The 49,790-nt window shown below is 74.2% G+C and carries 33 protein-coding genes; 16 read left to right on the top strand and 17 right to left on the bottom strand.

Features of this window, described 5'->3' with window-relative positions; genetic code table 11:
* From ACFYUY_RS38615 to ACFYUY_RS38605, 3 genes are all read left to right on the top strand, one after another.
* The coding region (locus tag ACFYUY_RS38615) for a potassium-transporting ATPase subunit C (RefSeq protein WP_387907974.1) at positions 1 to 371 on the top strand (371 nt) is incomplete at its 5' end.
* Between the two features lie 126 nt (positions 372 to 497).
* Positions 498 to 3,077, top strand: a complete 2,580-nt coding sequence (locus ACFYUY_RS38610; protein WP_387907971.1) for an ATP-binding protein — start codon at positions 498 to 500, stop codon at positions 3,075 to 3,077.
* The gene (locus ACFYUY_RS38605) at positions 3,074 to 3,757 is read left to right on the top strand and encodes a response regulator transcription factor (protein WP_360217711.1); all 684 of its coding nucleotides are present in this window, start codon (positions 3,074 to 3,076) and stop codon (positions 3,755 to 3,757) included. The genes ACFYUY_RS38610 and ACFYUY_RS38605 overlap by 4 nt, the downstream gene beginning before the upstream one ends.
* Here the strand turns inward: ACFYUY_RS38605 and ACFYUY_RS38600 are convergent.
* Positions 3,739 to 3,927, bottom strand: coding sequence for a hypothetical protein (locus ACFYUY_RS38600; RefSeq protein ID WP_387907969.1), 189 nt, complete (start codon positions 3,925 to 3,927; stop codon positions 3,739 to 3,741). The genes ACFYUY_RS38605 and ACFYUY_RS38600 overlap by 19 nt on opposite strands.
* 509 nt (positions 3,928 to 4,436) lie before the next feature.
* Between ACFYUY_RS38600 and ACFYUY_RS38595 the strand changes: the two genes are divergently transcribed.
* Together ACFYUY_RS38595 and ACFYUY_RS38590 are read left to right on the top strand one after the other, a co-directional pair.
* Positions 4,437 to 5,933 carry a hypothetical protein gene (locus ACFYUY_RS38595; RefSeq protein ID WP_387907966.1) on the top strand — a complete coding sequence of 499 codons (1,497 nt, stop codon included), beginning with the start codon at positions 4,437 to 4,439 and terminating at the stop codon, positions 5,931 to 5,933.
* Positions 5,934 to 6,209: 276 nt separating this feature from the next.
* Positions 6,210 to 7,763 carry a Na+/H+ antiporter gene (locus ACFYUY_RS38590; RefSeq protein WP_387907963.1) on the top strand — a complete coding sequence of 518 codons (1,554 nt, stop codon included), beginning with the start codon at positions 6,210 to 6,212 and terminating at the stop codon, positions 7,761 to 7,763.
* Positions 7,764 to 8,062: 299 nt separating this feature from the next.
* Here ACFYUY_RS38590 and ACFYUY_RS38585 read toward each other — a convergent pair whose 3' ends face one another.
* Positions 8,063 to 9,091 (bottom strand): alpha/beta fold hydrolase, encoded by a 1,029-nt coding sequence (locus ACFYUY_RS38585; protein ID WP_387907960.1) that lies wholly within the window; start codon positions 9,089 to 9,091, stop codon positions 8,063 to 8,065.
* Between the two features lie 10 nt (positions 9,092 to 9,101).
* Entirely contained in the window at positions 9,102 to 10,382 is a 1,281-nt protein-coding gene (locus ACFYUY_RS38580) for an esterase/lipase family protein (RefSeq protein ID WP_387907957.1), read from the bottom strand.
* A 458-nt stretch (positions 10,383 to 10,840) separates the two neighbouring features.
* Here ACFYUY_RS38580 and ACFYUY_RS38575 point away from each other — a divergent pair, with 458 nt between their 5' ends.
* Together ACFYUY_RS38575 and ACFYUY_RS38570 are read left to right on the top strand one after the other, a co-directional pair.
* Positions 10,841 to 11,446: a DUF1326 domain-containing protein gene (locus ACFYUY_RS38575; protein WP_360217769.1), complete on the top strand. Its 606-nt coding sequence runs from the start codon at positions 10,841 to 10,843 to the stop codon at positions 11,444 to 11,446.
* Positions 11,447 to 12,220 carry a DUF2182 domain-containing protein gene (locus ACFYUY_RS38570; protein ID WP_360217772.1) on the top strand — a complete coding sequence of 258 codons (774 nt, stop codon included), beginning with the start codon at positions 11,447 to 11,449 and terminating at the stop codon, positions 12,218 to 12,220.
* A gap of 71 nt (positions 12,221 to 12,291) precedes the next feature.
* Here the strand turns inward: ACFYUY_RS38570 and ACFYUY_RS38565 are convergent, their stop codons facing one another.
* Together ACFYUY_RS38565 and ACFYUY_RS38560 are read right to left on the bottom strand one after the other, a co-directional pair.
* On the bottom strand, positions 12,292 to 13,044 hold the full coding sequence (locus ACFYUY_RS38565; protein ID WP_387907954.1) for a L,D-transpeptidase: 753 nt from the start codon (positions 13,042 to 13,044) through the stop codon (positions 12,292 to 12,294).
* A gap of 215 nt (positions 13,045 to 13,259) precedes the next feature.
* Complete coding sequence (locus tag ACFYUY_RS38560) at positions 13,260 to 13,574, bottom strand: hypothetical protein (RefSeq protein ID WP_360217778.1); 315 nt, start codon at positions 13,572 to 13,574, stop codon at positions 13,260 to 13,262.
* Positions 13,575 to 13,703: 129 nt separating this feature from the next.
* Here ACFYUY_RS38560 and ACFYUY_RS38555 point away from each other — a divergent pair, with 129 nt between their 5' ends.
* Positions 13,704 to 13,931: a DUF6458 family protein gene (locus tag ACFYUY_RS38555; protein WP_360217781.1), complete on the top strand. Its 228-nt coding sequence runs from the start codon at positions 13,704 to 13,706 to the stop codon at positions 13,929 to 13,931.
* A 42-nt stretch (positions 13,932 to 13,973) separates the two neighbouring features.
* Here ACFYUY_RS38555 and zwf read toward each other — a convergent pair whose 3' ends face one another.
* From zwf to ACFYUY_RS38525, 6 genes are all read right to left on the bottom strand, one after another.
* Positions 13,974 to 15,350, bottom strand: coding sequence for a glucose-6-phosphate dehydrogenase (gene zwf / locus ACFYUY_RS38550; protein ID WP_387907950.1), 1,377 nt, complete (start codon positions 15,348 to 15,350; stop codon positions 13,974 to 13,976).
* A gap of 96 nt (positions 15,351 to 15,446) precedes the next feature.
* Positions 15,447 to 17,027, bottom strand: a complete 1,581-nt coding sequence (locus ACFYUY_RS38545) for a GMC family oxidoreductase (RefSeq protein WP_360217787.1) — start codon at positions 17,025 to 17,027, stop codon at positions 15,447 to 15,449.
* A 240-nt stretch (positions 17,028 to 17,267) separates the two neighbouring features.
* Positions 17,268 to 18,191, bottom strand: a complete 924-nt coding sequence (locus tag ACFYUY_RS38540; RefSeq protein ID WP_360217790.1) for a cyclase family protein — start codon at positions 18,189 to 18,191, stop codon at positions 17,268 to 17,270.
* The gene (locus ACFYUY_RS38535) at positions 18,192 to 20,012 is read right to left on the bottom strand and encodes a glycoside hydrolase family 15 protein (protein WP_387907948.1); all 1,821 of its coding nucleotides are present in this window, start codon (positions 20,010 to 20,012) and stop codon (positions 18,192 to 18,194) included.
* Positions 20,013 to 20,392: 380 nt separating this feature from the next.
* On the bottom strand, positions 20,393 to 22,054 hold the full coding sequence (locus ACFYUY_RS38530; RefSeq protein ID WP_387907946.1) for a beta-1,3-glucanase family protein: 1,662 nt from the start codon (positions 22,052 to 22,054) through the stop codon (positions 20,393 to 20,395).
* Positions 22,055 to 22,292: 238 nt separating this feature from the next.
* Entirely contained in the window at positions 22,293 to 25,922 is a 3,630-nt protein-coding gene (locus ACFYUY_RS38525) for a CHAT domain-containing protein (RefSeq protein WP_387907943.1), read from the bottom strand.
* A gap of 137 nt (positions 25,923 to 26,059) precedes the next feature.
* Here ACFYUY_RS38525 and ACFYUY_RS38520 point away from each other — a divergent pair, with 137 nt between their 5' ends.
* A complete protein-coding gene (locus ACFYUY_RS38520; protein WP_360217802.1) occupies positions 26,060 to 26,467 on the top strand; it encodes a hypothetical protein in 408 nt (135 codons plus the stop codon).
* A gap of 3 nt (positions 26,468 to 26,470) precedes the next feature.
* Positions 26,471 to 27,583 carry a hypothetical protein gene (locus ACFYUY_RS38515; protein ID WP_360217805.1) on the top strand — a complete coding sequence of 371 codons (1,113 nt, stop codon included), beginning with the start codon at positions 26,471 to 26,473 and terminating at the stop codon, positions 27,581 to 27,583.
* 173 nt (positions 27,584 to 27,756) lie between these two features.
* Here the strand turns inward: ACFYUY_RS38515 and ACFYUY_RS38510 are convergent, their stop codons facing one another.
* Entirely contained in the window at positions 27,757 to 29,532 is a 1,776-nt protein-coding gene (locus ACFYUY_RS38510) for a S8 family serine peptidase (protein WP_387907979.1), read from the bottom strand.
* A gap of 523 nt (positions 29,533 to 30,055) precedes the next feature.
* Here ACFYUY_RS38510 and ACFYUY_RS38505 point away from each other — a divergent pair.
* The 3 genes from ACFYUY_RS38505 to ACFYUY_RS38495 all read left to right on the top strand — a co-directional run bounded on the left by ACFYUY_RS38505 (position 30,056) and on the right by ACFYUY_RS38495 (position 32,825).
* A complete protein-coding gene (locus ACFYUY_RS38505; RefSeq protein WP_387907939.1) occupies positions 30,056 to 30,421 on the top strand; it encodes a hypothetical protein in 366 nt (121 codons plus the stop codon).
* A 242-nt stretch (positions 30,422 to 30,663) separates the two neighbouring features.
* A complete protein-coding gene (locus ACFYUY_RS38500) occupies positions 30,664 to 31,266 on the top strand; it encodes a carbonic anhydrase (RefSeq protein WP_360217810.1) in 603 nt (200 codons plus the stop codon).
* Positions 31,267 to 31,349: 83 nt separating this feature from the next.
* Positions 31,350 to 32,825 (top strand): SulP family inorganic anion transporter, encoded by a 1,476-nt coding sequence (locus ACFYUY_RS38495; protein WP_387907976.1) that lies wholly within the window; start codon positions 31,350 to 31,352, stop codon positions 32,823 to 32,825.
* Positions 32,826 to 32,987: 162 nt separating this feature from the next.
* Here the strand turns inward: ACFYUY_RS38495 and ACFYUY_RS38490 are convergent, their stop codons facing one another.
* Positions 32,988 to 34,214: a Dyp-type peroxidase gene (locus tag ACFYUY_RS38490; protein ID WP_387907936.1), complete on the bottom strand. Its 1,227-nt coding sequence runs from the start codon at positions 34,212 to 34,214 to the stop codon at positions 32,988 to 32,990.
* A gap of 31 nt (positions 34,215 to 34,245) precedes the next feature.
* Between ACFYUY_RS38490 and ACFYUY_RS38485 the strand changes: the two genes are divergently transcribed.
* On the top strand, positions 34,246 to 35,619 hold the full coding sequence (locus ACFYUY_RS38485; protein ID WP_387907933.1) for a right-handed parallel beta-helix repeat-containing protein: 1,374 nt from the start codon (positions 34,246 to 34,248) through the stop codon (positions 35,617 to 35,619).
* Positions 35,620 to 36,719: 1,100 nt separating this feature from the next.
* Here ACFYUY_RS38485 and ACFYUY_RS38480 read toward each other — a convergent pair.
* The 4 genes from ACFYUY_RS38480 to ACFYUY_RS38465 form a co-directional block, all read right to left on the bottom strand.
* Positions 36,720 to 39,542 (bottom strand): SdrD B-like domain-containing protein, encoded by a 2,823-nt coding sequence (locus ACFYUY_RS38480; protein WP_387907931.1) that lies wholly within the window; start codon positions 39,540 to 39,542, stop codon positions 36,720 to 36,722.
* 445 nt (positions 39,543 to 39,987) lie between these two features.
* Positions 39,988 to 42,762 carry a molybdopterin-dependent oxidoreductase gene (locus ACFYUY_RS38475; RefSeq protein WP_387907928.1) on the bottom strand — a complete coding sequence of 925 codons (2,775 nt, stop codon included), beginning with the start codon at positions 42,760 to 42,762 and terminating at the stop codon, positions 39,988 to 39,990.
* A gap of 441 nt (positions 42,763 to 43,203) precedes the next feature.
* The gene (locus ACFYUY_RS38470) at positions 43,204 to 45,030 is read right to left on the bottom strand and encodes a hypothetical protein (RefSeq protein WP_387907926.1); all 1,827 of its coding nucleotides are present in this window, start codon (positions 45,028 to 45,030) and stop codon (positions 43,204 to 43,206) included.
* Between the two features lie 175 nt (positions 45,031 to 45,205).
* The gene (locus ACFYUY_RS38465) at positions 45,206 to 46,672 is read right to left on the bottom strand and encodes a hypothetical protein (protein WP_387907923.1); all 1,467 of its coding nucleotides are present in this window, start codon (positions 46,670 to 46,672) and stop codon (positions 45,206 to 45,208) included.
* Between the two features lie 301 nt (positions 46,673 to 46,973).
* Here ACFYUY_RS38465 and ACFYUY_RS38460 point away from each other — a divergent pair, with 301 nt between their 5' ends.
* Entirely contained in the window at positions 46,974 to 47,930 is a 957-nt protein-coding gene (locus tag ACFYUY_RS38460) for a hypothetical protein (RefSeq protein ID WP_360222619.1), read from the top strand.
* Positions 47,931 to 48,115: 185 nt separating this feature from the next.
* On the top strand, positions 48,116 to 49,642 hold the full coding sequence (locus tag ACFYUY_RS38455) for an amino acid permease (RefSeq protein WP_360222616.1): 1,527 nt from the start codon (positions 48,116 to 48,118) through the stop codon (positions 49,640 to 49,642).
* Positions 49,643 to 49,790 lie beyond the last annotated feature (148 nt).

Here is a 49,790-nt window from a genome sequence, read left to right as displayed (position 1 = left end):
AGCCCCGCCCCTCCGCCGCCGGGGCCGGCTACGACCCGTCCTCCTCCAGCGCCTCCAACCAGGGCCCGAACAGCGAGGACCTGCTGAAGGCCGTCCAGGACCGCCGCGCCGCCGTCGCCGCCTTCGACGGCGTGGACCCGGCGAGCGTGCCGGCCGACGCACTGACCGCCTCCGGCTCCGGCCTCGACCCGCACATCTCCGTCGCGTACGCCAAGGAGCAGGTCGACCGGGTCGCCAAGGCCCGCAACCTGCCGGTCGACAGGCTGAACCAGCTGGTCGACACGTACACCGAGAGCCGCTCACTCGGCTTCCTCGGCCAGGACGGCGTCAACGTCGTCCTGCTCAACAAGGCTCTCAGCGAGCAGAAGTAATGACACTCCATCAGTTCGTCGAGTGACCAGACCGACCCGTGGCGCGGGGCAATCTCCGCGCCCGGGTCGGTCGCCCATGTTTGCGCACCACCAACCTGCCAGCCACACAAGGAAAGAGCAGCGCCCATGGCTCGCGACCTCGCCCCCGGCACCGTGCACCGCCGTGGCCGGCTGAGGGTCTATCTCGGCTCGGCCCCTGGGGTCGGCAAGACCTACCGGATGCTCGACGAGGCCCACCGCAGACAGGACCGTGGCGCGGAGGTGGTGGTCGGGTTCATCGAGTGCCACGGGCGGAGGTTCACCGAAGGACTGGTCGACGGGTTGGAAGTGATCCCCCGTACCAGACGGGCCTACCGGGACGCCGAGTTCGAGGAGATGGACCTCGACGCCGTGCTCGCCCGCCGCCCCGCCGTCGTGCTGGTCGACGAGCTGGCGCACACCAACATCCCCGGCGGCCGGAACGCCAAGCGCTGGCAGGACGTCGAGGAGATCCTGGCGGCCGGGATCGACGTCATCACCACCGTCAACGTCCAGCACCTGGAGTCGCTGAACGACGTCGTCCAGAAGATCACCGGCATCCCCCAGCGCGAGACCGTCCCGGACGAGGTGGTCCGCCGGGCCGACCAGATCGAACTCGTCGACATGGCCCCGCAGGCACTGCGCCGACGGATGGCCCACGGCAACGTCTACAAGGCCGAGAAGGTGGACGCCGCGCTCTCCAACTACTTCCGGGTCGGCAACCTCACCGCCCTGCGCGAACTCGCCCTGCTCTGGGTCGCCGGGCGGGTCGACGAGGGCCTGCGCGACTACCGTGCCAGCCACAACATCGACCGGGTCTGGGAGACCCGGGAGCGCGTCGTGGTCGCCCTCACCGGCGGCCCCGAGGGCGAGACCCTGATCCGCCGCGCCGCCCGGATCGCCGACCGGACCGCCGGCGGCGAGCTGCTCGCCGTCCACGTGACCAGGAGCGACGGCCTGGCCGGCGCCTCCTCCGGTGCGCTCGCCCAGCAGCGGCAACTGGTCGAGTCCCTCGGCGGCAGCTATCACATGGTCGTCGGCGACGACATCCCCACCGCGCTGCTGGCCTTCGCCCGCGCCCACCACGCCACCCAGCTGGTACTCGGCACCAGCCGCCGCGGCCGGGTCAACCGCTTCCTCACCGGCCCCGGCACCGGACAGACCACCGTGGACGCCTCCGAGGACATCGACGTCCACATGGTCACCCACGCGTTCACCGGCCGCGGCCGGCTGCCCGCCCTCGGCCGCCGCCACTCCAAGCGCCGCACCATCGCCGGATACGCAGCGGGCCTGATCGTTCCCCTGCTGCTCACCCTCGCGCTGTCGCCGTTCCGTAGCACACTCAACCTCACCACCGACGCGCTGATCTTCCAACTCGGTGTCGTGGCCGTGGCGTTGCTGGGTGGCGCGCTGTCCGCCCTGCTGGCTGCGCTCATCGCCTCAGTGCTGCTGAACTACTTCTTCATCCCGCCGCTCCACACTCTGACCATCGACGAGGCCAACAACATCGTCGCCCTGGTGGTCTTCGCCACCGTCGCGCTCACCGTCTCCACCGTCGTCGACCACGCCGGCCGGCTCACCAGCAGGGCCGCCCGCGCCACCGCCGAGGCCGAGACCCTCTCCACCCTGGCCGGCAGCGTGCTGCGCGGAGCCGACGCGCTGCCCGCCCTGCTGGAGAAGTCCCGGACGGCCTTCGGCATGGACTCCGTGGCCCTGCTCGACAGCCTCACGGGAGAGACCATCGCCCGCAGCGATGCCGAGACGGCCGGGGCCGACGAGACCGAAGGCCAGGAGACCACCGAGGTGTCAGTCGGAGAACGGGCCGTGCTCGTCCTCACCGGCCGCCGGCTGCCCGCCGCCGACCAGCGCGTGCTGACCGCCTTCGCCGCCCACGCCGCCGCCGCCCTGGAACGCGACCGGCTCGCCGTGGCCGCCGCCGAGGTCGAGCCGATCAAGGCCGCCGACCGGATGCGCACCGCCCTGCTCGCCGCCGTCAGCCACGACCTGCGCACCCCGCTCGCCGCCGCCCTCGCCTCGGTCGGCTCGCTGCGCAGCCCCGACGTCGAGTTCTCGCCCGAGGACCAGGCCGAACTCCTCGCCACCGCCGACGAATCACTGGTCAAACTCACCCGTCTGGTGGACAACCTGCTCGACATGAGCCGCCTCCAGGCCGGCGCCCTCACCCTGCACCTGGCCCCCGTCCCGCTCGAGGACGTCCTGATGCGCGCCATGGACTCGCTCCCCGACCCGTACGCGCCGATCCAGCCCCTCGACCTCGACACCGCCCCGCCGGTGCTCGCCGACCCACCCCTGCTGGAACGCGTCCTCGCCAACGTCATCACCAACGCGCTGCGCCACAACGCCCCCGGCGCACCCGTCCTGGTGACCGCCAGCCACCACGCCGACCAGGTGGAGATCCGGGTGATCGACCGCGGCCCCGGCATCGCGCCCGAGGACCGCGACCGGGTCTTCCTGCCCTTCCAGCGCCTCGGCGACACCGACAACACCACCGGCGTCGGCCTCGGCCTGGCCCTCTCCCGCGGCCTCGCCGAAGCCATGGGCGGCAGCCTGGAGGTCGAGGACACCCCCGGCGGCGGCACCACCATGCTGCTCACCCTGCCCGCAGCACCGGAGACGCGGATCGAGGAACCCGACATCGCCCTGCTGGAGAGGAGCGCGGACCGGTGAGCCACATCCTCGTCGTCGACGACGAACCGGCGCTGTTACGTACCCTGCGGATCACCCTCCAGGCCCGGCACTACTCGGTGCTCACCGCGGCCACCGGCCAGGAAGCCCTGGACTCGGCGGGCCAGGCGCCACCCGACGCCATCGTCCTGGACCTCGGCTTGCCGGACTTCGACGGCGTGGACGTGATCAAGGGCATCCGCTCCACACTGACCGCGCCGATCATCGTGCTGACCGGGCGAACCGACATCGAGGACAAGCTCCGGGCGTTCGACGCGGGCGCGGACGACTACGTGACCAAGCCCTTCGTCGTGGACGAACTCCTTGCCCGCCTACGAGCCATTCTGCGCAGGCCACTGGGCGGTGTCCCGACGGCTCCCGAGCCGTCGGCACGGATCGGTTCGCACGAGGTCGATCTCGGCGCGGGCACGGTCGTCGGTCCGGACGGCCCTGTCCGCTTGACCCCGACCGAGTGGAAGATCCTCGCCCTGCTGCTCGCCAACCCCGGTCGACTGGTGCCCGGGAAGCAGATCCTGACCGAGGTCTGGGGTCCGGACGCGGCGGCCAACGGCAACTACTTGAGGGTCTACTTCTCCAGCATGCGGCGGAAACTCGAACCCGACCCGGGCCGGCCGCGCCACCTGATCACGGAGCCCGGGATCGGCTACCGGTTCCAGCCTTGAACGCGGGTAGTGCGATCTCGTTCTTCGACAGCGGCGATGACCGGCCACAGCAGCGCGTCGTCGTTCGCGAAGAGCTGGACGACGTCGGTGCGAGCTCGATCTCGCGGTTGATCCGCGTCCTCGGCCTCCAGAAGGATCAGGCCGACCCTGCGGACCCGCTTGCCGAGCACCCCTGCGACGGTGTCGAGCTGGGCCAGGACCGCAAGTCTCGGAGGGCTGGGCGAAGACCTTGCGGATCGCCTTGACGAGGCCGCTGTAGTGATCGCCGATCACCAGGCGGACCCCGGTCAGCCCACGCTCGCGCGAAGGGCGCGGAACCCGGCCCAGAACACCTCGGTCTCGGGGCCACCGAACAGCGGTGGCGATCGCGCACTGAGAGACAGCAGCCCCGCACGCACCGTGCCGGGTCCGCGCACCTGGACGGATCCCGCGCCAATGGCCCGTCAAGACGGCCGTCGGCAGCGTCAAGGACCCGTCAGGGCGGGCGGACGGGTGTTCGTCCGCACCTACTGTGAGCTGCGAGGAAACGGTTCGCTGCCCGGGCGTGGGGCCTGGCGGCGGACCGTTTGCCGAACCCCGACCTCCGGCGGGTTCCTCCGGGGAGGGTTCGGCGGCCAGTGAAAAACAGGGGAGGGGGCGCACGGCGATGCCAACGGGAACGTCGGGCGGTACGGCTGTCATGGGGAAAACGGTCGCGTCGGAGACGGCGCGACAGGAGACGGCCGTACCACTCCCCGCGCCGCGCGCCCCCCATCACTGGCTCGGCCGCTCCTGGCGCAGCCGGGACTGGTGGAACACCCCGCGCCTGGTGCGTTGGCTCACCGGACTCTGCCTCGCCGCGCTTCTCGTCGCCGCAACGGCGACGGCGACCGTCCTGGGCGGGGCCCGGGACGGCACGGACGTCATCGGCCACCAGGCCGCGCCGCAGGTGGTGCGCTCGGCGGACCTCTACTTCGCGCTCAACGACATGGACGCCCAGGCCGCCAACCTGCTGCTGTTCGGTGCCGACCCGGACTACTCCGCGCTGCGCAAGGAGACCCTGGACAGCTACGAACAGCGGCGCACCCAGGCCGACACCGACCTGCAGCGCGTCACGGAGGCGGTCGCGGGCGACGCGGCCGGGCAGCGGGCCGTCCAGACCGTCATCGGTGAACTCGGCCGCTACGAAGCGCTGGTGGCCCGTGCGCAGCTGCTGGAGGAGCAGGCACACGCCCCGGCCGGTCGTCCGTCCGCGGACGGCCTCGCGGCCTACCGGCAGGCCAGCGACCTGCTGCGCCAGCAGCTGCTGCCGGCCGTCGACGAGGTGACCAAGGCCAACGCGGCGGTCGTGGAAGGCAACTACGCCGACCAGCGCGACGCCCTGGCCGGCGGCTGGTGGTGGATCCTGCTCACGGGACTGCTGGCCCTGGTTGCCCTCGGGCTGCTGCAGCGGCTGCTGGCGGTGCGGTTCCGGCGACTGGTGAACGTGCCGTTGGCCGTCACGAGTCTGCTCACCGTCGTCGGCCTGGTCAGCGCGTTGGCACTGGCCTCGCGGGCGGACGACCAACTGGTGGTCGCGAAGAGCAACTCCTTCGACTCGGTGATCGCCCTCAGCCGGGCCCGCGCCGTCGCGTACGACCTCAACGCCGACGAGAGCCGCTACCTGACCGACCCCGCCCGGGCGGCCGCCTACGAGCAGGGCTTCCTCGACAAGACCCAGTCCTTCGCCCGGGTCGACGGCGCCACCCTCGCCACGTACAACGACCGGCTCGCCGCACTGGCCGGCAAGCACCGGGCCGACCACAGTCAGGTGGGCTTCGGCGGGTACCTCGGCGACGAGCTTCGCAACATCACCTTCGCCGGTGAACAGGACGCGGCGGAGCGGGTGTTGACCGCGTTCCAGCAGTACCAACGCGACGACCGGAAGATCCGTGAGCTGAACGCCCAGGGCAAACTCAAGGAGGCCGTCACCTTCAACACCGGCCTCAACCCGGGCCAGTCCAACGCCGACTTCGGCGTGCTCAGCGCCGCGCTGGACGACAACCAGGCGATCAACCAGCGTGCTTTCGAGGCCGCGGTCGCCACCACCGACGCCGACCTGGACGCCACCACCGCCGCCCTCGGCGCGGTGGCACTGGCGATGGCGCTCGCCCTGACTGTGCTGGGAGTGCGGCCGCGCCTGCGCGAGTTCGTCTGACGGGGGACACGGGCCGCAGCGCCCTTGGCTCATGGCCGTTCGCCGTCCGCAGTCGTAGAAGCGCGGTGAACGGCTGCCGTGCCGGACGCGGCCCGATGCGATCACGCCTCGTTCGCGCTGGTCGAGCTCCGGTGGCTCGCGGTTCTGCTCTGCCACTCCCCGCTAATGCTCCGATAAGATGACCACAGGTGTGCCGGGAAGCCTGGTCGGCGCGGGGGACGACTGCGGCGATCGGCGGCGGTGACCCCGGTTCTTGCGATGGGGTCCTTTCCACCGATGCACGTTGTGGCGATCGTTCTCGTCCTGGTGGTGCTGGCCACGGCCGTGGCCACCTTCGCCGGCCGGCTGCGCGTTCCCGCGCCGTCCCTGCTGGTCCTGGCGGGCATCGGGGTGGCGCTGATACCCGGCGTCCCCGCGCTGCACGTCCCACCGCAGGTGATCGGCATGGTGGTCCTGCCGCCGCTGCTGTACGCCTCCGCCGAGGAGCTGTCGCTGCGCGACCTGCGCACGGTCTGGCGGCCGGTGACCATCCTCTCCTTCGGACTGGTCTTCGCCTCCGCCGCCGCCGTCGGCTTCACCGCCGTCGCCGTCGCGGGACTCCCGCCCGCGATGGCCTTCGTCCTCGGCGCCGTGCTCTCCAGCACCGACCCGGTGGCCGTCACCGCGCTCGGCCGCCGGCTGGCGCTGCCGGGGCGGCTCCAGGTGCTGGTGCAGGCGGAGAGCCTGTTCAACGACGCCACCTCGCTCGTCCTGTTCAAGGTCGCCGTCGGCATCGCGGTGGCCGTCGGCGCCTCGGTGAGCGTGCCGGCGGCGGGCGGGGAGTTCCTGCTGCTCGGCGGGGGCGGCAGCGTGGTCGGCGCCGCCGTCGCCGGCCTGGTCTGGCTGGTGCGCCGCCGCACCACCGACCCGGTGCTGGAGACGGTCATCGCGCTGGTCACCCCGTACGCGGCGTACGTCCTCGCGGAGTCCGCGCACACCTCCGGCGTCACCTCCGTGGTGGTGGCAGGGGTGCTGCTCGGGCGCTCCGGCCACCGGCTCACCGACGCCCACATCCGGCTGCAGCTGCACGCCGTGTACGCGGTGGTGGTGTTCCTGCTGGAGAGCGTCGTCTTCTCCATCGTCGGCCTGGAACTGCCCACCCTGGTGCGGGACCTGCCCGCCGGCACCGGCTGGTGGCCACTACAGGCGCTGGCGCTCGCCGCGGTGCTGATCGCCGTACGCGTCCTCTCCACCCTGCCGCTGACCCGCGCCGTCAAGCCCAGCCGGGGCCGGGACCGGCTCTCCTGGCGGGTCGCCGGGGTGGTCACCTGGGCCGGCACCCGCGGCGTCATGCCCCTTGCCGCGGCCCTGTCCATCCCGCTGCTCGCCGACGACGGCACCAAGCTCGCCGGGCGGCCGCTGGTCCTGGTGCTCACCACCGCCGTCGTCGTGTTCACTCTCGTCGTCCAGGGCCTGACCCTCGCCGCCGTCGTCAACCGCTCCGGCCTCGCCCTCGAACCCGAGCACACCGCCCGCGAGGAGGACGACACCCGCGACGCCCTCAACCGCGCCGCCCTCCACCACGTGGAACACCTCGCCGAACTGGAAGCCGTCCCGGACACCGCCCTCGACCGGGTCCGCCGCGCCCTCACCGCCCGCCTCGACCGCACCCCGGAGAGCCCCGACGGCACCACCGCCGACACCGCCTACCGCCAGCTGCGCCGCGAGGTCATCGCCGTCCAGGGCGCCGAACTGCACCGTCTCTACGACGAGCACCGGATCAGCGACACCACCCGCCGCCGCGTCCAGCACGACCTCGACCGGGAGGAAGCCGCCCTCGGCACGCTCTGACGGGCTCACGCCTCGGTCGGCGGCCTTCAGCCGGCGGGCCGGGCCGGAGCCAGGGGTGGTCGGCCGCTCGACGAGGTCTCCGGCGATCTCGCCGCCGGGAGCGGAGGCCCGCTGAGGCGGCGGAACAACTCCGCGGCGAGCCGGAACTCAGCGGCCGGGCACGCCGAAGCCGACGTCCGGCATGAACGAGAGTCGAGGCCGGTACCCGGTGCTCCCCCGGTGGTGTGCGCACGCACCCGGGGTCGGCGCAGGTGCCGGCCGCCCCGGGCGGTGCGACCTCCGGAGCGGCGGCCTCGCCGTCACACCCCGCCCAGGGTCTCCACCAGCGCGGCCAGGAACTCCTTCGGGCGCTCCAACTGCACGCTGTGCCCGGTGCCTTCCACCGCGACCTCGCGGACCCGCCCGCCCGCGGCCGCGTAGCGGTCCAGCACGGCGCGGGTCTGCGCCACCATCGGCTGCGCCGGGCAGGTGTCCGCGCCGGGCCAGCCCGGAACCGCACCGATGGCCCCCAGGTGGGCCAGGTCGAAGAGCGAGGCGTCGGAGACGATCACGTCGGCCGTACCGCGGATCCACAGGATCGGCGGCTTCGGCTCGACCACTTCCAGGTCGTCGATCCGGAAGTGGGTCGGTGCCATCGAGTTGAGCACCCCGCGTTCGCCGGGTCCGAAGCCGGGCCAGGCCTCGCTCGTACGGCTGTCGCCCGGGTAGTGGTCCTCGCCGGTCCGGGTGGTCAGCATCGCCGCCACGTAGCGGTCCGGCTCGGCGAGCGGCTCGCTGACGTAGGCGGTGTCCAGCACCGAGCGCGGCGCGAACGGCGACCCGGCGCCCGGCTCGCCCTCACGCAGCAGCCGGACGAACTCGGGGGCCGCACCGCCGGCGCCGGAGCCCGCTCCGTCGGGCGAGTTGAGCCGTCCGTCCACCCCGTGGGTGCCGCCGAAGCCGTACGGGGAGACCGGGTTGACGAGGGTGACCGAGCGGACCAGCTCCGGCCGGTCGCGGAGCAGTTGCAGCACCACCCCGCCGCCCATGCTCCAGCCGACCAGGTGCACCGGGCCGAGTGCCAGTTCCGCCACGAAGGAGAGCAGGTCCTCGCTGTGGTCGCGCAGACCCCGGGTGGCGTCCACCGGGAGCGGCTCGCTGCCGCCGAAGCCGCGCAGGTCGGGAGCCAACGGCCGGTAGCGTGTCGGGAGTTCGGTCATCGTCGAGTGCCAGAAGACGCCGGAGGAGACGTTGCCGTGCACCAGGACCACGGGCTCCCCGGTCCGGCCCTCGACCTCGGCGTAGTTCACGGTCAGCCGGTCGGTGGCCACCAGTCGATCGGTGATCATCCGGATCTCCTCAGTTCAGCCAGCCGGCGACCTGCGCGCTCGCCGCGCTGTCCCAGCCGAGTTCCAGGTGGTTGGCGGAGGCGATCAGCGCGGTGCCGCCGACGGTGCCGAAGCCGGTGGTGTCCAGCGCACTGGCCACGAAGACCACGCCGTCGCTGGGGCCGCGATCCTCGTTGAAGATCCCGAGGATGTTGGGCGTCCCGCCGGCCAGCAGGTACGCCTTCACCGAGGAGGGCACCCCGGCCTGGCGCAGCGGGGCGATCAGCGAGCCGGCGTCGATCGCGGCCTGGATGCCGCCGCCGTCGGTGTAGAAGCCCTGCCCGCCGTAGTAGGTCGTGTACCAGTCCTGCTGGGTCTGGTCGACGCCGAAGACCGAGTCCCAGCGGGCCAGCATCTGCCGCTGCCCGGGGTAGTCGTCGTAGCCGCTCGCCGGTGTGAAGGAGAACTCCGGGTGCGCGGTGTAGGTGCCGTAGCAGGTCATGTGCAGGTGCGGAGAGGGGGCGTTGATCGCACCGCCGCACTGCGGCCAGATCGAGAAGTCGTGCGCCCACCCGTGCGCGAAGGGGTAGTCGTAGCCACCGTTCGGACCGCCCAGCGTGATCAGCTTGCGCACGTCGCCCGCGTACGCGCGGCCCCAGGCGGGCTTGACCGAGGAGACGTAGGCCCGGGCCGACATCTCGCCCTTGCTCCAGCCCACCACGTCCACCTGCGGGACACCGAGCTTCGCGCGGATCAACGCGACCGCGTCGCCGACCTCCTGGGCCTGCATCAGGTTGTCGCCCTGCTTGTGCGCGAAGCCGATCGCGAAGACCCGGTAGCCCTGCCCGGCCAGCTTCTGCATCAGCCCGGTGCTCGGGCACGAGGCGGCGCCGCAGCCGTATCCGCCGGACTCGCCGGGGTTGGCCCAGGCCCGGTCCGGGTTGTCGTTGGCACCGTGCACCAGCAGCACGGGGACCTGGCGCGCTCCGGTGTTCCAGCCCGGGGCCGAGTAGAGCAGGAAACGGCCGGAGAAGGGCTGCTTGACGCCGCCGAAGAAGGTGAGCCGCTGGCCGTCCTGGTTGCCGCGGCCGTCCGGCGGATACTGCTCCTGGCGGAAGCCGGAGGTGGTGTCGAGGTAGCGCTCGACGCGGTCCCAGCCGTTGGCGACGCTGCTGTAGGTCGCCTCCAGGGTCAGGTAGGGCGGCACCGCCGCCGAGGCCGACCCCGCCGGAACGACCGCACCGATCAGCGCCAGCACGCTCGCGAGCAGCCAGCCCCAGCCTCTCCGCCCGCCACGTCCGTTCCTCCGCATGTGCGTCGCTCCTCCTCGTTCGGCTCCCGTGCGCGACACGTTACGGACGCCGGAGTGCCATCCCTATGGCGGCGACACATACCTCGGGCGTCACAGTGTGGGCGTCTGCCACCTGGTCCGTGGACCTCGCGCTGACTCCGCGAACGCCGCCACGACCGCTCGGACTCGCCAGGACACCGGCGGCGCACGCGCCGAAAGGCACGGGTGGACGGCCGCCCCGGCCCGAGCCCCCTCAGAGGCATCGGATCACGCCTCCCGCGTTCCTCCGCGTCGACGGAGCCCTGCGACCGGTCGAGGGGCCGCGCGGACCGAGCCCGAGGTCGACCGATCCCCCCATCGCGCTGTGGCAGCAGATCACGGTGGCGCGCGAGCGGCGCTGCGACGCCGTTGCCGGGTGCTCCCGCGGGGAGGAGAATGGATCACGAGACGTGTGCCTCAGCCTAGGAAGGGAGCTTCCGATGGCATGGCGTATCGAGGGTACGTATTTCGAGAACTGCAACTGCGACATGGTGTGCCCCTGCTCCACCTCCGGCCTCACGGCCCCGGCGGACTACGACCGTTGCCGGGTCTTCCTGGCCTTCCACGTCGGGTCCGGCCAGGTCGACGACGTCGACGTGAGCGGTCTGACGGTCGCCGTGGTGGCCGACACCCCGCCGCTGATGAGCGACGGCGGCTGGCGGATGGGCGTGATCATGGACGAGGCCGCCTCACCCGAGCAGGCCGAAGCGCTCGGGGCGGTCTTCTCCGGCCAGCGCGGGGGCCCGATGGAGGCCCTGGGTCCGCTGGTCGGCGAGATGCTCGGCCTGGAGGTCGCCCGGATCGACTACGCCGACGACGGCCGGAACCACCGTGTGCGGATCGGGGACGCGGTCGACATCGAGGTCGAGGACTTCGTCTCGCCCCTCGACGCGACCGGCAGGGGCGTCAAGGTCAGCGGGGTGGGGTTCCCCGCGGACACCCTCGCGGCCGGAGTCGCGACGACGTCGCGGGTGAACGCCTTCGGTCTCGAGTTCGGGAACGAAGGGAAGAACGCCTTCTCGGCGCCGTTCTCCTGGGCGGCCTGAATGTCGTCACTGCTGACTCGACGGGCCGTCGTCCCGGCGAGCTGGGCGGCGCTGCTCGCCGTGGCGGCCCTGGCCTGGATCCTGACGGTCCGCAGTGCGTCCGGCATGGCGCCCGGACCGGGCACCATGGGCCGCGACCTGGCAGGATTCCTGGTCCTGTGGGGCCTGATGATGGCCGCGATGATGCTGCCCTCCGTCATGCCCGTCGTCTCCCTGTACCTGCGGACGCTGAGCGCCCGGACGACGGGGTGGACGCGCGCGGGCCGCAGCACCGGTCTGGTCGTCGGCTACCTGCTCGCCTGGGAGGCCTTCGGTCTCGCCGCGTTCGGCGTGGCCTGGGCGGGCGGCGAACTCGCCGCCCGGGCGCCGGACGCCGCGCCCTGGGTCGCCGCCGTCCTGCTGGCGGGGGCCGGCCTGTACCAGATGAGCCCGCTCAAGGACCGCTGCCTGAGGCACTGCCGCTCCCCCATCGGCTTCCTCATGCGCTTCGGGGGCTACTCCGGTCGGCTGCGCGACGTCCGCGTCGGCGTCTACCACGGGGGCTACTGCGTCGGCTGCTGCTGGGGCCTGATGGTCGTCCTGATCGTGGTCGGCGTGATGAACCTCGCCTGGATGGCCGGTCTGGCCGCGGCCGTGTTCCTGGAGAAGACCTGGCGCCACGGCAAGGCGTTCAGCATCGTCCTGGGCGTCGCCCTGATCGTCTACGCCTGCTTCGTCCCCTGGAATCCGGGGCTGGTCCCGGGGCTGTCCATGCCGGCGGACATGTCCATGTGAGCGGATCTCCGGCGGGGCGGCCCCGGACCCCGGCCCGCCGAGGAGGCCGCCGACCGTAGGATTCCCGCCCTTCAGCCGATGGCGATGACGGGGTGGTCGGCGGGGTCGATCCACCGCATGATCCCCGTCATGAAGGCGGCCGGGACGGCGACGCAGCCCGCGGTGGCCTCGGCCCCGGGGCCGAGGTCGTGCAGGAAGATCCCGGCCCCGCGGCCCTTCACCACCGGGGAGGTGTTGAAGTCGATCACCAGGACGTTCTCGTACTGGACGGGGTGGTCGATGAGGTGTTCGCTGCCGAGGGCGCCCTGATCGGTCAGGTGGAAGCCGCCCTCGGTGTCGGTGCGCATCCGGTTGTAGTGGGCGGAGGTCGGGTCCTGGACCCACCAGTCGTGGGTGGTGACCCGGTGGTAGGGCACCTTGGTGCCCGGGTCGGGGGCGATGCCGAAGCCCTGGGTGAGGGTGTAGGTGCCGGACGGCGTCGTCCCGGTGCCCTGGACGCGGGTGGGACCGTCGTGGAGGCCGCCGGACCCGATCCGCGCGTCGGAGGTGGAGGCGAGCGCCCGCCAGGCGCCGTCCTGCCGTGCCCACGTGGTCACCGTGGCGCGGGTCCCGGAGGCCTCGACCGTGATCACCTGCTCGGCCCGGCCGACCGCCGCCGGTACGGGGAACGGGCCGTCGGCACCCGCCGCCCGGTGGGCGGGGGCCGCACCGGTGACGGTCACGGCGACACCGAGCGCGGCGACCACGGCCACCCGGCGGCGCACCCTGCCGCGGCCGGCGGTCGGCCGGGTCCGCGAGCCGGTCGGGGAGGGCGCGGAGGTCATAGGAGTCACTGAGGTCACTGAGGTCACGAAGGATCCTTCCGGCACGAACACACGGGTGGCAGACCGCGACGGCGTCCACGGCAATCGCAGTCTGAGCGCCCACCCGCCCGGGACCCGGGACCGACTCACCCGGCCCGCCGGATCCGGGGGGCCGCCGTCCGCCGCCGGGGCCCGGCGTTCCCGGGAGACGGCCCGGCGGCGGCCCGGCGGGTGGATCAGCCGACGTCGATGCCGGTGACCGCCGGGGTGCCGATGTCCACCGCGTCCTCCTGGTATCCGGCGGCGGCGAAGGCCCGCCGGGCCAGGCCGAGGGCCGTGTCGCCGGCCTCGCCGCGGTCGGCGGCCTGCACCTCCAGTCGCAGCACGAACGTGCCCTCCGGTTCGTCCAGGGTGAGGACGTCGAGGTCGGGTACCTCCACGCCGGCCTCCTCCGGGTCCGCACCGTGCACGACGGCCAGCAGGGTGCGGCGCGCGGCCTCCCCCACCGGTCGTCGGACGGTCCCCGGAACGGTGATCACGTAGTTGCCCATGGCGTTCGTCTCACCCGTGAACGGCGTCGCAAACCCGGGGAACCGCCGCCGATTTTCGCACCCGGCAGGTGTCGGTGCCCGGATCCGGGGCACCCGGGGACCCAGCCGACTGACGAGGAGTGAGACGACATGGGCATTGGCGGCTGCATCGTACTGTTCGCCTCCGGCGCGATCCTGGCCTTCGCGTCGGACTGGCACGTGAAGGGTGTCGACCTGCACATGGTGGGCTGGATCCTGATGGCCGCGGGTCTGCTCGGCATGATCACGTACGCGAACGTGTTCCGGCGCCGACGGCTGGTCCGGCGGGTCGGGGCCGACGAGACGGTCGAGGAGCGGCGCTACTACGACGAGCCCTGAGCGGACCGTACGGCCCGTCCGGCGGCGGGTCCGGCGCGGGCCTCAGCCGGCCGGGTCGTACCAGGTCTCGCCGTCGGCGAGGAGGGCGTCGGCCTCGCCGGGGCCCCAGGTGCCGCGGGCGTACGGGTGGACCGGGACGGCGTCCCCGAGCACCGGGTCGACGATGCGCCAGGCGGCCTCGACGGTGTCCTGGCGGGCGAAGAGCCAGCGGTCGCCGTCCAGTGCGGCGCCGATGAGCCGGTCGTAGGGGCGCATGTCCGAGCCCGGGAGCTGGCTGAAGGCGAGCTCCTCGTGGTTGGCCTGCCAGCCGCCGCCCGGCTGTTTGCCGGCGAGGGTGAGCGCCACCTCGGTCTCCGGCCAGATCCGGAAGCGGAGCATGTTGGTGGCGGGCGCCGGGCGCAGGCCGAAGACGTCGTGCGGGGCACGCCGGAACCGGATGCTCACCTCGGTGGCCGTCACCGGGAGGCACTTGCCGGCCCGGATGAGGATCGGCACGTCGGCCCAGCGCCAGGAGTCGGCGGTGAGCCGGATCGCGGCGTAGGTCTCCACGGTGGACTCCGGGTCCACGCCGGCCACGTCCCGGTAGCCCTCGTACTGTCCGCGCACGATGTGGTCGGTGGCGAGTGGTCGCAGCGAGCCGACGGCGACGGCCTTGGTGTCCCGCCAGGCGCCCAGGCCGTGTCCGGCGGGCGGGTCCGCCAGGACGGTGGCGAGGACCTGCAGCATGTGGTTCTGGATGACGTCGCGGATCGCGCCCGTCCGGTCGTAGAAGCGGCCGCGGTCGGAGACGTCGAAGGCCTCGGCCATGGTGATCTGGATGCTCTCCACGTGCGTGCGGTTGAGCAGCGGCTCGATCACGGAGTTGGCGAACCGGGCGAACAGGACGTTCTCGACGGGGTCGAGTCCGAGCCAGTGGTCGACGCGGTAGATGGCGTCCTCGGGGAAGTACGTGTGCATGGTGGCGTTGAGGGCGCGGGCGCTGGCCAGGTCGGTGCCGAAGGGCTTCTCGACCATGATGCGGGCGTCCTTCGCGCGGCCCGCGCCGGCGATGCCGGCGGCGATCCGGCCGAACAGCGGTGGCGGGACCTCCAGGTAGTAGAGGGCCCGCCCGCCGGTGCCCATGGCCTCGGACATCGCCTGGTAGGTGGCGTCGTCGCCGAGGTCGCCGTCCACGTAGCGCAGCAGGCCCAGCATCCTGGTCGCGGCGGGCGCCCGGGGGTCCATGCCGTTGAGGGTGAGCGAGGCCTCGGCGTAGTCGCGGAACTGCTGCAGGTCCCAGCCGGCCTTGGCCACGCCCACGACCGGGACGTCCAGGACGCCGCGTTCGGCGAGGCCGACGAGGGCGGGGAAGGTCTCCAGCTTGGCCAGGTCACCGGTCGCGCCGAAGATCACCAGAGCGTCCATCTGTCCTGTCGTCATCGCCGACTCTCCTGTGGGGTACGGGTGTTCGGAACTTCCGGTCGTCCGGCGCGGCCGGTCGCCCGGCACGGCGGATCGTCCGGCGCGGCCGGTCGTTCAGCGCAGCCGGTCGGCGAGGTGGTCGCCCACCCGCAGCGCGTTGGCGATGGCGGTGAGCGACGGGTTCACGGCGCCGATGCTGGGGAAGAAGGACGTGTCCACGACGTAGAGGTTGTCCAGTTCGTGGGCCTTGCAGTCGACGTCGAGGACGGACGTCCGCGGGTCGGTGCCGAAGCGCACCGTGCCCGCCTGGTGGGCGGTGGCACCGATCGGCATGCCCTTGTGCAGGTAGATGCTGTGCGGGAGCAGGTGGTGCTCGTGCATGCCGAGCCTGCCCAGCATGCCCTGGAGCTTGTGGCGCAGCCGGCCGAGTCCGGCGGTGTTGTTCCGCTCGTCCAGGGCGAGGTGGATGTTGCCCTCGGCGTCCAGCGTCACCCGGTTGTCGGGGGCGGGCAGGTCCTCGCCGCACAGCCAGAAGTCGACGGCGTGGTGGGCGAGCACCTCGAAGGGCAGGTCGGGCGAGACGGCGCCGGCCCAGCGCGGCGCCTCGCCGTGGATCTGCTCGGCGTCGGACTTGCCGAGCATCTGGATCCCGCCGAGCGGGTAGTCCCAGTCGTCAGCGCCCAGGTACCAGTCGTGCAGGGCGAGCGTCTTCTGGAAGCGGGTGGGGTTCGGCTCCTTGGAGACGGCCATCAGCGCGAGGTTGTTGTGCCGCAGGTAGTTGCGGCCGACCATGCCGGAGCCGTTCGCGAGCCCGTCCGGGTGCCGGTCGCCGGCCGATCTCAGCAGCAGGACGGCCGAGTTGACGGCTCCGCAGGCGACGACCACGATGTCGGCGGTGAAGGTGGCGGTGGCTCCGTCGCCGAGGTCGGCGACCACGCCGGTGACGGTCCGGCCGGTGGCGTCGGTCTCGAGCCGGCGCACGTCGGCACGGGTGATCATGGTGACGTTGTCGTGTTCCAGGGCCGGGTCGACGCAGATCACCTGCGCGTCGGACTTGGCGCCGAGCAGGCAGGGGAAGCCGTCGACGCGGTCGCAGCGGATGCAGGCACTGCCGTGGAGGGGCCGCCCGTGCTCGTCCTGGGCCAGGTCGACGCCGATCGGCAGGTGGAAGGGGTGCAGGCCGTGCTTCTCCAGGTCGTCGCTGAGCTGCTGGATGCGGGGCTCGTGCTCGACGGGCGGGAACGGGTACGGGGAGCTCGCCGGGCCCGCGGTCGGATCCTCCCCGTGGCGGCCGTGGACCCGGTAGAGCTGCTCGGCCCGGGAGTAGTAGGGCTCGAGGTCCGTGTAGTCGATCGGCCAGGCCGGGGAGGTCCCGCCGTGGTGGCGCAGTTCCCCGAAGTCCTCGGGGCGCAGGCGGAACAGCGCGGCGCCGAAGAACTTGGTGTTGCCGCCGACGTAGTAGTTGACCTCGGGCGGGAAGGCGTTGTCGTCCTTGTCGTACCAGTACTCGGGGGCCCGGTACTTCCCCTTGACGAAGACCGCGGTGGAGTCCCAGTTGTCCCGTTCGCGGGGCAGGTAGTCGCCGCGTTCGAGGAGGAGGACACGCTTTCCGGTCGGCGCCAGCCGGTGGGCGAGGGTGCCGCCGCCGGCTCCGGTGCCGACGACGATGACGTCGTAGTGCTGATCGCCTGCCACGGAGGGTGTCCGATCTGGAGTCGTTGCCTGCCCTGCACCGTGTGCCCGCCCCCGCGGTGACCCTCGCGACGGGGGGTGTGACACCACCGCACCGCCGCGTGGCAGGACAAGTCCCGTCCTCTGCAAGCTACCTCCGACGCGGCCGGGCGGCACCTCAGGGAGGGGCGGGCAGGGCCCTGGCACGCCGCACACCCCGCACCCCGCACCCCGCACCCCGCCCGCACTGCCCGCCGGGGCCCTTCAGAGGATCGCGACCGGGTTCACCGGGGAGCCGGTGGCACCGGGCAGGCGCAGCGGCGCGACCACGCACAGGAAGGACCAGCGCCGCTCCCGCACGCAGAGCGGCACCAGCTCCTCGAACTGCAGGTAGTCCAGCAGGTGGACGCCCATCGCGTGCACGGCGAGCACGTGGACGGGGTAGTCCACGCCCTCCGTCCGGGACGGCGCGGCGTCGTTGTTGCCGTCGCTGCCGAGGGCCGCGACGCGCCGTTCGGCGAGGAACTCCATGGCGCCCGGGTGGAGCCCCGCACGGGCCGTCGCGGTGTCCCGGGCGCCGAGCTCGGACCGGCGCCGGCGGTGCCCGACCCGGACGAACAGCAGGTCGCCCGGGCCGACCCGGACTCCCTGGGCGGCCTCGGCCTCGGCCAGCTCCGCGGCGCCGACCTGCTCGCCCGGTTCCAGCCAGGGCACCCCGCGCAGCCGCGGGACGTCCAGCAGGACGCCCCGGCCGACGATGCCGTCCCGGACCAGGTCGACGGAGAGGGCCCCGGCCCCGTGCGGGGTGAGGGTGTCCGCGTCCGTGCCGCCGTACAGCGTTCCGTCGTACACCACGTGGCACAGGGCGTCCAGGTGGCTGTCGGCGTCGCCGTGCACGTTCATGGCGATGCGGTCGCGGGCGAAGGCCAGGCCCTCGGCGGGCAGCCGGCCGGCCACCGCGCCGGTCATCCGGTGGACGGCGGGCTCGGGGTTGTCCGGCCCGGGAGCGGTCTCCACGGGTGCGGCCAGGGAGACCCGCAGCCCCGACCGCACCTCGCGGGCCGCGGCGGCCACCCGGTCCGGGGTGAGCTCGGCGAGGGCGCCGCCCGGCCGGTCGCGGCGCAGCCGCCGGTACAGGGCGCGGAACTCCGCGGCGCCGAGCGCCGCCGGCGCCGGGTCCTGGGCCATTCAGGACCCCCGCTTCGCGTCCAGGGCACTGTCCAGCGTGTTGGCCGCCATGATCAGGGAGAGGTGGGTGAAGGCCTGCGGGAAGTTGCCGAGCTGCTCGCCGGAGGGGCCGATCTCCTCGGCGAACAGGCCGACGTGGTTGGCGTAGGTGAGCATCTTCTCGAAGGCATAGCGGGCCTGCCGCAGCCGCCCGGCGCGGGCGAGCGCGTCGACGTGGAGGAAGGTGCAGAGGCTGAAGGTGCCCTCGGAGCCCCGCAGTCCGTCGGGCGAGGCGGCGGGGTCGTAGCGGTAGACCAGGCTGTCGGAGACGAGCTTGCGCTCCATCGCGTCGAGGGTGGACAGCCAGAGCGGATCCCGCGGCGCGAGCAGGCCGACCCGGGGCACGACCAGCAGCGAGGCGTCCAGGACGTCCCCGTCGTAGTGCTGGACGAGCGCCTTCTCGCGCTCGCTCCAGCCCCGCGTCATGATCTGCTCCAGCACCTCGTCGCGCGTCCGGCGCCAGCGCGCGATGTCGGCGGGGCGGCTGAAGTGCTCGGCGAGGCTGATGCCCCGGTCGAAGGCGACCCAGGTCATCACCCGGCTGTAGGTGAACTCCTTGCGCCCGCCGCGGGTCTCCCAGATGCCCTCGTCGGGCCGGTCCCAGTTGTCGGCGAGCCAGTCGAGCATCCGGGCCGTGGCCTTCCAGCCGCGGTAGCCCGCCTGGATGCCGATCTCGCGCGCTTCGGTCAGCGCGTACATCGCCTCGCCGTAGATGTCGAGCTGCAGTTGGTCCATCGCGGCGTTGCCCGCGCGGACGGGGTACGAGCCGCGGTACCCCTCGAGGTGTTCCAGCACCTCCTCGGTCAGCTCCGGGTCGCCGTCGACCCGGTACATGATCTGCAGCCGCTCGCCGGGCAGTTCGAGCCGCTCGTGGAGGCGGTCGCCGAGCCAGCGGGTGAACGCACCGGCCTCCTCGTGGAAGCCGAGGTCGAGCAGGGCGCGCACGGACAGCGAGGCGTCCCGCACCCAGGTGAAGCGGTAGTCCCAGTTGCGCTCGCCGCCCACCTGCTCGGGCAGGCCCGTGGTGGCGGCGGCGATCGGCGCGCCGGTGGGGGCGTAGGTGAGCAGTTTCAGGGTGATCGCGGACCGGCGGACCATGTCCGTCCAGCGGCCGCGGTAGTTGGCGGTGCGGACCCAGTCCTGCCAGAAGTTGACGGCGTCCCAGAGCCCCTCGGTGATCTGCTCCTCGCTCGTCGGGGGCGGCACGGCGCCGTCCGCGGCGCAGACGGTGAGCACGGCACCGGCCGTCTGACCGGCGCTGAGGGTGACGGTGCCGGCCACGTCGTCGCCGCTGCGGTGCAGCGGGAAGGTGCTGCGCAGGTGGAGGGCGATGCCGGGGGCGCGGAAGGCGGCGTACCGGTCGTCGAGGTGGAGTTCGTGCAGCGCGCGGCCGTAGTCGAAGCGCGGCCGGCAGTCCAGGTCGAACGTGACGGTGCCGCGCACCACGCGGATGCCGCGGACCACGGTGTGCCGGTCGGTGGCGCCGCCGGAGGTGAGCGGCGGCATCCAGTCGATCAGCTCGCCGACGCCCTCGGGGGACATGAACCGGGTGACCAGGACGGCGGTGTCCGGATAGTACAGCTGACGGTGGGTGACGTCCTCGGCGGTGGGGCAGATCCGGAAGTGGCCGCCGCGGTCGTGGTCCAGCAGGGCGGCGAAGATGCTGGGCGAGTCGACCCTGGGAGCGACGAACCAGTCCATCACGCCCTTGGCGGAGACCAGCGCGACGGTCTGGAGGTCGCCCACCAGACCGTGGTCGGCGATCGGCGGGTAGCGGTCCATCAGCACACTCCGAGTCCGTGATCTGCCCCCGGCACGACGCTAACGGAGGCGTTTTCGTCCCGGCCGTTCCCGTCGGCGATGTCGGGCGACCTGCCCCCGTACGGCCGAACCGCAACGCGGCGGCGGCCCGCTCGCCCGCCCGCTCGCGCCGGGCCACCCGGCTCGGCGTCGGGCCGCACGCACGGAGACGGCGGGCCCGCGACCGCGCGGGACCGCCGGCTGCTCTCCGCCCGTACCGGGATCGGAGGATGGTGCGGAAGATCAGGGACTCGACGGGCCGGGCGGAGCAGCGGGGCTCAGGCGACGCCGGGGGAATCCGGACGAGCGCCGCGTGGGCCGTACGGGCCGGGCCGCCCGGGTCATCGTCCGCGCGGCGGGCGTCAGTTGAAGGTGAACCAGTTGAGGTTGACGAAGTCGGCGCCCTGTCCGCTGGCGAAGGTGAGGTAGACGGTGTGGGTCCCGGTGGTCCGGGTGATGTCGGCGGGCACCGTGCGCCACGCCTGCCAGCCGCCGGTGTTGGCGACGGCGAAGCTGCCGACCGGTGCGGCGGTCGGGCTGTCCAGCCGGACCTGGACCAGTCCGCTGACGCCGGGGGCGGCGCCGGAGGCCACCCGGGCCTGGAAGCGGCTCGCGCCGGAGCCGCCGAAGTCGACGCCCGGGTAGGCGAGCCAGTCGCCGTCGGCGATCCAGCCGACGTCCCGGCCCCCGCCGGTGTCGCCGCAGGTCTCCAGCGCGGTGCCGGACTGCGAGCCGTAGGACTCGGCCTGGATCGTCCCGAACGCGCTGGTCCCGCCGCCGGGTTGCGGGGACGGACCCGGGTCGACCGGGCCCTGACCGCCTCCGACGGTGACGGAGAACAGGGTCGGGCTCGACGACTGCACCCGGCCCTCGAAGTCCACCCCGGCCGGGTGGACGTCGTCGTACGGGAAGGCGTAGCCGAGGTGGTCGGGGTTGGTCGCGTGCAGGATGCGGGCGTAGTGGTTGGTGCGGGCGGCGGTGTAGAAGGCGGCCGGGTTCTCGCCGGTCGGCTGGTGCGGATCGTCCAGCAGGGTGGTGCGGTTGAGCGCGGCGGCGATCCGGGCGCTCAGGTTGCCCATCAGGTCGTTGCCGGTGGTGAACGGTGCCGAACTGCAGTTGAAGACGGCTGCCGTGGAGGGCCGGGCGAAGCCGCCGACGCCGGGGAAGGTGAGGACGCCGTCGGCGGCGACCCGGCCCGTGACGGTGCCCCAGCCGACCTGGGTGTCGATCACCAGGTCGGTGCTCCGGTACTTCTGCCAGACGGCGGCGAGGTAGCCGTCGAGGTAGCCGTTGAACAGTGCCGGGTCGGCGCTGATCGCCGTGTTGGGGCTGAGGATGCGCAGGGTGCGGCCGGCGGAGTCGGGGACGATCAGTCGGGCCCAGTCGCCGCCGTCCTGGGCGGCCTGGGTGCGCAGCGCGCTCGCGACGGACTCCAGACCGCCGGCGGGCAGGCCGCTCACGCGCTGCCGCCCGTCGCCGGTGGTCAGGTCGAACGCGATCGGGACGGCGGCGAAGTCGACGTAGCTGATGTTGGCGTACAACTGGTCCGGCCCGTAGGTGAACTCGCAGAATCCGTAGGAGGTGGCGATGTTGGGGTCGGTGGGGTTGCTCACCGACGGCAGCGCGATGCCGGGGCCGGGGTTGATCAGGAAGGTCAGGGGGCGGCCGACGGAGAGGTAGATCCGTCCGCTGGAGAGGTAGGGAAGCCGGATCCGGCGCGGGGTGGCGCCGGGTGCGCCCAGCGCGATGGCGCAGTCGGCGCCGAGCGGCGCACCCGGGGCGGAGGGGGACGGCGGATGGTAGAGCGTGCTGCCGTCGGAGCGCAGGAAGGCCCAGCTGTTGCCCCGGGCCGGGTCGAGGCCGAGGACGTGGGCGTAGACCGGCTGGGAGGGGACGGTGTTGACCAGGTCGACGTCGAGCTGTTGCGGGGTGGTGCTGCCGTTCGCGGTCTGCGCGAGGGCGAACAGGGCGGGCGCGGTCAGGGCCGCGACGGAGGCGCCGAGCACCTTCCGGCGAGTGATCACGGGGGCTCCCGAGGGGGTGGGGGCGGCCAGGGCCGGTGGGGGCGGCCGAGGAACGGTCAGGGGACGGCGAGGGGACGGCGAGGGGGGCGGTGTGGACGGCCTGGCGGCGCGGGTCGCGCTGCCTCGCCGTCAGACTCCCGCCCGGACCGGGACACGTCAATATCTGTAACCGTAAGCGGCCCTTAAGCCTGAATGTGTTGATTTCTTGAAGGCGCGTCACCCGGCCGTGCTCGGCCGCTCAGGCACCCGCGTGCAGGTAGGCGGCCCACAGCCACGGGGAGTCGTTGAAGTTGAGCGGGGCCGGCAGGCCGTGGCCGTCACGCACCCGGCGGACCGCCCGGTGGAGTGCGCGGGCCGACCGGTCCGGATCCGGGCGGGCGCCATCGGCCCCGAGGCCGGCGTAGAACAGCCTGGCGACGGTGACGGCCATCTGGTCGTCGATCTCCCAGAGCGTGCCGATGACGTGCGGGAACCCGGCGAGCTGGAAGGCGGAGGTGAGGTGGATGGCCTCGTCGAGCAGTTCCGAGGTGTCGATGGCCGCGGTGCGGCAGGCCGACAGGTAGGCCAGCCGGGCTCCGTCCAGCGCGACGGAGGCGAGTCGCCCGACGGTCAGCGGCGCCTCCGCGTGGTCGTGGAGCAGCAGCAGGCTCCGGGACGGGTCCGCCGGGTCACTGGAGCCGTGGCAGGAGAAGTGCGCGATCGCGCAGTCCGGCAGCTGGTCGAGGACGCGGGCCCGGGTCGGCACGGAGGGCTCCCGGTGCGCGGGGCCGTCCCCGGGCTCCGGTTCCCGGAGCAGGACCGCGTCGGGCAACCGCTCGCGCAGCACCGCGACTTCGTCCTCGACGTAGTGCAGACGGCCGTGGTCCGGAAGGCCGGGTGTGGTCGGCATCGCCACGATCAGGTTCCGTGCGGCCTGCGTCGAGGCCGCGGTCCGGGCGCGTTCGCGGGCGTGGCGCAGTGCGCGGACGGTGGGCGTGTAGGAGGAGACCACCCGGTCCATCACGGTGCGCCGGTGCGGCGTGCCCGGCGGGTCGTCGTGATGGCCCGAGGCGTGCAGGGGCAGCAGGCCCAGCAGCCCGCCGGGCACCCACCACACCCGCGGCCAGGCCTCCTCCGTGTCGCCGCGTCCGTGGAGTCCGAGGGCGCCGAGCACCGGGCCGGTCGCCGTGTCCCACAACCACTGCAGGACGGTGACCAGGGTCCGCTGCGCCGCCAGCTGCTCGGCCTCCTCCCCGCCGACCGTCAGCGTGTGCAGCGCGTTGCGGAAGGCGTTCACCCGGTCGGTCACCGCGCGGAGGGTGAGACCAGGCAACGCGATGCTGTCGATCCCCCCGGTCGTGACCAGCAGGGCGTCGCTGCGGTACCCGCTGATGTTGAACACCACGACGGGCCCCTCGGCCGCCTCGGCGACCAGCTCCGCTTCGGCCGGCGGCCGGGCGAACCCGGTGAAGTCGTCCAGGGCCCGGATCTCGGCCAGCAGGGCGGCGAAGTCCCCCGCGGCGCGGTGCCGGTCCCGCACCGGTCCCCGCCGTGACGGCCCCTGGTCGGCCGCCTCGCTGCGGAGCCGGACGGGGGTCATGGTGTCCGCGGGCATGTCGAGCTGGTCGCGCAGCTCGACGTAGCGGGTCGCGAGACCGGGGTGCCGGTCCCGGAGCTCGGTGAGGTCGCCGCGGGTCTCCAGGGCCTGGCTGAGCAGGACGGCGCGCCCCGTCTCCAGCAGCCGCAGGGCCCGTCGGGCGCGTTCGGGCGGGGTGCCGCCGGGCGCGGCGAGCGCGAGCGCGGCGGCCCGGCCCGCCAGTCCGGCGACCTGTGCGACGGCGTGCTGCTGGTCGCCGCGTTCCAGGCGGCGCGGGGCCACCTGGGGCAGCCGCAGCACCGCCTCCTCGGCCACGTCCGCCGCGCTCCCGTACTCACCGCGGTCCGCGAGGAGCCGGGCGGCCCGGTCCCCGGCCTCGACGCCGGTCAGGGGGGTGACGGCCGCGTCCACGGCCGCCACGTGGCAGGAGGTCGCCTCCTCGAGGTCCTCCGATGCCGCGGACTGCCGGAACCGGATGCTCAGCATGCCCCCCAGGTTGGACAGCAGGACCGCCCGGTCGGGGTGGCCGGCCGGAAGGGACTCGACCGCGAGTCGCCCGATCCGGACGGCCTCGTCCAGGTCCTCCGGTGCGCCGTCCCGCTGCGACCGCATGACCAGGGCGTTGGCGAGGTTGGACGACTCCATGGCGCGGCCGGCGCCGGCGGGGGCGAGCCGCACCGCCTCCTGCGCCACCGTCACCGCCGCGTCCAGGTCCGCCCGCGCACCGGACCGCTCGAAGCGGGTCTGCAGCGCACTGCCGAGGTTGGCGAGCGCCGCGGCGCGTCCGGGCTGGTCGCCGGCAGCGTCGACGGCCTCCCGCAACGCCCGCACCCCCCGGTCCAGGTCCGTCGACACCCCGGTCCGCCGGAAGCGGGTCAGCAGCGCACTGCCGAGGTTGCCGAGCACCATCGCCCGTACGGTCCGGTCCGCCGCGGCGGCCGCGGCCTCCCGCAGAAACGTCACCGCCTCGTCCACGTCCGCGAGCGCACCGGCCCGCTGGAACCTCCTGAACAGCGCGGTGCCGAGGTTCGACAGCATCCCCGCACGGTCGCGGTCGTCCTCGGGGGCCGCGTCCACCGCCTTCCGCAGCCACTCGACCGCGGCGTCCGTGTCCGTCAGCGCCCCGGTCCGTTCGGCCCGTTCCGCGAACCTGCCCCCGAGGTTCGACAGCATCACCACGCGGTCGACCGACTCGCCGGTGTCCACGGCCTGCTGCCCGAGCACGATGGCCCGGTCCAGGTCCGCCGCCACGCCCGTGAGCTGGTACCTGGCCCACAGGGCCCTGCTCAGGGTGGAGATCACGGCCGCGTGGTCGCGGCCCTCGGCCGGGCTGTGGTCCGCCGCCCGCTGCCCGACCTCGACGGCCTCCTCCAGATCCGCCGGCACGCCCGCGTGCTGGAAGCGGGCCCGGAGCACCGTCCCGAGGTGGGACACCCGCGCGGCGTGCTGCGGATCGTCGGGCGGGGTGGCGTCGGCCGCCTTCCGGAGGCACCCGACGGCCTCCTTCAGATCGGCGTCCACCTTGGTCACCTCGAACCTGCTGGCCAGCGCGATGCCCAGCACCCAGACGGCCGTGACGGCGCCTGGGTGGTCGGGGCGGGCCTCGGCCAGCGCCTGCCGCGCAGCACGGACGGCGGCGTCCAGATCCGCTTCCGCTCCGGACTCCTGACCACGGGCCTGCAGCAGGCCTCCCAGGTGGGTCAGCCAGGTCACACGGTCGGGGTGGTGGGCGGGCGCGGCGGAGGTGAGCTCCTGGAAGCACGCGATGGCGAGGTCGGTGTGGAGCAGCGGGCGGGGGCCCGGACCCCAGTCCCGGAGCGCCTCGGCCAGCAGCGCGAGTCGTTCGGCGTGCGCCGGCCGGTCGGCGGGCGTGGCCGCCAGGACGCTGCGCAGCATCGTCACGGCCGAGATGCACTCGATCCGGCCGGGGGACGCCTGAGCGCGCCGGAGCGCCTGGACGGCGCTCGGGGCCACGGCCTCGGCGAGGGCCGGGAGCAGCGGCTCCGGCAGCCGGTCCTCGCCGAGCGCGAAGCACGGGGCGAAGGCCTCGACGGCCGCCGTCATGTCCGCCAGCGTCTGGTCCCCGGGCGGGGCGAGGTACCGGCCGTACACGCTGCGACTCCAGTAGAACCACCCGAGGGCGTACCGGACTTCGGTGTCCCCCTGGCCGTGCTCCGCGGCGAGCCGACGGGCGTCCCGCAGTGCGTCCGGCCCCAGGACCGACGACGGGTCCCTGGTCTCCTTCGTCCGCTGGATCCGCGCCCACATCGCCGCCAACAGCGCCTCGCGCATCGTGCCTCCACATCGCTCGCGGTTCGCGATGCTAGTTGCACATTCCTTTCCCCGGAGGGGAGTTGCTCCGATACCCTCCGAAAGGGCGGCCCGGGACGACAGGTGGGGCCGTCGGTACCAGGGGGGTGGAAGAGCACATGCCTCGACCCGAGGAGACCGCACGGCGGTTGGGCATCGTCTGTGCCCGGGAGCAGGAGCTCGGGGCGCGGCTGCGCGCCGGTCCGCTCCGGAGCGACGCCCTCGTCCGGGACCTGCTGGAGGCCGTCCGTCAGGGCGAGGACGTGGCGGATCGGGTGGACGCGCTGCACAACGTGCTGGTCGCGGTCGGTGTCCCCCAGGGCCTGTACGCCTACGACGAGCACGGGCGGACCGGCGACCGGGGTGTCCACGTCGCCGGCGCCGACCGGGGCCGGTCGGCCGAGCCCGTCTACCTCTGTCCGCTCGGCCCGGCCGCGCGGTGCGGGCGCTTCTGGTGGCAGCAGGGGCCCGTCCCCGTTCCGCGGTGTGCGGTCAGCGGGGACGCCCTGTGCCGTGAGCGGCTGTAGCCGGTGGGCGCGCTCCTGGGGGAGCTCGGCAAGAAGCTCGCGGAGCGGTGGCTCTCCCTGCTCGTCCTGCCCGGTGCGCTGTACCTGGCCGTGGCCCTCGCCGCCCGCACCCTCGGTCAGGCCCACCCCTTCGACCTGTACCGGCTCGCCGCCCGGATCACCGGGTGGGCCAAGGCCCCGGTGGCGGGCTCACCCGGCGGCCAGGTGGTCCTGCTGGGAGCCGTCCTGGGCGGTGCGGCGGGCGTCGGGCTGATCGCCCAGGCCCTCGGTTCCCTGGCCGAGCGGATCCACCTGGCCGCGGACTGGCACACCTGGCCCGCGCCCCTGCGGGCTCTCGCGCGGCGGGCCACCGACCGCAGGACCAACCGCTGGCTACCGCGTGCCAGGGCGTGGCACGGTCTGCGGAACGACGCCGGCGAAGCCCGCGCGCTCGCCCGGTTGTCCCGGCCCGGGCCGGCCCCCGGCACCGCGGACGTCGACACCGCGGACGGCGACTCGGCGGACGAGGACGCGGACCTGCGGCTCGCCCGGTCGGCGATGGTCCGCGTCTCGCCGGAGCCGCCCGAACGCCCGACCTGGAGCGGCGACCGCGTCAACGCCGCGGCCCTGCGCCTGGAGCGTGACCAGCACCTCGACCTGGCCGTGCTCTGGCCGCACCTGTGGCTGGTCCTCCCCGACACCGTGCGCACCGAGATCACCGCCGCCCGACAGGGCCTCACCCGGGCCACCGGGCTGAGCGCCTGGGCACTGCTCTACCTGCTGCTCGTCGTCTGGTGGTGGCCCGCCGCCCTCGTCGCCGCCGCCCTCGCCCTCGCCGGCCGGCACCGCACCCGGGCCGCCGCCGACGGCTATGCCACCCTCGTCGAGGCCGCCGCCCGGCTCCGCACCCGCGATCTCGCCGCCCACCTCGGGGTGGATCCCGCCGGCATGTCCACCCAGGACCTCAACGAGCTGCTCATGCTCCACCTGACGGCCAGCGCTCCCCCGGATCCGGGGCCGGAACCGGCACCGGACCCCGCCGCCGGCGCACCGCGACCGGCCCCCGCCCCGGCACCGGGCCCCGCCGCCACCGCACCGCGAGCGGCCCCCGGCGCCACGGCTCCCGAGAGCCCCTGACCGGCGCCCGGCGCACCGGCCCTGGCGTGCACACCGCCGAGGCCGGCACCGCGGCCGGCCGTGCGCCGCGAACACCCGTGCTCCGCCGGCCCCGGAGGGTGGGCGGAGCACGGGTGTTCGGGCTGCCGCGGCACGAGGTCCGTGCCGCGGCAGCCCGGGAGCCGTCCGACGGATCAGAAGGTGAGGTTCCAGGAGTCGACGGTGCCGGTGTCGCCGGAGGCGCCGTCCTTCACCCGGAGCTTCCAGGTGCCGTTCGCCGCGCTCGCGGCGGCGTTGACGGTGTAGGTCTTGGCGACGTTGTCGGTGCTGTCGTTGTTCGGGAAGTCCTCCAGGAGGTAGACCGTGCCGTCCGGGGCCACCAGGGAGAGGACCAGGTCACCGCGGTAGGTGTGCTTGATGTCCACGCCGACCTTGAGCGTCGCGGGCGCGTTGCCGGTGACGCCGGTGACGGTGATCGGGCTCTCCACCGTGGTGTTGTCGGGGATCGCCACGTCGGCGGTGTTCTCGAAGTACTTGCCGGTGGGCGGGGTCGTGCCGCCGACCGCCTTCAACGCGTCGACCTGGCCCTCGCCGAAGAAGCCGTTGTTGGCGGTGGTGCCGGTGCAGCGGCTGTCCGAGGCGGGGCAGGCCAGGTCGTTGGCCTGGGTCGCCAGCCGGGCCCGGATGTCGGCCGGGGTGAGCGACGGGTCGGTGCTGGCGATCAGCGCGGCGACCCCGGTGACGTGCGGGGAGGCCATGGAGGTGCCGCTCTTGGTCCCGTACTTGCCGCCGGGCAGGGTGGAGTAGACGCCGGTCGCGCCGTCACCGCCGGGCGCGGCGACGTCGATGACGCCCCGTCCGTAGTTGGAGTAGGAGGCCTTGCCGCTGCCGCTGGCCGTGGCGGCGACGGTCACCACGCCCGGGAGTTCGGTGGGGATGTCGAGGCAGGCGTTGGTGATGGTCCGGGTGACCTTGGTGGAGTCGTTCGGGCTCTCGGTGTCCGTGGTCTTGTTCGCGAGGTCGTAGTCGGCGTTGCCGGCCGCGGCGACCTGCAGCGAGCCCTTGCCCTCGGCGTACTCCTGGGCGCGCTTGACGCCCTCGATGATGGCGGCCTGGTCGAGGTCGTCAGGGCAGTTGAACTGCCACGGGTCGGTGTAGTAGCTGTTGTTGGTCACCTTGAAGCCGTGGTCGCCGGCCCAGACGAAGCCGCAGACGGTGTTCTCGGCGTAGAACAGGGTGCTGGTCGGCTCGGCGATCCGGACCGAGGCGATCTTCACGCCGGGCGCGACGCCGATGACGCCCTTGCCGTTCTTCGCGGCCGCGATGGTGCCGGCGACGTGGGTGCCGTGGGTGTCGACGTCGCGCCAGGCGCCGGTGCGGGCGTCGGCCTTGCCGTACGCGCAGGAGACCGAGTCGGCGGCGTCGAAGTTCGGCGCGAGGTCCTGGTGCTGGTCGTCCACGCCGGTGTCCAGCACGCCGACCTTGACGGACGGGGATCCGGTGGTCACGTTCCAGGCCTGGTCGGCCTTGATCTGGGTCATGTCCCAGCGGTTGGACTCGGCCAGCGTGGTGGCGGCCTGCGCGGGGTTGGCCGGCAGGGCCGGGTTGTAGGCGTCGGCCGGGACGTCGGAGGTGCGGGTCGCGCCCACCTTCTGGATGCCGGTGACGGTCCGCAGGGCGGCGGCGAAGCCGGCGCTGGTGGAGTGGGCGACGACGACGCCGATCGCGTCGTAACTCGCGAAGACCGTACCGCCCTTCGCGGCGACGGCGGTCTTGGCGGCGGCGACGTCGGCGGGCGCGCTGATGACCAGGTAGGCGCGGGTGCCCGCGGCCCAGCCGGCCGCCGCGCTCGCCGGAGCGGCCGCGGGTGCGGCGGGCGCCGTGACGCCGGCGGGGACGGCGGGCGTCGTGGTCGTCGGGGCGGCGGTCGCGAGCGCGGTGGGGGTGGCGAGCGCCATCGCCGAGAGCACGGCGAGGGCGGCGACCGGGCGGCCGAGCCGCCGGGATATCAGGGGTGACACGGGTCCTCCGATTCGGACCGTGCGTGAGGGGGGATCGCACGGGAATTGAACGAAACATGCCACATTGGTGAGGACTTGGGGAAGGCTTTACGCCCGACGAATTTTCCCGGGGCCGTCTCCACCTGCGAGGCGCGGGGGCGGCGAGGGGCGGGAACCGGTGGCGGAGATGTGCGGCCCGGACAACCGCTCGCACGCAAACGACGCACGCTGCCGCCGCCGCGTTCACAGGACTGACAGATCCTCACATCGCTGTGATCGGAGCAGCTTTGGCGTACACAGAACCCTCACGCACAGTTCGGGAAATCTCATCCCGGCGGCGCCCGGAGCTAACGTCCCGGTTACACACGGTCGGTACGCTGGACAGCACGGTGACCGGTTCCGGAGCCGGAATGTTCGGCCGGCGGTTCGGCGCGAACGATTCGGAGCCGGCAGCTCGGAGCCACCGGTTCGACGCGGACGGAGGGGAGGCGCAGTGACGGCACGACGCATCTCGCGCGGCAAGCGCCTCGCCCTCCTGTTGGCCGCCGTCGTCTCGGCCGTGCTCGCCGCCCTCGGCACCGGTTCGCAGGCCTTCGCCGCCGAGCCGCTGCCGCAGTCCACGGCCGCCGACGGCCACCCGGCCTGGAAGGTCCACCACCTCACCGAGGCACCGACCGCACGGGCCACCGCCCACCACCGCACGAGCGGCAGCACGGCCGTGCGTACGGCCGTCGGCGCGGCGAGCGGCACCGTCACCGGCGTCGCGGCCACCTCCGTCACCGTGCCCACGGGCCCCGTGCCCGGCGCGAACGGGTCGAGACCGGCCGCGCTCGCGCGCCTCCAGGTGTTCCGCTGCTGACGGCTCCCGCGAGCTGACCCGCACCCCGCACGCGATCCGGCGCGCGCCCACCACGGGCGCGTGCGGCCCCGCCATGCCCTCGGGCGGCGGGCCACCACCCCACGCCCGACCGGCGGATCCTTCCGGACGGGCCCGGGCCACGGCACCGCCGGCCCCACGGCCGACCGCGCGTCAGCCCGCCGCTGCCCCACGACAGCAGCTTCCCGCCCGGCACCACCCGGGCGGGCAGAAGGAGACCTCTCATGCAGTCCCTCGTGACGCACGCCCGCGTCTTCCCGCACCGGCTCGCCTCCGGCGGCCACGACCTCGGCCGGCTCTCCGCCGGGCAGGCGCCCGAAGCCCTCTTCATCACCTGCTCCGACTCCCGCGTCGTCCCGGCCCTGATCACCGGATCCCGCCCCGGGCAGCTCTTCGAGCTGCGCACCGCCGGGAACATCGTCCCCGTCTACGACACGGCCGCCCCCAGCGGCGAGGCCGCCACCATCGAGTACGCCGTCGACATCCTCCGGGTCCCCGACGTCATCGTCTGCGGGCACTCGCACTGCGGGGCCATCGGCGCGCTGGTGCGGGCCGAGGACCTGGCGCCCGTCCCCGCCGTCCGGACCTGGCTCGAACACGCCGCCCCGCCCACCAGCCACCTCGCCCCCGTCCCGGCCCACGACCAGGACGCGGACGTCGCCCGCCCGGTGCAGCGCAGCGTCCTCGCCCAGCTCGACCGGCTGCGCAGCTACCCGGGCGTGGCCCGCCGGCTGGCGGAGGGTTCCCTGCGGCTGCACGGCTGGTACTACGAGGTGCACACCGGCACCGTCCTCGCCGGATCGGACCGGGGGTTCCTGCCGCTGTGAACACTCCCGACCACTCCGGTCTCCCCGGCACGACCGACAGCCCCACCAGCCCCACCGGGCCCGGGGCCCGCGGCCGCTCCCCGCTGCGCGGCGCGTTCGCGCACTGGCGCCAGGACCTGCCCGCCTCGCTGGTCGTCTTCCTGGTGGCCGTCCCGCTCTGCGTCGGCGTCGCCGTCGCCTCCGGCGTGCCCGCGGAACGCGGCCTGATCACCGGCATCGTCGGCGGGCTGGTCGTCGGCCTGCTGCCCGGCAGCAGCCTGCAGGTCAGCGGCCCGGCCGCCGGGCTGACCGTCCTCGTCTACGACGCCGTCCAGCAGTTCGGGCTCGCCTCGCTCGGCGCCGTCGTCCTCGCCGCCGGACTCCTGCAGGTCACGATGGGGCTGCTGCGCATGGGCCGCTGGTTCCGCGCGATCTCCCTGTCCGTCGTCCACGGCATGCTCGCCGGGATCGGGCTGATCCTGATCCTCGGACAGCTGTACGCCGTCTCCGGCCGGTCGGCGCCGGGCTCCGGCACCGCGAAGGTGGCCGGGATCCCCGCGCTGCTCGGCGACTGGCTGACCGGCCGGGCCGCGATGACCGCCGTCGCCATGACCGCCGCCACGGTGGCCCTGCTGACGTGCTGGAAGAAGCTGCCCGCCCCCGTCCGCGCGGTGCCCGCCCCGCTGGCGGCGGTCGCCCTCGCCGCCGGCGCGACGGCCCTGTTCGACCTGGACGTCCCCCGGGTCGAGGTCGACGGGCTGCTCGGCGCCGTCGCCCTCCCGACCGCGGACGGCCTGGGCGCCGTCGCGAGCGCGGCGGGCCTGGGAACCGTCCTCGCGTTCGCCGTCATCGCCTCCGCCGAGAGCCTGTTCAGCGCCGCCGCCGTCGACCAGATGCACGACGGGCGCCGCACCGACTACGACAAGGAGCTCACCTCCCAGGGCATCGGCAACACCCTGTGCGGGCTGCTCGGCGCCCTGCCGATGACCGCCGTGATCGTCCGCAGCGCCGCCAACGTCCAGGCCGGGGCCAGGACGAGGGCGTCCCGCGTCCTGCACGGCGTGTGGCTGCTGCTGTTCGCCGCGCTCCTGCCGGCCGCCCTGGGGCTGATCCCGCTCGCCGTGCTCGGCGGCGTCCTGATCCACGCCGGCGGCAAGCTGATCCCCCTGCGGCAGGGCGTCGCCCTGTGGCGGGCGCACCGCAGCGAGGTGGTGGTGCTCGCGGCCACCGCGGGCGCGATCGTCGTCACCAACCTCTTCGAGGGCGTCCTGCTCGGCGTGGCGCTCGCCGTCGCCAAGAGCGCCTGGCAGACCTCCCAGTTGCACATCGACCTCACCGACACCGGTGACGGCCGTCCGCTGCACGTCCGTCTCGGCGGCAACGCGACCTTCCTGCGGCTGCCCCGGCTGCTGGACACGCTGGAGTCGCTGCCGACGGACCGTGCGGTGGACCTCGACTGGAGCGAACTGCGCCACCTCGACCACGCCTGCCGCAGCGCGCTGATCTCCTGGGCCGACCAGCACGCCGCCCGGGGCAGCAGCGACGTGCGGCTCAAACCGCCGCTGGTGGTGAGCGCCTGACGGTCCGACCGACGCCGGCCGGGCGGTTCCCCCTCGGGGGCACCAGCCCGGCCGGCGTCCGCGCGCTCCGCCACTCCCCCGCTCAGCCCCCTCAGCCCCCTCAGCCCCCTCAGCCCCCTCAGCCCCCTCAGACCGCTCAGCCCACGCAGCCCACGCAGACCGTCAGGCCCAGAGGGCCTCGCCGAGGGTGCCGCCCACCGGGGCGCCGGGGAGGACGTAGGCGACCGCCGAGGCGGTGTGTTCGAGGAAGGGGTTCAGGGCGTCGCGGGCGGCGAGCCGGTTCTGGACCCGCGTGAACTGGGCCGGGTCGCGCATGAAGGCGCAGAACAGCAGGCCGCGGTCGGCCGGTCCGTCGTCGTAGCCGTAGCCGCGGCGCAGCATCCGGGCGCCGCCGTCGAGGCGGGGGCTGCTGAGCCGGACGTGGGCGGTGGCGGGGATGACGTAGGAGCCGTCCGGGTTCTTGGCGTAGATGTCCGGCTCGTCGTGCTCGGCGGTGCCGGTGAGCGGGGCGCCGTCGCCGGCCCGCCGGCCCATCGCCAGCTGCCTGCGGTCCTCGGGCAGGGCGGCGAAGGCGGCGGTGTCCATCCGGATCCGCCGGTAGACCAGGACGGTGCCGTTCTCGTGCGGCCCGGCCGGGCCCCAGACCCACTGCCGGGCGGCCTCGTCGTCCGGGTTGGCGGTGCCGTCCTTGAAGCCGAAGAGGTTGCGCGGGGTGGCGCCCGGGGCGGTGCGCTGCAGGAATCCGGACTGCGACCAGCGCGGTACGGCGCCGGCGGACCGGGCGGCAGCCGTGGCGAGTTCGGCGAGGACGGCCGGTGTCCAGGGGTCGTCGGCGCTCACCTGCAGCAGGAGGTCGCCGCCGCCGCGGGCCGGGTCGAGCCGGTCGCCGGGGAACTCCGGCAGCTCGGCGAGCCGGGCGGGGACGTCGAGCCCCAGCCGGGTGGCGAGCGCCGGGCCGACGCCGACCAGGGAGGTGAGCCGGGTGGTGGTGCCGCCCTGCAGCCTCGGGTCGGGCGGCGTGTCGGTCGCCGCGGCCGCCAGGGTGCGGGTCAGCGCGCCCAGGAGGCCGCGCAGGGTGTCCCGGTCGGCGGCGGTGGTGGTCTGCGGGAGGTCGAAGGCGAGCAGCCGGGTGGCGACGGGCTGGGGCGCCGTCACCCCGGCCTGCCGGGCGCCGTGGAAGGGGGCCGCGGCCTCGGGGGGCGGCCCGCCGGTGGCACTGCCGGTGGCACCGTCCCGGCCGGGTGTCCGGCTGCCGTCCGCCAGTTCGCCGGCGGCGGCGCCGATCCCGGCGGCGAAGACCGCGCCGGCGGCGAGCAGGGCCCTGCGCCGCCCGATCCCGGTCGCGGCCGGCCCGGGCGACGGCCGCGGGTTTTCCGGTTCGGTAGGCATGCGCCCTATTGGAGACGATAGAACACTTGCCATGCAAATCACGTCTCCTGAGCGCCCGTTGACCACCCCGTCCGCTCGGCCGCCGGTGGTCGGGGCGGCGGCACGGCTCCTGACGGCCCTGGTCGCGGCGGTCGCCCTGACGGCCACCGGGTGTTCCTCGACCGGTGCGGGCTCCGCCGACTCCCGGCACCCGGCCGGGAGCGTGCTGCGGGTGCCGGAGGACTTCCGTACCGTCCAGCAGGCCGTGGACGTCGCCCGGGAGGGGGAGACGGTGCTGGTCGGGCCGGGTGTCTACCGCGAGAGCGTGCGCATCACCAAGGCCCGGGTCGTGCTGCGCGGGACGGACCGCACCACCGTGGTCCTCGACGGCGGGGTGCGGCTCGTCAACGGGGTCACCGTGACCGGCCCCGGATCGGTGGTGGAGAACCTCACCGTCCACGGCTACCTGGCCAACGGCGTCCTGTTCACCGGCGTCACCGACGAGAAGCTGCAGCAGCACGGCGCCGGCGGCTCCGCGTACGACCCGCTCGACACCGCCCGCTTCCCGGTCGTCCAGGGCTTCCGGGCGACGCGGGTGACGGCCTACGGCAACGGCCTGTACGGCATCTACGCCTTCGACGCGCGCGGCGGCGTGATCGAGGACTCCTACGCCTCCGGGCAGGCCGACTCGGGCATCTACGTCGGCCAGTGCAAGCCCTGCGACACGGTGGTGCGCGGCAACACCGTGGAGCACAACGCCGTCGGCATCGAGCTGACCAACGCCTCGGACGGCCTGTCGGTGCTGGGCAACCGCGTGGTCGGCAACCGGGTCGGCGTCACGGTGAACTCCAACGACCTGGAGGCCCTCGCCCCGCAGCACGGCGCGGTGATCGCGGGCAACGTGGTCGCCGACAACAACGCCGCCGACACCCCGGAGCAGGCGGACGGCGGCTTCGGCATCGGGATCGGGATCGGCGGCGGCACCGCGAACCGGGTGGTGCGCAACCTCGTCCGGGGCAACCGCGCCGCCGGAGTGGTGATCACCGACCCGCCCGGGCACCCGGCGAGCGGCAACCGCGTCGAGGGCAACCGGGCGGACGGCAACGGCGCCGACCTCGTGCTGGCCTCGGCGGATCCGGGTAACTGCTTCAGCGGCAACCTGCCCGCCGTGCAGAGCCCGGACGGCCTGGAGACGCTGGCCGGGTGCGGCGTCCAGGGCCGCGGGCCGCTGCCCGCGGGCCGCGCGGCGCCGGTCCAGGCCCCGCCCGGCATCCCGTTCAGCCAGGTGCCGGCCCCGCCCGCACAGCCCTCGCTGCCGGATCCGACCGCGCCCGGCCGTCCGGCCACCGACCTGCCCGGGGCCGTCGACCCGGACGCCTACCCGCTCCCGGCCGACCCGGCGGCGGTGCCGCAGAAGACGGGCTGAGGACACACCCCGAGGCGGGGGGGGGGGCCCCCGGGGGGCCCCCCCCCGCCGGGGGGGGGGCCCCCCCGGCCCCCCCCGGGGGGGGCCCCGGGGGGGGGGGGGGCCGGCCCGGCCGCCCCCCCGGGCCCCCCCCCCCCCGGGGGGGGCGGCCCCCCCCCCGCGGGGGGGGGCCCCCCCCCCGCGCGGCGGGGCCCCCCCGGGCCCCCCCCCCCGCCTCGGGGAGCTTCGCCCCGGCGTCACGCCCGGTGAAGTCCACGGTCGTCGGGGTGCCCAGGCCGGGCATCCGCATCGTCACCCGGCGCAGCGTGGCGTCGCCGTCCACCCAGTAGGTGAGCGGCGAGCGGCCCGCGTCCGGCGCGGCGCCCTGGGCGCGCGGCCCGGCGAACCGGTCGTGGTCCCGGCCGTCGATGCGGTCCCGGCCGAGCCGGCGCGCCCCGGACTGGGCCAGCAGCAGCGGGTTGTCGGGCCGGTCCGCGCCGAGCTGGACCATCAGCTGCAGCCCGGCGTCCAGCGGGTCCGCGGTGTACGTGCGCGGCGACCAGCCCGTCCGGGGGACGCGCTCGGCCTGTTCCCAGGGCGGCCCGGCGGCGTCGGGTGCGGGGGCGCCCTGGGCCGCGGGGGCGAGGCCGAGGCCGCCGGCGTCCCAGACGATCAGGCCGTGGTCGAGCGGCCCGTTCGCCCCGGTGACCAGGTAGCGGCCCGCGCCGCGGTGCGTGCGGTAGTCCACGATCCCCTCGACCCTGACCTGCACGCCGCCGCCCTCCGCGGCGGTGAGGGCCACCGTCACCGGGCTCGCCTGGTACAGGTTCAGCCGGGACAGGGCCAGCCTTGCCGCCTCGTCACCGGTCACCGCCCGCTCCCCGGGCTCGGCGGAGACGGTCCGGTAGGCGGCCACACCGCCGACGGCGGCGGCGCACACCACGACCGCGACCGCGGTCCTGAGCCAGAAGGTCCGCCGCGGCGCACCGCGGTCGGTCCTCGTCCTGCGGGCCATGCGTCTGCCCTCTCTCCTCGGTCGGTCACCACGGCCGGGCGGGTCCGCGGACCGGTGGCCCGCGAACCCGCCCATGACCGCTACCGCTGTGCCCGGCGGCCCGGGTCTACTGCCTCCCGGCCCTGCGCCTGCGGCTCGTCACCAGCAGCGCCGCACCGAGCACGGTGAGCGCCACGGCCGCGGCCGCGGCCATCGGGAGCGCCTGTCCGGCGCCGGTGCCGGGCAGCTGCCCGCCGGGGGCCGGGCGCGGCGGCGCCGGTGCCGGCGCGTCCGGCCCGCCCGGGGGCGCCGGCGGTGCCGGAGGCGTGGTCGTCGGCGCGGTCGGTGACGGCGTCGGCGACGATGTCGGTGACGGCGTCGAGCTCGGGGTGGGGGTCGGCGTCGGGGTGGGGATGAGCCGGTTCACGGCCGTCACCGAGACCCCGTCGTCGAGGTTGTCCGGGGTGAGCACCAACGGCCCGGCCACCGGGTTCTCCGGTGCGGCGTAGCCCGTCGGCGGGCTCAGTTCCTGCCAGTAGTACGTCCCCGGCGTGCCGCTGCCCTGGCAGAGGCCGTCCGCCCCGGTCGTGCACGGGTCGCCGACGGCGGTGTCGGGCTTCGCCCCGGTGCTCTGCAGTCCGTCGGTGCCGTTGCTCTCCCTCCACAGCTGGAACCGGGCGCCCGTCAGCGGCTTGCCGTCCTGGTCGTGCTTGACCAGGCGCAGCGCGCCCTCCTGGCGGCGGAAGCCGAAGTCGAAGGTGTGGTCGTTCTGGCCCGGGCCGCCGGTGGTGAGGGCACGTTCGGGGAACCTGCCCCCGGCGGGGACGACGCCCTTGGAGTCGACGAAGCGGTTGTCGCCGACGTCGTGGTCGGTCGGCACCCACTGGTACAGCGGGCCGCCCTTGGCGTAGTCGGCCGGATTGTCGAGCCGGATGGTGTACTTGGTCCGCGGTTTGAGGTCTCCCGGCACGTTGGAGCCGTCGAAGTAGTACTCGCCGCGCTCGGTCGTCCTCGTGGTGGCGACGAGCTTTCCGGCCTCGTCGTACAGGTTGACGGTCGCGCCGGGCACGGGCTTCTGGCCGGGGCCCTGGGTGCCCTTGCGCTCGGGGTCGTACCAGACCCGGTTGCCGATCTGCAGCGGCGCCTGGTCGCAGAGCACCTCGAGGTCGCCCATCGAGGCGCCCTTGCCGAACGGGGCGACCGCCCCGGCCGGGTTGAGCCGCAGGCCGAACTTCGGGTCCTGCTCGCCGGTGCGCCGGAGGAAGGAGGTGCCGTAGCCGAGGGCGGTGTGGTTGGGGTCGAAGGCGGAGACCGCGATGGTGCTCTCGACCCTGGACAGGGCCATGCCGGCGAACGCCGTGTTGCGGTGGCCGCCCCAGCTGGTGTCGAAGAAGCGGGTGCCGCGGGGGGCGAGGCCGCACCCGTTGTTGGTGTCCATCACGTACCCGCCGTTCGCCGGGCAGGCCTTGTCGAGGTCACCGCCCGACATGACGACGGCGGCGGATCCCGGCGTGGGGCCGGCCGGTGCGCGGTCGCCGAAGCGGTCGCGGAAGGCCAGCAGCATCGAGCCGTCGGTCTCGAAGGCGATCTCGCCCAGCTCCGGTTCGGGCTTGGCGATGGTGGAGTTGCCGCAGGGGCGGCCGTTCTGCTCGGTCGGGTAGGTGTCCGTCCAGGGGAACCAGCCCGCTCCGTCGCACGGCCCGCCGCCGACGGTGGACTGCCGCGGGTAGTCCAGCGGCTGGTCCAGCACCGCCTTGCCGAACACCCCGGTGGCGGGGTCGAACGGCAGGACCACGGCACGCAGGTCCGAGGTCTTCCCGGTGGACTCGCCCGAGCAGACGCCGCCCAGGTAGCCGGTGCCGTCCTGGAGGCCCAGGCCGAAGGGCCGCCAGTCCCCGGCCGCCGGGCAGCCCGGGTCCGGGATCCGGTGGACGGCGTCGGGCGCGGCCGCGGTCGCCCCGGTGGCGTCGTAGCGGTACAGGCTGCGGTCGTTGAGGTTGACGACGAAGAGGTTCCGGCCGTCGTCGGTGATCTTGATGCCGCCCAGGCTCTCCTTGCCGGGCACCCCCAGGAACGCGTCGTCGGTGCCCGTGCCGTGCCCGGTCGACCCGGCGTCGGGGACGGTCGTGAACAGCGTGGTGCGCTTCTGCACCGGGTCCGTGACGTAGATTCCGCCGGCTCCGCCGGGGCCGTAGGGCGTGGTGCGCTTCGCCGTCGCCGCCGAGAACACCCGCCGGTCCGCCTTGTTCCAGGCGATGCCGAACAGCGTGCCGGTGTCCGCGACGGTGGCGAGGTCCGTCACGTTGACGTCCACGCCGTCCTGGCCGCGCGCGCTGTAGGGGAACGACACCAGCGTGCGCTGCTCGCCGCCCTCCCTGGCCGCGGCCTGACAGGTCGTCACCAGGGGTGCGTTCTTCTGGCAGTAGTCGCCCGGGTTCCACAGTCCGGTGGTGTACGCCACCTTCCTGCCGCCGGTGAGGTCCACGAACTCCTCGTTGCTGCTGAGCCGGTTCGGCGCACCGTCCAGCCCCTGCCGCGAGGCGAAGGCCGGGAACAGCACGCCCGGCTTCGGATTCACCACCTGCACCCGGTACCTGCCGCCGGAGAGCTTCGTCCCGGCCGGTGCCAGCGTCACCGTCCCGTCGGCCGCGGTGACACCGTCGACGCCGGCACCGGCGTCGTCGGTGAGCGTCACCCGCACGCCCGCGATGCCCGGCTCCAGGGCCGGCGTCCACACTCCGCTGGTGTCCACGGCCCGCACGACGCGGACCGTCACCGCCCCCTCGTCGACCGCCCGCGGCGAGGCCGACGGGGCCGCCGCCAACAGGCAGGCGCCGATCCCGGCGACCGCCACCACGGCGCCGCCCACCGTGCGGCCGCCGGGAGCTCCCGCCCGTCGCCGGTCCGGGCCGCGTGCGATCCCGGATGTCCGCTCACTTGTCTCTGTCATCCCTGCTCTCATCGTCCAGCCTGGGCCTTCCGCCCGACCTCGTGAGGGAGTTCGTGAGTGGCGAAAAGCCGCCATTGTTAACGGGAGCTTAAAGGGGACCGGGACAAGTTCGCAGCAGAACTTGAACTTTGACGCATGCTCACGGGAGCGCGCGGCGGAGACCGCGCCGGAGGGGCGCACGGAATCCGCCGTGCGTTTCAACTCGTCTGCACCACGCACCACTTCCTCACCCCCGGCACCAGTGCGGGGCCGGCCTGGAAGCCGCACCACCCCGCCGGCCCCGGCCGGGGAGGACTGGGCCGGCGCGCCACCGGGCGGCGGGGGCACACGGGTTCGACACGTTCCGGCTCCAGGAAGGCGACATTTCGCTTGTCCGGATCAGGCCCGTCCCGCCCCGATCAGGCCCCTCCCGGCCGGCCGGGCAGGCCCGGTCCGGCCGTCCCGCTCAGGCCCGTCCGGGCGGGCCCGCCGCGCCCGCGCTCCTGCGGTGTTCGTCGAGCGCCTGCCACACCTTGTCGCGCAGGAACGGCGCCTCGGTGAAGCGGATGCCGGTGGCGTCCCGCAGCGCGTTGGCGAAGGCCGGCGGCACCGGGTTGAACGGGCTCTCCGACATCGACTTGGCGCCGAGCGGGCCGATGGCGTCGGAGGTGTCCGAGAAGTGCACCTCGGTGCGGGGCACGTCCGCGTACGCGGGCAGCCGGTAGCGGCGGAAGGCGGCCGTGGTGACCTCGCCGCGGTCGTCGACCAGCACCTGTTCGAAGAGGGTCGCGCCGAGCGCCTGGGCGACGCCGCCCTCGACCTGGCCGCGGCACTGCAGCGGGTTCATCACCTTCCCGGCGTCCGCGCCGTGGACGCTGCGCAGGATGCGGATCTCGCCGGTGTCCGGGTCGACGGCGATCCGGAACCACTGGGAGTTGAAGGCGATCGAGCGCGGCGAGCCGCCGAAGTGCCCGTCGGCGGCGAGCTCGACGCCCCGGCCGCGGGCGGCCTCGAAGACCTCCTTGAGGGGCACCGTGCGCCCGTCGCACTCGACGGCGTCGGCGGTGAGCCGCAGCAGGCTGCGCGGGGTGCGGGCGTACTCGGCGGTGAAGCTGAGGAGGAGTTCGGCGAGCGCGTTGGCGGCCTTCATCACCGCCTTGCCGGCGACGACGGTGCCGGCCGAGCCGAAGGCCCCGGTGTCGTGCCGGACGACGTCGGTGTCGGACTGCCGGATCGCGATCCGGTCCACCGTGGTGCCCAGCGCCCCGGCGGTGATCTGCTTGTGGACGGTGGTGGTGCCGTTGCCGAACTCGGCGGTGCCCACGGCGATGTCGTACGTGCCGTCCTCCAGCAGCTTCACCGTGGCGTCGGCGATGTGCCCGCCGGGCGGCCCGCAGGCGATCGCCGCCATGGCGAAGCCCTGACCCACCAGCCAGCCCTCGGGCGCCAGTTCGGCGCTGGTGTCGTCCGCGAGGGCGGTCCGCACGACCCCGAGGCACTGGTCCAGGCCGTAGCTGGCGATGTGGAGGTCCTCCTCCTCGCCGAGCGGGCCCTCCATGTGCTCACCGGGGCCGATGACGTTCCGCTCGCGCAGCACCAGCGGGTCGACGCCCAGGCGCCGGGCCAGCTCGTCCATCGCCGACTCGACGGCGAAGGTGACCTGGCCGAGCCCGTAGCCGCGGAACGCCCCGGCGGGCACGCCGTTGGTGTAGACGGAGTACGCGTCGACCTTCTTGTGCGGCGCCCGGTAGACGCCCATCGACTCGCCGACGCTGTGGAACATCACCGCCGGCCCGTGGTTGCCGTAGGCGCCGGTGTTGGAGACCACCCGGAACTGGATGGCGGTGAGCGTGCCGTCCGCCCTGGCGCCGAGCTTGACGGTGATCCGGAACGGGTGCCGGGTGGTGGCACCGTAGAACTGCTCGGCGCGGGTGAACTCCAGCTTCACCGGCCGGTGCAGCCGCATCGCGGCGAGCACCGCGATGTCCTCGGTGAGCATCTCCTGCTTGCCGCCGAAGCCGCCGCCGACCCGCCCGGCGACCACCCGGACCTTCTCCATCGGCAGGTCGTACAGGTCGCACAGCGCCCGCCGGGTGAGGAACGGCACCTGGGTGGAGGACCGCACCACGATCCGCTCCTCCCCCGCCCCCTCCGTCTCCTCGAAGTACACGACGCAGCCGTGGGTCTCCAGGCTGGCGTGCTGCACCCGCTGGGTGCGGAAGGTCTCCTCGTAGACGAGGTCCGCCTCGGCGAAGCCCCGGGCGACGTCGCCCGTTTCGCCGTGCGCCTCCCCGCAGACGTTGTTCTCGGCGCGGGCGATCCGCGACTCCGGGCCCTTGGGGTGGATCACCGGGGCGCCCGGCGCCATCGCCTCCTCCGGGTCGAGCACGTACGGGAGGACCTCGTACTCGACGGCGATCCGCCGGCACCCCTCCTCCGCGGCGCCCTCGCTCTCGGCGACCACCGCGGCGACCCGCTGACCGACGAAGCGCACCACGTCGTCCAGGACCCGGGTGTCGTCCGGGTCCTCGGTGGGGTGCTCGTGCCGGGCCGAGGAGTAGAGCTTGTCGGGGGCGTCCTCGTGGGTGAACACCGCGACCACCCCGGGCACCCGAAGGGCCGCCGCGGTGTCGATCGAGACGATCCGGGCGTGCGGGTGCGGGGAGCGCAGCAGCTTCATGTGCAGCAGGCCCTCGACGTCCAGGTCGAAGGTGTAGCGGGCGGTGCCGGTGACCACCTGCGGCCCGGCGGGGGCGCCGAGGCTGCGGCCCACGGCCTGGCCGGCGCACGGCGACTCGGTGTGCCGGACGCCGCGGATCGCGTCCTCGATCGCCCGGTAGCCGGTGCAGCGGCACAGGTTGCCCTTCAGCGCCCTCGGGAGGTCGGCCCGCTTGTCCTCGTCGAAGCCGGCGGCGGAGGTGGTCATCAGCATCCCGGCCGTGCAGAACCCGCACTGGAAGCCCTGGGCGTCCAGGAAGCGCTGCTGCATCGGGTGGAGCTCGCCGTCCCTGGCCAGCCCCTCGACCGTGGTGACGGCGCGGCCCTCGGCGCGAAGCGCCGGGTAGAGGCAGCTGTGCACCGGATCGCCGTCGACCTGGACGGTGCAGGCGCCGCAGTCGCCGGCGTCGCAGCCCTTCTTCACCCCGAACCAGCCGCGCTCGCGCAGATAGGTCCGCAGGCACTGGCCGGCTCTCGGCTCGGCGTCGAACTCCTCGCCGTTGACGCGGATGCGGAAGCTCATCGCCCGGCCTCCCCGGCCCGCTCCCGGCGGAGGTCCGTACGGCCCCGCTCCCCCGGCCGGGCGCTCCCCGGCCGTCCGGCCCCGCCACGCCGCGCGCCGCACGGGTCCACCACCGTGTTCAGGTCCACGTCCAACCACCGTCCTCGACCGTTCAGTACGGTGATTGAAGCAACGCCCCGGGGTGCGGACGAGTGGGCTCGGACACCAGCCCCGTCCGGCGGGACTGGACGATTCACCAGGTCGGCCGCCCTTGCAGGCGCGAGGGCGTCACGGGCAGTAGCCTCGCGGATGCGATGGGCAAGGGTCCGCGGGGCATGTGAACGCAAGGGCACTCGGGCATGCGGGCGCGAGGGCTCGCGGCGCAGCGGCCCGGAACGCGGCGACGCCACCGGCACGGCCCGCTCCCTGCGGGGGCGGTGCGCCGGTGGCGTCGTGACCGGTTCAGGAGTGCGCCGGCGCCGGCTCCTGGACGCGCCCCTGGAGGGCCCTGGAGAGGTCCGCCACGCAAGCCGCGAGCTGCCCGGTCGTCATCTGCCCCGGGTCACCCCCGCACCCGCCCGCCGGTGCGGTCGGCGGTGCGGTGGCGGGCGGGCCGGTCGGGGCGGGCCCGGTGGGAGTCGGCGCCGGCGCCGGCTGGCCGCCCGGCGGGGTGATGCTGCCGCCCAGCGACACCAGGTTGGGCGTCACGGTGGCGTCGCCGGACAGGTCGATGTAGTCCTGGGTCTGCCCGTTGAAGTCCACGAAGCCGCGCCACATGTCCCGGCCGAACGGGACGATCTCCTGCAGCGCGCCGCCCTGCCCGGCGCTGACGGTGATCGAGGTCTGCTGCGCCATGTACGTCACCATCCGGCTGGCCAGCACGTCCAGGTTGACCGCCGGGCTGTCGTCGCCCCGGACGTACACGTGCAGGTCGTTGAGGCCGCCGCCGGCGCGGTCCGCCTGGAGGACGGCGAACGCCACCACCAGCTGCGAGGAGCTGTCCCTCGGCACCAGCGGCGTGACGTAGTACAGGTGCCCGTCCGCCTTGGAGCGCAGCAGGAACTCGCCCGGGTTGACGGCGTTGGTCGCCGCCGAGGTGTGGGCGTAGCCGAAGCCGCGGTCGTCCTTGGCGCCGCGCCCGCCGAGCCACTGCACCTCGTGGATCTGCGACCGCACCACGGAGGCCGGGTAGACGGCGCCGGGGAGGTCGCCCGGTGCCACCTCCGCCCGGTAGGTGACGGCCGGGCGGCCGTCCGCGGAGCCGCGCAGCACCAGGACCCCGGCCGGGGCCAGCACCGTGCGCTGCTTCCAGCCGGTCTGCCGCGCCACCGAGATCACCACCACCGGCCGGGCCGTCCGCGGGTCGGCGCCGTCGCAGTAGCCCCAGATGTCCTGGTCGCTGTAGACGAGGTCCGGGAAGCGCTCAGCGAGCAGGTTGCGCAGGCTCACGGCGCCGGTGCCGTCGAAGGCCCGGCCGAACGCGTGGTCACCGCGGAACGCACAGGTCGCGACCGCGTTCGAGCGGCCGTCCCAGACGGCGACGCCCTCCATCGGCTGCTCGCCGGAGCCGTCCAGGACGGCCGTCCACACGCCGCCGCCCTTCGAGGCGTCGGGCAGGTAGTGCAGGCTGTGCCCCAGCAGGTGGATCCCGGAGGTCAGGCCGGCACTGTCGGTGAGCGCCTTGGTCGCCGCCGCGTAGGAGGCGGTGCGCGCCTCGAAGTCGAAGTCCGGCATCGGCGCGGTCTTCACGCAGGCGGGCACGTCCGCGGTGCCCACCAGGTCGCAGCGGTCGCCGTCGCCGGCCCGGGTGTGCTCGGTCACCGGCAGCACCGAGCGGGGCGTGCCCGCCCCGCCCGCCGGGATGTCGAGGACCGTCGCCGCCGCGTAGAAGCGGCCCTCGTCCTTGTCGTCGTCCCAGAGCCCGGTGCCCGCCCGCACCAGCGAGCCGACCAGGGCCAGCACCACCGCCGCCATCGTCAGGCGCACCCGCCAGCCGCCGAAGCCCGCACCGGACTCGGAGGCGACGTAGCCGACCGCGACGACGGTGCCGCACAGGCCCACCGCGAGCCAGAACCAGAACAGCGGCGCCGAGTCGAGCACGGAGCCGTGCGGGAAGAACTCCCTTTCCAGCAGCAGGACGTAGCTCTGGTCCTGCTGCCCGAACCCGCCGAACGCGAAGTGCTTGACCAGCCAGGCCAGCAGCGCGACGAGCGGCATCCACAGCCACCAGGCGGCCAGCGCGACGGCCCCGCCGCGCACCACGCTCCACCGGATGTCACGATCCTTCATACGCCCCCCATCCACTCCCCGCCGCCCGCACGGGACTTGGGCTCCCTGCGGCGGGCTCCGATCCTACGGGCCGGGCCGCCCCCGCCCGACGGGAGACCGCGATCCGGGGTCCTGCGTCCGCGCCCCGGTCACGCGGCTGGCGGCGCGGTCGTGCGGCCCGGCCGCGGGCCCCGCCTCACGGCCGGCGGGCGGACCCGGCGTACTGGCCGGAGCGCAGCGCCGCGCGGATCCGCTGGGCCACGGCGCCCGCCCGGGTGGGCGCCGACCCCTGGTCCGGCCGGTCCAGGCGGTCGGTCCGGTCGAGCCGGTCCAGCCGGTCGGCGAGGTGGTCGAGGACACCGGCCACCTGGGCGGACTGGACCCCGTCGGCGTGCCGCAGCGCCTGCTCCGCGGCCTGGCAGGCCTCGTCGGGGCGGCCGCTGCCGGCCTCGGCGAGGGCGAGCAGGCCGTAGCCGATCGCCTGGTCGACCACGCGGCCCGGGTCCCGGGCGGCGATGGCCAGCCGGGCGCAGTCGCGGGCCGCCCGGTGGTCGCCGAGGGCTAGCAGGCAGCGGAGTTCGCAGTCGGCGAGGTCGGCGGGGCCGAAGCCGCCGGTGCGGTCGGGGCCGTGCGGTTCGGGGGCCGGCTGGGCGGCGCGCCCAAGGCACCTGCGGACCTCGGCCAGTGCGCGCGCGGTGGCCGCCGGGTCGCGGCGGGCCGCGTACGCCCGGGCCTCGCTGGCGTGCAACGCGGCCCGGGCGTACGGGTCGTGGCCGACCGTGGCGGTCAGGGCGGCCCGGACGAGGTCCATCGTCGGCGGGTGGTCGCCGACCGTAAGGGACTGGTCGGCCAGGGCGGCCAGCGCGTGGGCGCCGACCAGTCGGTCGTCGGCGTGGTGCGCCATGAACAGGGCGAGGAGCTGGTAGCGGCGGGCCAGGCCGTAGAGGCCCTCGTCGAAGGCGTAGCGGCCGATGCCGAGGCAGGCCTCGGCGGTGGCGCCGAACAGCAGCCGCCCGACCGGCCCGGGGTAGCGCCCCGTCAGCAGCGGGCTGAGGCCGGTGTGCAGGTACTGCACCGCCGGCAGCCGGGCCGCCGCACCGCCGTGCCGCCCGGCGATCTGGTCGAAGGTCCGGCAGGTGGTGTGCACCCGGGTGACGTCGGCCGCGGTGACCAGCGGGCCGGCGCCGCGGCCCGGGGGAGGCGGCGGGGCGGGGGCGAGCAGCCAGTGCAGGGCGGGGCCGCTGAGCGCGCCGGCCGGGATCTCGACCCGGATGGCGCTGTGCTGGTCGAGGTCGCTGCTCCAGAGCCGTCGGGCGGCGGCCACCAGGTCGGCCGGCTCGTCGATGAACTCCGTCATCGTCGCGAGCAGGTCGCGGTGGCGGTTGGTCGGCATGCCGATGTCGGTGGTGCTGACGAGCCGTCCGAGGGCCAACGAGAGCGTCTCGGCGATCAGTTCGGGCGGCACGGCGCGGCTGCTCCGCCCGTCGAGCCAGCGCTGGACGCTGGTGTGGGTGCACTTGGCGTCGTGCCCGTGCCGGACCGCGGTCTCCCGGACCGACCGCGCGAACTGCTTGTTGGACAGGCCCGCCTGGTCGAGGAGGTCGGCGAGTTGCCAGTTGGGCCGCCTCTCCAGGGTGGTCGTTCCGGTGCGGCGACTGGTCATGGACCGGAACTGTAGGGCCGCCGCCACCCGCCGGGGGGCACGTTTGCCCGAACTTGGACCGACGACGGGCACGAGTGTGCCCGTCTCCCGTCGAGTGGACCCCCAGTGAGCCCTACCTGCGGCCTGTCCGTTTCTGATTTTCTACTTCCGCGCAGCGCGACGAACGGTTGACGCTTCGTATTCGCCCGCATGGACACACCCAACGGAAACCGCAGGCCCGGCACCGCCGCCGGGGCCGTCGGCGACCGTCGAAGGAAAAGAGCATCCGTGGCACCCGCACCAGCTCCGTCAGGGGTCCTCCGTGGCTAGGGGACCGGGACGCGACGCATCCTCGCTGGACGACCACCCGGCCCGGGACGACCGGGCGCTGCGCGCCGTGTGCGAGGACGCCGCGATGGGCCGCTGGGACGGCCCGCGCGACTTGATCGCGGCCACCGGCAGCGACTGGGACCGCCGTGTCTTCCGGCTGCAGGTGCTGGCCCGGCAGGGCGTGCGGCTGCGCTGGGTCGAGACCTGGATGGCGGCCGAGCCCGGCAACCCCGACGCGCTGGCGGCGCTGGCCCACGTCCGGTCGCTGCGGGTGATCCTGGCCGGCACCGACTCGGACCAGGCGTCCAGGGAGGCGGCCTGGCGCACCTGCCAGGAGGCGGCCGCCGCCGCGCCCGAGGACCCCTCGCCCTGGCTGGTGATGATGGCGCTGGTGCGCACCCTCGCCCCGGACTGGCCCGCGATGGCCGGGCTGTGGGAGGAGGTCCGCGACCGCGACCCCTACAACCGCGAGGGCTACCACGAGTTACTGGCCTACCTGATGCCCCGCGCCCAGGGCTCCACCACCGCCATGTTCAACTGGGCCCACGAGCAGGTGCACCAGGCTCCGCGCGGCACCCCGACACCGGTCCTGCTGCTGGTCGCCCAGGCCGAGTACCACCGGCACCGGACGGCCCAGGACCCGCGCCGGTTCGGGCCGACCGTCCACCCCTGGCTGGACTGCCCGGACATCGACCGGGTGCTGGAGCGGTGGTGGCACTACCGCGCCCCGCAACCGCACGCCAACTTCGCGGACGACGCCAACTACCTGGCGCACGCGCTCTGTTTCGCGGGGCGCCACGAGGAGGCGCTGGACGTGTTCGAGGAGATCGGCCCGTACGCCACGCGCCTGCCGTGGTCGTACTGCGGCGACGCCCGGGCCCTCTTCGTCAAGCACCGGGAGCGGGCGTACGCCTCGACCAAGACCTCGCGGTGGCGCCGGCGGTCCTGAGCCCCGGCCGGTCCGCCGTCCGGCCCGAGCACAGCCCGTCCACTCCGTACCCGGTACCCGGTACCCAGGCCCGTCCTCCCCCCACCCGCCCCGCGGTGCCCGCCCCGGACCAGCGTCCCGGGCCCGACAGTCCCTCCCTGCCCGCTTCCCCTCCGCGCACCTCCCCCCCTGGAAGGATCCTTGTCATGCCCCTGGAACCCGACGGCCTCTCCGACGAGGAACGACTCGCCCAACTCGGCTACACCCAGGTCCTGGCCCGCCGGATGTCCGGCTTCTCCAACTTCGCCGTCTCCTTCACCATCATCTCGGTGCTGTCCGGCTGCCTGACCCTCTACGGCTTCGGCCTGACCACCGGCGGCCCCGCCATGCTGACCTGGGGCTGGGTGCTGGTCGGCGCGATGACGCTGCTCGTCGGGCTCACCATGGCCGAGGTCTGCTCCTCCTACCCGACGTCCGCCGGCCTCTACTTCTGGGCGAAGGAGATGGCCCCGGCCCGTTCGGCCGCCGCCTGGGCCTGGTTCACCGGCTGGTTCAACGTGCTCGGCCAGGTCGCCGTCACCGCGGGCGTCGACTTCGGCGCGGCGACCTTCCTCAACGCCTACGCCGACCTGCAGTGGGGCTACGAGAGCACCCCGCAGCACACCATGATCCTCTTCGCCGGCATCCTGCTGCTGCACGGGGCCCTGAACACCTTCGGCGTCCGGGCGGTGGCGTTCCTCAACAGCGTCAGCGTCTGGTGGCACGTCGTCGGCGTGGCCGTGATCGTCGGCGTGCTGGCCATCGTCCCCGCCAAGCACCAGTCCGCGAGCTTCGTCTTCGGGCACTTCGCCAACGGCACCGGCTTCCAGAGCGGCTTCTACGTCGGCCTGCTGAGCCTGCTCGTCGCCCAGTACACCTTCACCGGGTACGACGCCTCGGCGCACATGACCGAGGAGACCAACAACGCGGCCGTGGCCGGGCCCCGCGGCATCGTGCGCTCGATCGCCCTGTCCTGGGTCGCCGGCTTCATCCTGATCGTCGGCCTCACCTTCGCCATCCAGGACTGGGACTCCACCGTCGGCACCGCCACCGGCGTGCCGCCCGCGCAGGTCTTCATCGACGCGATCGGCATCGGCGGCGCCAAGCTCCTGCTGCTGATCGTCATCGGCGCCCAGTTCTTCTGCGGCATGGCCTCGGTCACCGCCAACTCCCGCATGATCTACGCCTTCTCGCGCGACGGCGCGCTGCCCTTCAGCCGGGTGTGGCACACCATCAACCCGAAGACCCGCACGCCCACCAACGCCGTGTGGCTGGCCGTCGCGGGCGCCCTCGCCCTCGGCCTGCCGGACCTCATCAACACCACCGCCTACGCCGCGGTCACCTCGATCGCCACCATCGGCCTCTACATCGCCTACATCATCCCGACCTTCCTGCGGGTCCGTCAGGGCGACCGCTTCCAGCGCGGGCCGTGGCACCTGGGCCGCTGGAGCCGGCCGATCGGGATCGTCGCGGTGGTCTGGGTGGCGGTGATCACCGTGCTGTTCATGCTGCCGCAGGTCAGCCCGGTCACCGCGAAGAACTTCAACTACGCGCCGGTCGCCGTCGCGGTCGTCGTGGGCTTCGCGACCCTCTGGTGGCTGCTCTCGGCCCGCAGGTGGTTCCTCAAGCGCGACCACCCGCGCAACGCCTCCTACACCGGCGTGCAGCCGGCGGCCGAGCCCTTCCACTCCTGACCCGCACCGCTCCGCCGCTCCCCCGCTTCCCCGGGGGTGGGGGGGGCCCCCCCCCCCCCGGGGGGGCCCCCCCCCCCCCCCCCCCCGGGGCCCGCCGGCCCCGCCCCCCCCCCCCCCCCCCCCCCCCCCCCCCCCCCCCCCCCCCCTT

The sequence above is a fragment of the Kitasatospora sp. NPDC004745 genome, assembly GCF_042873275.1.
Taxonomy (GTDB): Bacteria; Actinomycetota; Actinomycetes; order Streptomycetales; family Streptomycetaceae; genus Kitasatospora.
Note: the sequence above shows the minus strand (reverse complement) of the source record. Positions and strands in the feature narration are given on the sequence as shown.

Excerpts from the sequence above, each read along its gene's own strand:
- ACFYUY_RS38610 (WP_387907971.1), top strand. The coding sequence starts at position 498 with ATGGCTCGCGACCTCGCCCCCGGCACCGTGCACCGCCGTGGCCGGCTG.
- ACFYUY_RS38595 (WP_387907966.1), top strand. The coding sequence starts at position 4,437 with ATGGGGAAAACGGTCGCGTCGGAGACGGCGCGACAGGAGACGGCCGTA.
- ACFYUY_RS38590 (WP_387907963.1), top strand. The coding sequence starts at position 6,210 with ATGCACGTTGTGGCGATCGTTCTCGTCCTGGTGGTGCTGGCCACGGCC.
- ACFYUY_RS38585 (WP_387907960.1), bottom strand. The coding sequence starts at position 9,091 with ATGATCACCGATCGACTGGTGGCCACCGACCGGCTGACCGTGAACTAC.
- ACFYUY_RS38580 (WP_387907957.1), bottom strand. The coding sequence starts at position 10,382 with ATGCGGAGGAACGGACGTGGCGGGCGGAGAGGCTGGGGCTGGCTGCTC.
- ACFYUY_RS38575 (WP_360217769.1), top strand. The coding sequence starts at position 10,841 with ATGGCATGGCGTATCGAGGGTACGTATTTCGAGAACTGCAACTGCGAC.
- ACFYUY_RS38570 (WP_360217772.1), top strand. The coding sequence starts at position 11,447 with ATGTCGTCACTGCTGACTCGACGGGCCGTCGTCCCGGCGAGCTGGGCG.
- ACFYUY_RS38565 (WP_387907954.1), bottom strand. The coding sequence starts at position 13,044 with ATGACCTCCGCGCCCTCCCCGACCGGCTCGCGGACCCGGCCGACCGCC.
- ACFYUY_RS38560 (WP_360217778.1), bottom strand. The coding sequence starts at position 13,574 with ATGGGCAACTACGTGATCACCGTTCCGGGGACCGTCCGACGACCGGTG.
- ACFYUY_RS38555 (WP_360217781.1), top strand. The coding sequence starts at position 13,704 with ATGGGCATTGGCGGCTGCATCGTACTGTTCGCCTCCGGCGCGATCCTG.
- zwf (WP_387907950.1), bottom strand. The coding sequence starts at position 15,350 with ATGACGACAGGACAGATGGACGCTCTGGTGATCTTCGGCGCGACCGGT.
- ACFYUY_RS38540 (WP_360217790.1), bottom strand. The coding sequence starts at position 18,191 with ATGGCCCAGGACCCGGCGCCGGCGGCGCTCGGCGCCGCGGAGTTCCGC.
- ACFYUY_RS38535 (WP_387907948.1), bottom strand. The coding sequence starts at position 20,012 with ATGGACCGCTACCCGCCGATCGCCGACCACGGTCTGGTGGGCGACCTC.
- ACFYUY_RS38525 (WP_387907943.1), bottom strand. The coding sequence starts at position 25,922 with ATGCGCGAGGCGCTGTTGGCGGCGATGTGGGCGCGGATCCAGCGGACG.
- ACFYUY_RS38520 (WP_360217802.1), top strand. The coding sequence starts at position 26,060 with ATGCCTCGACCCGAGGAGACCGCACGGCGGTTGGGCATCGTCTGTGCC.
- ACFYUY_RS38500 (WP_360217810.1), top strand. The coding sequence starts at position 30,664 with ATGCAGTCCCTCGTGACGCACGCCCGCGTCTTCCCGCACCGGCTCGCC.
- ACFYUY_RS38490 (WP_387907936.1), bottom strand. The coding sequence starts at position 34,214 with ATGCCTACCGAACCGGAAAACCCGCGGCCGTCGCCCGGGCCGGCCGCG.
- ACFYUY_RS38485 (WP_387907933.1), top strand. The coding sequence starts at position 34,246 with ATGCAAATCACGTCTCCTGAGCGCCCGTTGACCACCCCGTCCGCTCGG.
- ACFYUY_RS38480 (WP_387907931.1), bottom strand. The coding sequence starts at position 39,542 with ATGACAGAGACAAGTGAGCGGACATCCGGGATCGCACGCGGCCCGGAC.
- ACFYUY_RS38475 (WP_387907928.1), bottom strand. The coding sequence starts at position 42,762 with ATGAGCTTCCGCATCCGCGTCAACGGCGAGGAGTTCGACGCCGAGCCG.
- ACFYUY_RS38470 (WP_387907926.1), bottom strand. The coding sequence starts at position 45,030 with ATGAAGGATCGTGACATCCGGTGGAGCGTGGTGCGCGGCGGGGCCGTC.
- ACFYUY_RS38465 (WP_387907923.1), bottom strand. The coding sequence starts at position 46,672 with ATGACCAGTCGCCGCACCGGAACGACCACCCTGGAGAGGCGGCCCAAC.
- ACFYUY_RS38455 (WP_360222616.1), top strand. The coding sequence starts at position 48,116 with ATGCCCCTGGAACCCGACGGCCTCTCCGACGAGGAACGACTCGCCCAA.